At 62.1% G+C, this 57,289-nt stretch carries 51 protein-coding genes and 1 pseudogene (1 of these 52 cut by a window edge); 23 read left to right on the top strand and 29 right to left on the bottom strand.

From position 1 onward, the window contains the following. The 8 genes from EFD56_RS25310 to EFD56_RS25275 all read left to right on the top strand — a co-directional run. A protein-coding gene (locus EFD56_RS25310; RefSeq protein WP_126906606.1) for a substrate-binding domain-containing protein crosses the window boundary here: on the top strand, positions 1–816 show its 3' portion. 225 nt of this gene lie to the left of the window's left edge; the window shows 816 of its 1,041 coding nt (coding positions 226–1,041); its start codon lies off the left edge, out of view; it ends in the stop codon at positions 814–816. A 158-nt stretch (positions 817–974) separates the two neighbouring features. Further along, the gene (locus EFD56_RS25305; RefSeq protein ID WP_126906605.1) at positions 975–2,585 is read left to right on the top strand and encodes an ABC transporter substrate-binding protein; all 1,611 of its coding nucleotides are present in this window, start codon (positions 975–977) and stop codon (positions 2,583–2,585) included. 100 nt (positions 2,586–2,685) lie between these two features. Continuing rightward, on the top strand, positions 2,686–3,675 hold the full coding sequence (locus tag EFD56_RS25300; RefSeq protein WP_126906604.1) for an ABC transporter permease: 990 nt from the start codon (positions 2,686–2,688) through the stop codon (positions 3,673–3,675). Further along, entirely contained in the window at positions 3,672–4,505 is an 834-nt protein-coding gene (locus EFD56_RS25295) for an ABC transporter permease (RefSeq protein WP_126906603.1), read from the top strand. Before EFD56_RS25300 ends, EFD56_RS25295 begins: the two co-directional genes overlap by 4 nt. Then, positions 4,502–5,299: an ABC transporter ATP-binding protein gene (locus tag EFD56_RS25290; RefSeq protein WP_085744329.1), complete on the top strand. Its 798-nt coding sequence runs from the start codon at positions 4,502–4,504 to the stop codon at positions 5,297–5,299. The genes EFD56_RS25295 and EFD56_RS25290 overlap by 4 nt, the downstream gene beginning before the upstream one ends. Next, positions 5,296–6,075 carry an ABC transporter ATP-binding protein gene (locus EFD56_RS25285; RefSeq protein WP_126906602.1) on the top strand — a complete coding sequence of 260 codons (780 nt, stop codon included), beginning with the start codon at positions 5,296–5,298 and terminating at the stop codon, positions 6,073–6,075. Before EFD56_RS25290 ends, EFD56_RS25285 begins: the two co-directional genes overlap by 4 nt. Positions 6,076–6,086: 11 nt before the next feature. Next, positions 6,087–7,178 carry a pyridoxal-phosphate-dependent aminotransferase family protein gene (locus EFD56_RS25280; protein WP_126906601.1) on the top strand — a complete coding sequence of 364 codons (1,092 nt, stop codon included), beginning with the start codon at positions 6,087–6,089 and terminating at the stop codon, positions 7,176–7,178. A 65-nt stretch (positions 7,179–7,243) separates the two neighbouring features. Then, a complete protein-coding gene (locus tag EFD56_RS25275; protein WP_126906600.1) occupies positions 7,244–8,113 on the top strand; it encodes a glycerophosphodiester phosphodiesterase in 870 nt (289 codons plus the stop codon). A 55-nt stretch (positions 8,114–8,168) separates the two neighbouring features. Here EFD56_RS25275 and EFD56_RS25270 read toward each other — a convergent pair whose 3' ends face one another. From EFD56_RS25270 to EFD56_RS25240, 7 genes are all read right to left on the bottom strand, one after another. Further along, a complete protein-coding gene (locus EFD56_RS25270; protein WP_004680260.1) occupies positions 8,169–8,990 on the bottom strand; it encodes an inositol monophosphatase family protein in 822 nt (273 codons plus the stop codon). After that, positions 8,990–9,994 carry a LacI family DNA-binding transcriptional regulator gene (locus tag EFD56_RS25265; protein ID WP_004680261.1) on the bottom strand — a complete coding sequence of 335 codons (1,005 nt, stop codon included), beginning with the start codon at positions 9,992–9,994 and terminating at the stop codon, positions 8,990–8,992. The genes EFD56_RS25270 and EFD56_RS25265 overlap by 1 nt, the downstream gene beginning before the upstream one ends. After that, positions 9,978–10,757, bottom strand: a complete 780-nt coding sequence (locus tag EFD56_RS25260) for a glycerophosphodiester phosphodiesterase (protein WP_126906599.1) — start codon at positions 10,755–10,757, stop codon at positions 9,978–9,980. The genes EFD56_RS25265 and EFD56_RS25260 overlap by 17 nt, the downstream gene beginning before the upstream one ends. After that, on the bottom strand, positions 10,757–11,812 hold the full coding sequence (locus EFD56_RS25255; protein WP_037118676.1) for an ABC transporter ATP-binding protein: 1,056 nt from the start codon (positions 11,810–11,812) through the stop codon (positions 10,757–10,759). The genes EFD56_RS25260 and EFD56_RS25255 overlap by 1 nt, the downstream gene beginning before the upstream one ends. After that, positions 11,812–12,654 carry a carbohydrate ABC transporter permease gene (locus EFD56_RS25250; RefSeq protein WP_126906598.1) on the bottom strand — a complete coding sequence of 281 codons (843 nt, stop codon included), beginning with the start codon at positions 12,652–12,654 and terminating at the stop codon, positions 11,812–11,814. Before EFD56_RS25250 ends, EFD56_RS25255 begins: the two co-directional genes overlap by 1 nt. 2 nt (positions 12,655–12,656) lie before the next feature. After that, positions 12,657–13,958, bottom strand: a complete 1,302-nt coding sequence (locus EFD56_RS25245) for a carbohydrate ABC transporter permease (protein ID WP_037118678.1) — start codon at positions 13,956–13,958, stop codon at positions 12,657–12,659. Between the two features lie 62 nt (positions 13,959–14,020). After that, entirely contained in the window at positions 14,021–15,367 is a 1,347-nt protein-coding gene (locus EFD56_RS25240; protein ID WP_064820152.1) for an extracellular solute-binding protein, read from the bottom strand. Between the two features lie 248 nt (positions 15,368–15,615). Here EFD56_RS25240 and EFD56_RS25235 point away from each other — a divergent pair, with 248 nt between their 5' ends. Then, positions 15,616–16,074 carry a YbaK/EbsC family protein gene (locus EFD56_RS25235; RefSeq protein ID WP_064844422.1) on the top strand — a complete coding sequence of 153 codons (459 nt, stop codon included), beginning with the start codon at positions 15,616–15,618 and terminating at the stop codon, positions 16,072–16,074. A gap of 84 nt (positions 16,075–16,158) precedes the next feature. Next, complete coding sequence (locus EFD56_RS25230; protein WP_126906597.1) at positions 16,159–17,160, top strand: Tim44 domain-containing protein; 1,002 nt, start codon at positions 16,159–16,161, stop codon at positions 17,158–17,160. Between the two features lie 62 nt (positions 17,161–17,222). Here the strand turns inward: EFD56_RS25230 and EFD56_RS25225 are convergent, their stop codons facing one another. After that, positions 17,223–18,254 carry a hydroxyacid dehydrogenase gene (locus tag EFD56_RS25225; RefSeq protein ID WP_126906596.1) on the bottom strand — a complete coding sequence of 344 codons (1,032 nt, stop codon included), beginning with the start codon at positions 18,252–18,254 and terminating at the stop codon, positions 17,223–17,225. Between the two features lie 318 nt (positions 18,255–18,572). Here EFD56_RS25225 and EFD56_RS25215 point away from each other — a divergent pair, with 318 nt between their 5' ends. From EFD56_RS25215 to cydX, 7 genes are all read left to right on the top strand, one after another. After that, entirely contained in the window at positions 18,573–19,172 is a 600-nt protein-coding gene (locus EFD56_RS25215; RefSeq protein ID WP_126906595.1) for a HupE/UreJ family protein, read from the top strand. Positions 19,173–19,441: 269 nt separating this feature from the next. Beyond that, a complete protein-coding gene (locus tag EFD56_RS25210) occupies positions 19,442–20,020 on the top strand; it encodes a GbsR/MarR family transcriptional regulator (RefSeq protein WP_012489745.1) in 579 nt (192 codons plus the stop codon). 4 nt (positions 20,021–20,024) lie between these two features. Further along, entirely contained in the window at positions 20,025–21,755 is a 1,731-nt protein-coding gene (cydD, locus tag EFD56_RS25205; RefSeq protein WP_126906594.1) for a thiol reductant ABC exporter subunit CydD, read from the top strand. Then, entirely contained in the window at positions 21,752–23,443 is a 1,692-nt protein-coding gene (locus EFD56_RS25200; protein WP_126906593.1) for an amino acid ABC transporter ATP-binding/permease protein, read from the top strand. Before cydD ends, EFD56_RS25200 begins: the two co-directional genes overlap by 4 nt. 77 nt (positions 23,444–23,520) lie before the next feature. After that, the gene (locus EFD56_RS25195) at positions 23,521–25,101 is read left to right on the top strand and encodes a cytochrome ubiquinol oxidase subunit I (protein WP_037118687.1); all 1,581 of its coding nucleotides are present in this window, start codon (positions 23,521–23,523) and stop codon (positions 25,099–25,101) included. A 6-nt stretch (positions 25,102–25,107) separates the two neighbouring features. Further along, positions 25,108–26,262: a cytochrome d ubiquinol oxidase subunit II gene (cydB, locus tag EFD56_RS25190; protein ID WP_012489741.1), complete on the top strand. Its 1,155-nt coding sequence runs from the start codon at positions 25,108–25,110 to the stop codon at positions 26,260–26,262. Positions 26,263–26,275: 13 nt separating this feature from the next. Beyond that, complete coding sequence (gene cydX / locus EFD56_RS25185; protein WP_016735521.1) at positions 26,276–26,398, top strand: cytochrome bd-I oxidase subunit CydX; 123 nt, start codon at positions 26,276–26,278, stop codon at positions 26,396–26,398. A 38-nt stretch (positions 26,399–26,436) separates the two neighbouring features. Here the strand turns inward: cydX and EFD56_RS25180 are convergent, their stop codons facing one another. The 5 genes from EFD56_RS25180 to EFD56_RS25160 form a co-directional block, all read right to left on the bottom strand. Beyond that, on the bottom strand, positions 26,437–28,440 hold the full coding sequence (locus tag EFD56_RS25180; RefSeq protein WP_126906592.1) for an aldo/keto reductase: 2,004 nt from the start codon (positions 28,438–28,440) through the stop codon (positions 26,437–26,439). Between the two features lie 152 nt (positions 28,441–28,592). After that, the gene (locus tag EFD56_RS25175) at positions 28,593–29,675 is read right to left on the bottom strand and encodes an ABC transporter ATP-binding protein (RefSeq protein ID WP_010020382.1); all 1,083 of its coding nucleotides are present in this window, start codon (positions 29,673–29,675) and stop codon (positions 28,593–28,595) included. 13 nt (positions 29,676–29,688) lie between these two features. Beyond that, positions 29,689–30,525, bottom strand: coding sequence for a carbohydrate ABC transporter permease (locus tag EFD56_RS25170; protein WP_012489738.1), 837 nt, complete (start codon positions 30,523–30,525; stop codon positions 29,689–29,691). Next, a complete protein-coding gene (locus EFD56_RS25165; RefSeq protein ID WP_004680281.1) occupies positions 30,522–31,382 on the bottom strand; it encodes a carbohydrate ABC transporter permease in 861 nt (286 codons plus the stop codon). Before EFD56_RS25165 ends, EFD56_RS25170 begins: the two co-directional genes overlap by 4 nt. 88 nt (positions 31,383–31,470) lie before the next feature. Then, positions 31,471–32,745, bottom strand: coding sequence for an extracellular solute-binding protein (locus EFD56_RS25160; RefSeq protein ID WP_004680282.1), 1,275 nt, complete (start codon positions 32,743–32,745; stop codon positions 31,471–31,473). 86 nt (positions 32,746–32,831) lie between these two features. Between EFD56_RS25160 and EFD56_RS25155 the strand changes: the two genes are divergently transcribed. Next, the gene (locus EFD56_RS25155) at positions 32,832–33,752 is read left to right on the top strand and encodes a helix-turn-helix domain-containing protein (protein ID WP_126906591.1); all 921 of its coding nucleotides are present in this window, start codon (positions 32,832–32,834) and stop codon (positions 33,750–33,752) included. Here the strand turns inward: EFD56_RS25155 and EFD56_RS25150 are convergent. Continuing rightward, positions 33,749–34,189 (bottom strand): VOC family protein, encoded by a 441-nt coding sequence (locus EFD56_RS25150; protein WP_064820145.1) that lies wholly within the window; start codon positions 34,187–34,189, stop codon positions 33,749–33,751. The genes EFD56_RS25155 and EFD56_RS25150 overlap by 4 nt on opposite strands. Before the next feature lie 153 nt (positions 34,190–34,342). On the opposite strand from EFD56_RS25150, the pseudogene EFD56_RS25145 reads away from it, so the two are divergent. Then, positions 34,343–34,831 (top strand): annotated as a pseudogene (locus EFD56_RS25145) (N-acetyltransferase family protein). 86 nt (positions 34,832–34,917) lie between these two features. On the opposite strand, the gene EFD56_RS25140 reads toward EFD56_RS25145, so the two are convergent. Beyond that, on the bottom strand, positions 34,918–35,991 hold the full coding sequence (locus tag EFD56_RS25140; RefSeq protein WP_126906590.1) for a Gfo/Idh/MocA family protein: 1,074 nt from the start codon (positions 35,989–35,991) through the stop codon (positions 34,918–34,920). A 10-nt stretch (positions 35,992–36,001) separates the two neighbouring features. Then, on the bottom strand, positions 36,002–37,012 hold the full coding sequence (locus EFD56_RS25135) for a Gfo/Idh/MocA family protein (protein WP_037118697.1): 1,011 nt from the start codon (positions 37,010–37,012) through the stop codon (positions 36,002–36,004). 364 nt (positions 37,013–37,376) lie between these two features. On the opposite strand from EFD56_RS25135, the gene EFD56_RS25130 reads away from it, so the two are divergent. Continuing rightward, positions 37,377–38,537, top strand: coding sequence for a fumarylacetoacetate hydrolase family protein (locus tag EFD56_RS25130; protein WP_126906589.1), 1,161 nt, complete (start codon positions 37,377–37,379; stop codon positions 38,535–38,537). On the opposite strand, the gene scpA is transcribed toward EFD56_RS25130, so the two are convergent. Further along, positions 38,538–40,676 carry a methylmalonyl-CoA mutase gene (scpA, locus tag EFD56_RS25125; RefSeq protein ID WP_126906588.1) on the bottom strand — a complete coding sequence of 713 codons (2,139 nt, stop codon included), beginning with the start codon at positions 40,674–40,676 and terminating at the stop codon, positions 38,538–38,540. A gap of 97 nt (positions 40,677–40,773) precedes the next feature. Here scpA and EFD56_RS25120 point away from each other — a divergent pair, with 97 nt between their 5' ends. Beyond that, a complete protein-coding gene (locus EFD56_RS25120) occupies positions 40,774–42,132 on the top strand; it encodes an LLM class flavin-dependent oxidoreductase (RefSeq protein WP_037118699.1) in 1,359 nt (452 codons plus the stop codon). Position 42,133: 1 nt separating this feature from the next. On the opposite strand, the gene EFD56_RS25115 is transcribed toward EFD56_RS25120, so the two are convergent. From EFD56_RS25115 to EFD56_RS25100, 4 genes are all read right to left on the bottom strand, one after another. Continuing rightward, complete coding sequence (locus EFD56_RS25115; RefSeq protein WP_037146157.1) at positions 42,134–42,787, bottom strand: methionine ABC transporter permease; 654 nt, start codon at positions 42,785–42,787, stop codon at positions 42,134–42,136. Continuing rightward, positions 42,768–43,856 carry a methionine ABC transporter ATP-binding protein gene (locus EFD56_RS25110; protein WP_126906587.1) on the bottom strand — a complete coding sequence of 363 codons (1,089 nt, stop codon included), beginning with the start codon at positions 43,854–43,856 and terminating at the stop codon, positions 42,768–42,770. Before EFD56_RS25110 ends, EFD56_RS25115 begins: the two co-directional genes overlap by 20 nt. A gap of 89 nt (positions 43,857–43,945) precedes the next feature. After that, the gene (locus tag EFD56_RS25105) at positions 43,946–44,785 is read right to left on the bottom strand and encodes a MetQ/NlpA family lipoprotein (RefSeq protein WP_126906586.1); all 840 of its coding nucleotides are present in this window, start codon (positions 44,783–44,785) and stop codon (positions 43,946–43,948) included. Between the two features lie 347 nt (positions 44,786–45,132). Next, positions 45,133–46,335 (bottom strand): MFS transporter, encoded by a 1,203-nt coding sequence (locus EFD56_RS25100; protein ID WP_012489727.1) that lies wholly within the window; start codon positions 46,333–46,335, stop codon positions 45,133–45,135. Between the two features lie 351 nt (positions 46,336–46,686). Here EFD56_RS25100 and EFD56_RS25095 point away from each other — a divergent pair, with 351 nt between their 5' ends. Further along, complete coding sequence (locus tag EFD56_RS25095) at positions 46,687–47,145, top strand: helix-turn-helix domain-containing protein (RefSeq protein ID WP_064820137.1); 459 nt, start codon at positions 46,687–46,689, stop codon at positions 47,143–47,145. Positions 47,146–47,220: 75 nt separating this feature from the next. Here EFD56_RS25095 and EFD56_RS25090 read toward each other — a convergent pair whose 3' ends face one another. Genes EFD56_RS25090 through EFD56_RS25065 form a run of 6 tightly spaced genes read right to left on the bottom strand, consistent with a single transcriptional unit; the run spans position 47,221 to position 54,500 of the window. Beyond that, the gene (locus EFD56_RS25090; protein ID WP_064829515.1) at positions 47,221–48,813 is read right to left on the bottom strand and encodes a hypothetical protein; all 1,593 of its coding nucleotides are present in this window, start codon (positions 48,811–48,813) and stop codon (positions 47,221–47,223) included. 6 nt (positions 48,814–48,819) lie between these two features. Further along, the gene (locus EFD56_RS25085; RefSeq protein WP_126906585.1) at positions 48,820–50,445 is read right to left on the bottom strand and encodes a hypothetical protein; all 1,626 of its coding nucleotides are present in this window, start codon (positions 50,443–50,445) and stop codon (positions 48,820–48,822) included. Then, a complete protein-coding gene (locus EFD56_RS25080) occupies positions 50,442–51,191 on the bottom strand; it encodes an SDR family oxidoreductase (protein WP_126906584.1) in 750 nt (249 codons plus the stop codon). The genes EFD56_RS25085 and EFD56_RS25080 overlap by 4 nt, the downstream gene beginning before the upstream one ends. Continuing rightward, on the bottom strand, positions 51,188–52,510 hold the full coding sequence (locus tag EFD56_RS25075; RefSeq protein WP_126906583.1) for an FAD-binding oxidoreductase: 1,323 nt from the start codon (positions 52,508–52,510) through the stop codon (positions 51,188–51,190). Before EFD56_RS25075 ends, EFD56_RS25080 begins: the two co-directional genes overlap by 4 nt. 6 nt (positions 52,511–52,516) lie before the next feature. Continuing rightward, complete coding sequence (locus tag EFD56_RS25070) at positions 52,517–52,948, bottom strand: GtrA family protein (protein WP_064826360.1); 432 nt, start codon at positions 52,946–52,948, stop codon at positions 52,517–52,519. 10 nt (positions 52,949–52,958) lie between these two features. Beyond that, positions 52,959–54,500: a UbiA family prenyltransferase gene (locus EFD56_RS25065; protein WP_126906582.1), complete on the bottom strand. Its 1,542-nt coding sequence runs from the start codon at positions 54,498–54,500 to the stop codon at positions 52,959–52,961. A gap of 237 nt (positions 54,501–54,737) precedes the next feature. On the opposite strand from EFD56_RS25065, the gene EFD56_RS32780 reads away from it, so the two are divergent. Then, positions 54,738–54,962, top strand: a complete 225-nt coding sequence (locus EFD56_RS32780) for a hypothetical protein (protein WP_245440638.1) — start codon at positions 54,738–54,740, stop codon at positions 54,960–54,962. A 112-nt stretch (positions 54,963–55,074) separates the two neighbouring features. Here EFD56_RS32780 and EFD56_RS25055 read toward each other — a convergent pair whose 3' ends face one another. Together EFD56_RS25055 and EFD56_RS25050 are read right to left on the bottom strand one after the other, a co-directional pair. Next, the gene (locus tag EFD56_RS25055) at positions 55,075–56,007 is read right to left on the bottom strand and encodes an NAD(P)/FAD-dependent oxidoreductase (protein ID WP_126906625.1); all 933 of its coding nucleotides are present in this window, start codon (positions 56,005–56,007) and stop codon (positions 55,075–55,077) included. A gap of 86 nt (positions 56,008–56,093) precedes the next feature. Beyond that, entirely contained in the window at positions 56,094–56,933 is an 840-nt protein-coding gene (locus tag EFD56_RS25050) for an SIR2 family protein (RefSeq protein ID WP_126906580.1), read from the bottom strand. Between the last annotated feature and the right edge of the window lie 356 nt (positions 56,934–57,289).

Raw genomic sequence — 57,289 nt, 5'->3', positions numbered from 1 at the left:
GCCGATAACTTCTTCCTCGGCGTCACCAGTGGCTTGCAGAGCGTCTTCGCCCGCCACAAGCTCGATCTCGTCATGCTGCCCTGCCCGAGCGATGAGGACCCGCACGAATATTTGAAGCGCATGGTAGCGCGGCGCATCGTCGATGCGATGATCATCTCGAATACGCAGCGCATCGACCGTCGCATCGATCTTCTGTCGCGGGCAAAAATTCCGTTCGTTACAGTCGGTCGCAGTCTGTCGGCGAACAATTTCCCATGGATCGATCTCGATTTCGAGGGCGTAGCCGAGCGTGCCGTCGAGCGCTTGGTTGCGCGCGGCCACCGCCGGATCGCAATTACCGCGCCGTCGAGCGAGGTCAATCTCGGCTATGTCTTTGTCGAGAGCTATCGCCATACGCTCGAGCGGCACGGTATCGCCTTTGATCCGTCGCTCGTCATCCGCGTCAATTCGAGCGAACAGGGCGGCTATCAAGCGGGCCATGAACTGCTGCTGTTGGCGCAACGGCCGACGGCCGTGATCCTGATCTACGAGTTGATGGCGATCGGCCTTTACCGCCGCCTGATGGAATCGGGCGTCATGCCCGGCCGTGATCTCGCGGTGATCGGCTTCCGCGATGCTCCGCGCGCCCGGTTTCTGCAGCCGCCGCTCAGCTGTTTCCGCATGTCGCTGTACGATCTTGGCGTGGCGCTCGGCCAGATGCTGCTCGCCCACATGCCGGCCTATCGAGAATACTATTCCACTGACGGTGGCAACATCATCTGGCCGCTCGAACTGGTGGCAGGGGAAAGCGACGCGTTTCAGCTGACGGAGGTCTGAAGGTTGCCGGCTTCGGCAGCCCTGCGAGCACGGCAGGGGATATAATGGCTGGGTGACAAAAAATGTCTCGCGGAGCCCGATCATTCGAATCTAATCTCTATCCGAACCGGTGTTTCGGGTCGAATATGGTGGCTGGTTTCGATCGATCAGGAGGGCTCATGACCATTCCAGAAATCTCGCGGCGTATGCTGATGAAGGGCACCGCCCTGCTGCTTGCCTCGACGGCGCTCGCCCGCCAGACGCTGGCGCAGACAGCACCTGGCGGCGGGAGACTGGTCGTTGCGGCCGATTCCGAGCCCAAGAACCTCAACCCTGCCCTCGTCGCTTCAAACGGCGTCTTTTTCATCGCCAGCAAGGTGATCGAACCCCTGGCCGAAGCCTCGTTCGACGGCAAGGACGGGCTTGCGCCGCGGCTCGCCACCTCCTGGGAAGGCTCGGCCGACGGCCGTTCCGTCACCTTCAAGCTGCGCGACGGCGTCACCTGGCACGACGGCAAGCCGTTCACCTCGGTCGACGTTGCCTTCTCCGCCCTTAAAATATGGAAGCCGCTGCAGAATCTCGGCCGCCTGGTCTTCGCCAATCTCGAAGCCGTCGATACGCCCGACGACTACACCGCCATCTTCCGCTTCTCCAAGCCGACGCCGTTCCAGCTCATCCGCAATGCCCTGCCCGTCGTCACCAGCGTCGTCGCCAAACACATCTTCGACGGCAGCGATATCGCTACCAATCCGGCCAACAATACGCTCATCGGCACCGGCCCATTCAAGTTCGCCGAACACAAGCCCGGCGAATACTACCGGCTGACGCGCAATGAGAATTATTGGGACAAGGACCAGCCGAAGCTTGACGAGATCATCTTCCGCGTGCTGCCCGACCGCGCGTCGGCGGGTGCGGCGCTCGAAGCCGACGAGATTCAGCTTGCTGCCTTCTCGGCGGTGCCGCTGGCCGATCTCGACCGCATCTCCAAGGTCGAGGGCATCAAGGTGATTTCGAAAGGCTACGAGGCCCTGACCTATCAGCTTGTCGTCGAGATCAATCACCGCCGCAAGGAACTCGCCGATCTCCGGGTCCGCCAGGCGATCGCACACGCGATCGACAAGAAATTCGTGGTCGACACGATCTTCCTCGGTTATGCCGCCGCCGCCACCGGACCGGTGCCGAAGAATGCGCCGGAATTCTATACATCCGATGTCGCGACCTATGATTTCAATCCGGCGGCCGCCAACGATATTCTCGACAAGGCGGGGTATGCCAAGGGGGCGGACGGCAGCCGCTTCACGCTGAAGCTCCGGCCTGCGCCCTACTTCAACGAGACCCGCCAGTTCGGCGATTACCTTCGCCAGGCGCTTGCCGCCATCGGCATCGATGCCGAGATCGTCAATGCCGATGCGGCCGCGCATCAGAAGGCTGTTTATACCGACCATGATTTCGACCTTGCCGTCGCCCCGCCGGTCTTCCGCGGCGATCCGGCGATCTCCACCACCATTCTCGTCCAGTCCGGCACGCCTGATGGCGTTCCCTTCTCCAATCAGGGGGGCTATGCCAATCTGGAGCTCGACAAGATCATCAAGCAGGCCTCCGAGACCGTCGACACGGCGGCGCGCACGGATCTCTACCGCAAGTTCCAGCAGCTCGTCGGCGCCGATCTGCCGCTGATCAACGTCGCGGAATGGGGCTTCATCACCGTCGCGCGTGACAGCGTCCTCAATGTTTCGGACAATCCGCGCTGGGCCGTCTCGAACTGGGGCGATACCGCGCTGCAATCGTGATAGAGCAATTCCAGCAAAAGTGTGCCGCGGTTTTGCGTTCGGAATTGCGTAAAAACAAAGATAGATCGGCGGCAAATCTCCTCCAGAGGCCCTGTCCGGCGTGAAACGTGCAATCACTCTCCTGAGGCGCAGGGCGATCAGCAGCATTCCGGTGCTGCTGATCGTGGTGATCTTCACCTTTTTCCTGCTCGAATCCGCCTCGGGCGATGCCGTCGACGCCTATCTCGGCGCGATCGGCGGCGGCGATGCGGCACTGAGGCAGGCGCTGCGCGAGAGCTACGGCCTCGACCGGTCCGTGCTGGCGCGGCTCTGGCTCTATCTTTCCTCGCTGGCGCGGCTCGATCTCGGCTGGTCGGTCGCCTTCGACCGGCCGGTCGGCGCGCTCATCGCCGAACGGCTGCCCAATACGCTGCTGTTGATGGGCAGCGCGACGGCACTTTCCTTCGGTCTCGGTTCGGCGCTTGGCATCCTCGCCGGGGCGCGGCCGGGAAGCTTGCGCGACCGGTTGCTGTCGATCGGCTCGCTGATCGTCTATGCCATTCCGAGCTTCTGGCTCGGCCTGGTCCTGAGCATCGCCTTTTCGGTGAAGCTGCGCTGGTTTCCGATCGCCGGCATCGAGACGATCGCTTCGGGCAAGAGCGGGTTTTCCCGTGGCCTCGACATATCAGAGCATCTGGTCCTGCCGGTCGGCGCACTGGCCCTGATCTATCTCGCCTTGTTCCTGCGGGTGATGCGGGCCGGCATGGCCGAGGCCTGGAAGCTCGATTTCGTCCTCTTTGCCCGCGCCAAGGGCCTGTCGCGCAGCCGCATTGTGCTGCGCCATGTGGCGCGCAATGCGCTGCTGCCGCTCGTCACCATGCTCGGGCTGCAATCGGCGGCCATGCTCGGCGGCAGCGTGGTGATCGAGAGCGTCTTTGCGATCCCCGGTTTCGGGCGCTTGGCACAGGAGGCGGTCAACGGCCGCGACGCGCCGCTGTTGATGGGCATCGTCGTCACCAGCGCCGTTCTCGTCATATCGGTCAATTTCTTCGTCGATCTTATTTATGCCGCGCTCGACCCGCGCATCGGCGCTTCGGAGGGCGGCACATGAGCCGTTTCCAGCGTCTGCTCGGCACGTGGGAAGGCATGGCCGGATTTGCAATCCTGGTCATCCTGCTATCGACCGGGCTGCTTGCCCCCGTCATTTCGCCCGGCGATCCGCTGAGGATCGCCGGGCGGGCGCTGCTTGCGCCCTTCACCGACCCGGCCTTTCCACTTGGCACGGATCGCCTCGGACGTGATGTGCTCGCCGGCCTGCTCTATGGCGCGCGAACCTCGCTTGCCGTCGGCCTCGCGGCAGCCTTTTCGGCCATGGTCCTCGGCGTCTGCGTCGGCATGGCGGCCGGATTTTCCGGCGGCTTCGTCGACGAGGCGTTGATGCGCGTGGTCGACGCCTTCCAGATCGTGCCGGGCTTCCTGCTTGCGCTTGCCTTCGTCAGCACGATCGGTGTGTCGACCCCGATCGTCGTGCTTGCCATCGCGCTTGGCGCCTGGGCCGATCCGGCGCGGCTGATGCGAGCCCAGGTGCTGGCAATCCGCGAGCAGGATTATGTCGCCTCGGCAAGGGTGATCGGCATGCATCCCGCGGAGATCGCCTTCCGCGAGATCCTGCCGAACGCGTTGCCGCCGGTGCTGGCGCTCTCCGCCACCATCGTCGCCGGCGCGATCCTCACCGAGGCGGCGCTTTCCTTTCTCGGCCTCGGCAATCCGAATATCGCCACCTGGGGCGCGATGATCGCCGAGGGCCGCAGTGTGCTGCGCTCGGCCGCCTATCTCTCCGTCATACCGGGCGCCGCACTTGCCGTGACCGTGCTCGGCGTTCATCTCTTCAGCGAAGGTTTCGGCAGGGCGCTTGGCGATGACGGCAGGAGGGGGGCATGAGCGATATCTTCTGCAGCCTCCGGCAGCTTTCGGTCACCTATCGGCGCGACAAAAACAATGCTGCCGCCGCTCTCGACCGCATCGATCTCGATATCGCCGCCGGCGAAAGGCTGGCAATCATCGGTGAAAGCGGCTCCGGCAAGAGCACGCTCGCCCGGGCACTCGCCGGTCTGCTGCCCGAGGGAACGAAAGTCACCGGCGAAATGCTCTGGCCCGCGCTCGGCCGTCCGCCCCGCCCGGGCCGTGATTTCGGCTTCGTTTTCCAGGATCCGGGCACGAGCCTCAATCCTGTCCTGACAATCGGAGAACAGATCGCCGAAGGCGCCAGGCGTCATCTCGGGCTTAGCTGGAAACAGGCCGCCATCAGGGCCGAGGAACTGCTGGAACGGGTACGGATGCCGCAGCCCGGGAAGGCGCTGCGGGCCTTTCCGCATCAGCTTTCCGGCGGCCAGCGCCAGCGGGTGGCGATCGCAGCAGCAATCGCTGCCAAGCCTGCGCTGCTGATCGCCGACGAGGCGACGAGCGCCCTCGATGTCGTCGTCCAGGCCGAGATCGTCCGCCTGCTCGACGGGCTGGTGCGCGAGGACGGCATGACGCTGCTCTTCATCACCCACGATATCGCGCTCGCATCCGGCTTCGTCGACCGGACCGCCGTTTTCCGCGATGCACGCCTCGTCGAGGCCGGTCCCGTCCGTTCGGTGGTTTCGGCGCCCCAAAGCAGCTATACCGCGGCCCTCATTGCCAGCCATCGCGATCTGGCGACACCACCGCTGATTTCAGAGGTAGCGCCGTGAGCCCGCTGCTTTCCATCGAAAACATCTCGAAAGGCTTTTCGTCGTCGGGCCGCCGGGTTGTCGCCCTCGACAAGGTGTCACTGGCGATCGCAGCCGGGGAAACGCTCGGTCTGGTCGGCGCCTCCGGCAGCGGAAAATCGACATTGTCGCGCATCCTGCTGCGGCTTCTCTCCTGTGATGCCGGTGCGATCCGTTTCGAGGGAGAGGACTGGCTGACGCTGAAAGGTGCTGCCCTGCGCCGCAGGCGCGCGCGCCTGCAGACGGTGTTCCAGGATCCTCTGGCCGCCTTCAACCCGCTGGCGAATGTCGGCTCGGTGCTCGATGATCCCTTGCGCATCCACGGCGTCGTGTCGAAAGACCGGCGCGCCGGCGAGATCGCCGAGCTTCTCGAACGTGTCGGCCTGCCTGCCGACTATGCCCGCCGGCCGGTCCGCGCGCTCTCCGGCGGCCAGCGCCAGCGTGTGGCGATTGCCCGGGCGATCGCCACACGGCCATCGCTGCTGGTGCTCGACGAGGCGGTCTCGGCGCTCGACGTCACCGTGCGCGGCCGGATCCTCGAACTTCTGGTCGATCTGCAGAGGCAACAGGGCATTGCCTGTCTGTTCATTTCGCACGATCTTGCCGTGGTCCGCGCCGTCTCCCACCGCATCGCCGTCATTGACGGCGGGCGGATCGTCGAGACTGGTCCGGCGGCGACAGTCGTCGCAGCGCCGCAATCGGAGGCCGCCCGCGCGCTTGTTGCCGCCGTCCCTCGCCTCATGACCGATCCCTCTTGAAGGAGATGCCCATGTCCGATCTTGGTTGGAATCCCCTGCACGGCGTGCCCTCCTATCCTGCGGAGCGCTATGCGGTTCTCGCCGACAGGATCGGCGGCATCCTGCGCAGCCGCAGCGACATCGTGCTGGTGCAGGCAGAGGCGGTGGTGGCGCTGGAAGCGGCGGCGGTCAGCCTTGCCCGTCCCGGCCTTTCAGCCCTCAACCTCGTCACCAGTCCCTATGGCGACTGGTTCGGGCAGTGGCTGCGGCGAGGCGGCGCAATTGTTCGCAATCTCGTCGCCGAACCGGGCCTGCCGGTCGAGATTGACGCCGTCGCCAAAGCGCTCGATGCCGGCCCTCACATCGATGTGCTCGCCGTGGTTCACGCGGAATCTGCGAGCGGCATTCTCAACCCGCTGCCAGAGATCCTCACGCTGGCGCGCGCCCGCGGCATCGTCACCGTCGTCGATGCGGTCGCCTCGGTCGGCGGACATCAGCTCGAGGTCGACGATCTCGGCATCGACATCGCGGTGATCGGTCCGCAGAAGGCGCTCGGTGGTCCGGCGGGGGTCTCTGCGCTCTCCATCAGTCAGCGTGCCTGGGATCTCATTCTCAAGGACGGCGCCCCGCGCGATTCGATCCTGTCGCTGGCCGATCTGAAGCGATGGATCGACGACGGCCGGCGCGTCCTGCCGGGAACGCCGGCGCCGCTGGAATTCTTTGCGCTGGAGGCCGCGCTCGACCGCGTCGAGGCCGAGGGGCTGGAGAATGTCATTGCCCGCCATGCGCTGGCGGCATCGGCGACGCGGGCCGGGCTTGCCGCACTCGGCGCCGGAAGCTGGGTGCCGGCGGCAAAGGCTTCGAACCTGGTGACGGCGGTACCGATGCCGGAGGGGCTGGCGCCGGCCACGCTGATCGCATCCGCAGGGCGCCTGGGGGTTGAACTGGCCGCAGGCACCGGGGCCGCCGCCCACATCCTACGGCTGAACCACACAGGTTCGCGTGCCGCATTCCAGACGGTGCTGTCGAACGTCGTCGCCTGCGGCGCAGCCCTGAGGCATGCCGGTCGTGCCGCGAATATCGCCGCCGCTGTAGAGGTGATAGCTGCAGCCTACAGTCGCTGAAACCTATATTCGGATCTTGATAATTGCGGCTTGGCAAGGCAGGAGAGTGGCATCGCGGAGACCGGATGCAGATGACGAGATTGCTGGATACGCAAGGCCTGGAAATTTTCCACGAGGGACATCGCACTCGCCTGAAATGGCACCGGCTGCGTAAGCGCCTTACCGATCCGTTGTTCTCTGCCGAGGTGATGGCGGAGGGTTTTGCGACAGGCGCATCGATGGAGCTCGATCTGCGCGTGCGCGCCGACGGCGGTTTCGTCGTGCTGCACGACAGCGAGCTCGAAGGTGAAACGACAGGCCATGGACCGATCGCCGGCACGAGCCTCGCTGACCTCCGCAAGATCAGGATGAAGGACGGGGACCGGCCGCTGACCCTCAGCGAGGATCTCGCCGCCATGATACAATCATCGCACCCGACGGCACTGCTGCAATTCGACATCAAGGACGATTACGAAGCGATCGGCGTCGGCGGCATAGCGCACCTTGCCGAACATTTCCGCGATGTCTCCGCCTCGGTGATCGTCAGCGCCGGCAGTCTCGACCTCATCATCGCCGTCAAGGAAAAGCTTCCGCATCTGCTGCGCGGCATCGACCCGACCGACAAGCTTTACGATATCAGGCAGGCCGGCGGCTGGAAGGCGGTCGAAACGGAATTGCGCGCCGGCCTCAGCGGCCCGTCCGAACCGGACACGGTCTATCTCCACTGGCCGCTGATCCTTGCCGCCGCCAAGGATGGCCTCGACATGATAGGCCTCTGCCGTGACGAAGGCAAACGCGTCGATGCTTGGACCTTCACGCTGAAGGATCCGGAGGCTGGGTTCAGTGAAGACGAATGGCGGAGCTTTTCGGCGCTGATGGCGCTAAAGCCGGATCAGATCACCACCGACGAGGCGCCGGCGACCGAACGCGCCTGGCGCCGACGCGTGGCCGGCTAACTCGCCCGGAAATGTGCAGCCGTTCCAGACGACGGGATGCCTTCAGCAGCGGGCTTTAGCCGGCGAGTGACAGCCCCTCGTTCTCAAGGATGAAGGCGAATTCGCTTGCCAGCCCCGGCGCATGGGCAATGACAGGTCCGCCAGCCGCAAGCAGCCTGTCGACCGGCGGCATCGCCACGGTCGCGCCGGCCTCTTCGGCGATGAGCGCACCAGCGAGCATATCCCACGCGTTGAGGTGGCGTTCGTAATAGAGATCGGCCGCACCCTCGGCGATGCGGATGAGGTCGATGGCGGCCGCGCCCGTGCGGCGATAATCCATGCCGCGCTCATGCAGGCGCCTGGAGAGCGCGAGATGGTCGTCGAAGCTGGTCCTGCGCGAATGGCCCAGAATGACCAGCGCATTGGCTGGATCGATGGTCGCCGCCGCGTGAATCGGCAGCCCGTCCTTGAAGGCGCCGCCGCCGCGCACGGCATGAAAGACTTTATCCTCGGCCGCGTCGTAGACGACGCCGATCTCGATCTTGTCGCCGACCACGAAGGCGATCGAAACTGCCCAGTAACGAAAGCCCCTGATGTAGTTGGTCGTGCCGTCGATCGGATCGACGACCCAAGTGCCGGTCGCGCCCGATCGGCCGCCGCTTTCCTCCCCCATGAACATGTCATCCGGAAAGGGCGAGATGAGTCCGTCGCGGATTGCCTGCTCGGCCCTTCTGTCGGCGACGGTGACGAAATCCTGCAATCCCTTGTTCTCGACGGCGAGCGTACCGGGATTGGAGTCTCTCCGAAAACGTGCCGCTTCCCGACCGACCTCGAGCGCAACGGCGACCGCGACCTCCGCCCGGGCGCTGATGGCAGCGCTATCGAATGGGGATTTCATCAGGCAGTCCTTCTTTTTACCAAAGTCACCGGCGTGAATTCGACCCGCGCCGTCAGGTCCGGCTCGGCTATCCGGCTCATCAGCAGATCGACAGTCTGTTCGGCCTGGACATCGCAAGGCTGGCGGACTGTCGTCAGCTCATAGGCGGTCCAGCTCGCCTGTGGAATATCGTCATGGCCGATGATCGACAGCGGCGGCGCGTCGTCGCGGCCGCGGCCCTGCATGATGCGGTCGAGGACGCCGCAGGCCATGTAGTCGTTGGCGCAGAACAAGCCGTCGATGCCGGATGCGGCAAGTTCGCCGGCCCCATCATATCCGCTCCGGTAATCGTTGATCCTGATCTGCAGAAACTGCGGCTCGGCGCCGAGCTGCTTGCAGCGGGCAATGAAGGCCTCGCTGCGCTGTCGGGCCGTATAGGATATGGCGGGTGCGGCCATCACCGCGGGTTTTCGCACGCCGCTTTCGATCAAGTGGGTGGCTGCGAGATGGCCAGCCATGCGGTCGTCCGAGATGATGCGATCGACAAAGGGAATATCGTTGCCCTTGTTGATCAGCACGATCGGAACGCCCTCGGCCGCACATTGCTCGCAGATCGCGGTCGGCGGTGCGTCCGATGTGACGATGACGCCGGACACGGCGTAATGCAGCAGCTGGCCGATCACCGCCGACGTATCCGCCTGCTGCGAGGTCGGCAGCAGGATCGGGCGGAAATTGCGGGCAAGCAGCACTCTCGCCAGATTTTCGATCTGCAATGTGCGGAACGGATTGTCGAGGCCGGCGGCGACAACGCCGACGAGATCGGAGCGTTTGTTGGTGAGGCTTCGGGCAAGATAGTTCACCCGGTAGCCGAGCTCCTTGGCGGCCTGATAGACCTTTTCCCGGGTTTTCGGCGAGACGCTGGCATCCGGTGTGAAGGCGCGCGACACAGCTGCGCGCGAGACGCCGGCCACCCGGGCGACATCGAAGGAGGTTACCTTGCGCGGTCCCTTATCCCTGTCTGGCAACTGCTTTTTCCCTCTCTGCCGACGGCCGCATCAGATCGGGCAGATCCGTGCAGATACCGAGAACCGGAAGCTTCATGATATCCTCGAGGATGGCTCGCCGTTCTTCGTGCCAGAGCACGATCTCGCGGCCTGCCTCGAAGGCACGCTGCATCAGCGCGGCGGTTACCAGATCCTGCGGCCGATCCCCTGCCCTCTCCCAGCAGAGATGCAGAATATCGGCGCCGGCCTCGTCGGCCAGCGCATGCGGATCGTGGCCGACGCGGATCAGCACGGAAAGCGGAAAATCGCAGCCCGCGTCGCGGAGTTCGCGCACCTGCGCCGTATCGAAGGAGCCGAGGCAGGCGAAACGCTGGTTCATCTCGGCAAGAAGGCGCCAGCAGAGCAGGCCGGTCCCCGGCGCCTTGAGCTCGACATAGAGGCCGGTGCCGGTCTCGCGGGCAAGCGCGGCGACCTCCGAAAATCGCGGCACATCGACGCCGTCGAGGGCGGCAAGCTCGGCCGCCGTCATTTCGGAAATGCGTCGGTCGATGCCGAAGACGCGCTCGAGATGATCGTCATGCGAGACGACGACCACGCCGTCGCGGGTCAGCTGCGTGTCGAGCTCCCACATCTCGGCGCCGAGTTCGGCAGCGCGGCGGAAGGCGGCGATCGTGTTCTCGCGTTCATGGCCGCTGGCGCCGCGATGGCCGATGCAGAAGGGCAGCTGGCCCTTGTCCGACGGCCAGCCGTAACGCGCGAAAAATGCGGAAAAATCGCGGGTCATCAAATCCTCCTGCCATTTTCGTCGAAGACGAACACGCCACGGCTGTCGATCGCCCAGGTGACATGGTCGCCGACATGGATATCGTTGCGCACCGGCTGAATCGAACGCAGCAGCGGCCCGCCGGCAAGGTGAACGTCATAGAGGTTTTCGCGGCCCTGTGTCTCGGCGAAGGTGATCTTGCCGGTGACGGGGGTATCACCCGCCGGTGTGAAATGCTCCGGTCTGACGCCAAGCATCAGCTTGCTGCCCTCGGCGGCGCCGATGGCTCTTGGCAGCGGCACGCGGATCTCGCTTTCGGGGACTATGAAGGCACCTTTGTCCATGACGCCGCGCAGGAAAGTGATCGGCGGATTGCCGAGGAAGCCGGCGACGAAGGCGGTCTTCGGATCATTGTACATTTCGGCCGGCGTGGCGATCTGGACAATCTCGCCTTCCTTCATGATGGCGATGCGGTCGCACATGCTCATCGCTTCCACCTGGTCATGGGTGACGAGGATGGCGGTGATGCCGGTCTCGCGCTGCAGGCGGCGAATTTCCGAGCGCATTTCGAGGCGCAGCTTGGCGTCGAGATTGGCGAGCGGTTCATCGAGCAGCAGCACGTCGGGCTTGCGGATCAGGGCGCGCGCCAGCGCCACGCGTTGTTGCTGGCCGCCGGAAAGCTCGGCCGGCCGCCGGCCCATCAGATTGCCGATCTGGACGAGGGCGGCGATCTTGTCGACCTCCTTGCGGATCTCGGCGGCAGGCACACCCTTTACCTTCAGCGGAAAGCCGATGTTTTCGGCGACCGTCATGTGCGGGTAGAGCGCATAGGACTGGAAGACAACGCCGACATTGCGGGCCTGGCTCGGCAGGTCGGTGACATCGCGGTCGCCGAAGAGGATGCGTCCGCTGGTCGGCCGGTGAATGCCGCAGACCGCAAAAAGCGTCGTCGATTTGCCGCAGCCGGAAGGACCGAGCAGCGCCAGCATCTCGCCGTTGCCGACTTCGAGCTGCATATTCTCGATGACCTTGGTGGAGCCGAAGCTCTTCGAGAAATTGTCGAGGAGGATGCGCATCAGCCTTTGCTCCCGCCGCCGTAGATGTTCATGAGGTATTTGTTGAAGAGCGCGTAAGCGATCAGAACCGGAATGAGGTAGAAGAGGCCAACCGCCTTGAACATATTGAAATCGTAATTGTTGTCGTCGGCGAGGAAGCCGGCGAGATAGACCGACAGAACCTGCACGTCATTTCCCGGCGCCAGCACCTGCGGCAGGATGAACTCGCCCCAGCCGGCGAGGAAGGAAAACAGGCCGAGCGCCATGATGCCGGGCTTGACCTGCGGCAGCACGAGGCTGCGCCAGACCCGGAAACGCGAGGCGCCGTCGACGACGCCGGCCATTTCAATTTCCCAGGGCACGGTGTCGTAAAAACCCTTCATCAGCCAGATGCCGAGCGGCAGGTCGATCGCCGCCTTCACCAGGATGACGCCGATCAGCGAATTGTAGAGGCCGATCATCTGCAGCACGATGAAGATGGCGATGATCAGCGTGACCGACGGGAAGGCGTGCAGCACCATGACGCCGGCGAGGAAGAAGCCGCGCGCCGGTACGTTCAGCCGCGACAGCACGTAACCGGCCATCGACGAGACGATGAGCACCAGGCTGGTGGTGCAGGCTGAAAACAGCAGCGTATTCACCGTCACCTGCCAGATATTCGCCTTGCCCGGCGTCGTCTGCCACAGGAAACGCCAATGATCGAGCGTCAGGGCGGAGGGCAGCAGCGCAACGGGCTGCTTCACCGTGACGGTGTCGAGGAAGAGATAGACATACATCAGGAGCAGCGGCAGGCTGACGACGGTGAGCGCCGTTATGACGGGCCAGCTGCTGTAATTTGCCGAGGGCTGCGATCGTTCGGCCATGGTCAATCCTCGATCAGGGGCTTGGCGACTAGCGTGCCGTAGTTGAAGACGCGCAGATAGAGGAGCGACAGCGCCACGCCGATGACGACGAGCACCAGCGCCATGGCCGCACCCAGCCCGTATTCGAGATTGCCGGCATAGTTCCGGAGCGCGGTGTGATAGGCAGCGAGCGCCCAGACCTCGGTCGCATTGCCCGGTCCGCCATTGGTGGCGAGCAGGATTTCATTGAAGGAGGCGAGCAGCGACAGCGTCTGATAGCAGGTGACGAAGAGGATCGGCCAGCGCATCTGCGGCAGGATGATGTAGCGGATCTGCTGCCAGCGCGAGGCGCCGTCGACCTCGCTCGCATGGAACTGGCTCTTCGGAATCGCCTTCATCGCCGAGGAAAAGACCAGCATGCCCATCGACGCGCCGATGAAGCCGTTGATCAGCACGACGAAGAGCCAGGCATGATAGGCGGTATCGAGCAGGTAGTTCTTCGGGGCATAGCCGAATTTGCCCATCAGCACGGAGATGAAGCCGGTATCCCAGGCAAGCCATTTCCACAGCATCACATAGATGACGACGGGCGTGATGCGCGGCAGCAGCCAGATGCCGCGGAAGATCGAAGCCGGCGTCGGCGGCATGTAATGCGTCCAGATGGCGAGCAGCAGCGCATAGCCGACATTGAAGAGCGCCAGCACCAATGCGACATAGAGCGCGGTGTTGAAAAGCACGCGCGCCATGTCGGGCGAGGTGGCGATGCGCGCAAAATTGTCGGTCGTCCAGGTCCAGCCGGTATAGGTGGCCGTGGCGACGGCTTCCTTCTGTTCCGGCGTCAGCTTGAGGCCGAGCGTGTCCAGAGCCGAAAACAGCTGTTGCTTGCTGTCGAAGCGGGTGTTGACGACGGAGCGGTTGAATTGTTCGGAGATCTGTTTGACGTCGCGCGTCGAAGGCCGCTCGGCAAGATTCTTGATCATGCGCTCGGCGTCGCGGCGCGTCGGAAAGACCTCGCCTGCATGCTTGGCTCGCAATTCGCTGGCGATTCCAGGCGCAAGCCCGAGACCCTCGACAGCCTTGAGGCCCGCCTCGTCGATCGCATAGCGCGGTTCGGACATTTCGGCGGCTATGTCGGGCATCGCCGATTTCAGGGTGATCAGCGAATTGGGCGCGATCTGGTAGACGCCGCCGGAAATGCCGGTGGCGGTTGTCATGTTGGTCATCGAGAAGATCGCCGTCAGAACGACCGGCAGCAGGAAGAACAGGACGATCATGATCGCGGCGGGCGCGATCATCAGCAGTCCAAGCGTTCTGGACGATTTCATGGAAGCCTCCTCGCGGGACCGATCGGGCGGCGGGTCGCCGCCGCCCGGAGGGATGCTCCGGTTTAGCGGATGACGATCTTGTCGCCGAGCGTGCTTTTCAGCTCGCTCTCGGCATCGCCGATGGCGGCGTCGACGGTCTTGGCGCCGGTCCAGGATGCCTGAAGGCCCTTCCACATGATGTTCCAGTAGGTGCCGAAATCGGAATTGTTCGGCATCGCATTGGCATGCGGCAGCAGGCGCTCGGTCGCTTCGCGGGTCCAGCGGTCGGCCGAGTAGAATTCGACTTCGGATTCCGCCTCGGAGATGCCGAGATGGGCTGATTTGACCGCATGCAGCGCGTTGATGCGCGGCTCGGAGGCGATCTTGATCAGCTGGGCGGCGATTTCGGTGGCTTCCTTGTCGTGACCGGCAGTCAGCATGTAGACGAGCGGGTGCGTCAGCGTGTTCGCCTTGCCGCCTTCGCCGGCGGGGATCAGCGTGAAGATGACATTGCCGAAGAAGTCCTTGAGGCCTTCCTGGTTGACCAGGCGGGCATAGTGCCAGGTGCCGGCGTCCCAGATGCCGGCCTTGCCGGTGGCGACTTCCTTCCACCACTGGTCGCCCGGCATGCCTATGTGGTTCTTCTTGGTGACGCCCGCCTTAACGGCATCGGCAAAGAACTGATAGGTGCGGGTCATCGCCGCCTTGTCGAAGACGAGCTTGCCGTTTTCTTCCATCGTGCCGCCGAAGCTGGTATAGAACTGCCAGTAGTCGGGGCCGTTGCTGGTGCGGGGATAGAAGCCGTAGCCGGCCTGGACGAGGCCCTTGTCCTGCATCTTCTTGGCGTCTTCGAGCAGGTTCTTCATAGTGTACTTGCCGTCCTGAACGCTCTGCGGCAGCGCATCCAGATCGGCGTCGCTGTAGCCGATCGCCTTCATATACGGCTTCCAGAAGAACATCGGGCGGGATTCGGCATCCTGCGGAATTCCGTAGACGGTGCCGTTGTAGGTGGCGATCTTCAGCAGGTTCTCGTAGATGCCGTTGAGCGGCCAGGAGTCGAGATCGACATAATCCTCGATCGGAACGATGAGGCCGGCCTGCGACCACGGCGCGATATCCTCATGGCCGCTGACGACGATGTTCGGGGCGGTCTTGGCTTCGGCGGCAAGGGTCAGCGCCTGCTTGAAGTCGTCCCAGCCGGAATAGGCCTTCTTCTCGACGGTGATCTTCAGGTCTTCGCCTTTGAGGGCGGCTTCGCGCTGCAGCTGCTGGGCTGCGATCTCGATGGCGTCGAGACGATAGGTGTCGTTCGGGCCGGTGCCGCCGGCCCAGACGCCGATGGTTACGTCCTTGGCGAGTGCAAATGCGGAGGTCGAGGCCAGGATGGCGGCCGCGATCGTAAGGGATTTCAGCGTCGGCAAAATGGTCATTTTCTTCGTCTCCCTTGAAGAGCAGTGTGAAGCCTCTTGACGGGCCAGCACTGTCGCTTGACGGCCGTTCCGAAACCCCACGAAAACGTGACATGTCCCGCTCTATGGGCTGAACGTAACGGCCGAATGACAAAATTGAGCACGTGTGCAAAATTATTATGACAGCGTCGGAAAGACTTGCAAGCGCCGCTTTTCAGTGCAGCTCTTTTGCACTTCAAATTGTGTTTATGCTGGTCTAGCATGACGGCATGAGCCTTGAATCCGTCCGCGCCTTCCTGCGTGCGCATGCACCCGATATCGATATCATCGAAACCGCCGAGAGCTCCTCGACGGTGGCTCTTGCCGCCGAGGCCCACGGCGTCGAGCCTGCGCAGATCGCCAAAACGATCTGCCTACGTGTCGGCGAGCAGATGATGCTCGTTGTCGCCGGCGGCACGGCCCGGCTCGACAATCGCAAGTTCAAGGACACTTTCGGAGCCAAAGGGCGCATGCTCGACGCCGACGAGGTGGTGGCGCTCACCAGCCACCCGGTCGGCGGCGTTTGCCCCTTCGGCCTGCCCGCACCGCTGCCGGTCTATTGCGATATTTCGCTGAAACGTTTCGACGAAGTCCTGCCGGCGGCCGGTTCGACGAATTCGGCGGTGCGCATTTCGACCGGGCGGCTCGCAGCCTTGACAGGCGCCAGCTGGGTCGATGTCTGCCAGTAAAGCGGCCGAGAACTTCAAACGGCGGAAACAGTACCTATATTCTATCCCGACATGCCGTGATTGTGCATGACAGGAGACCAAGAAATGCCGAGTGCCGTTTCGCGTTTTGCCAGGATCGCCGCCATTGCCGTACTGACGAGCGCTACCGTTTTTGCCACGATCAGCGATGCCGATGCGCGCCGCGCCGGCGGATTCGGTGGATTCGGAAGCCGCGGCACGCGAACCTTCAGCGCCCCACCGGTCACTCGCACCGCACCTGCCCCGGCTGCGCCGATCGAACGCTCGATGACGCCACGCCCGCAGACGACCGCACCCTACAACACGCAGCAGCCCGGCTATGCCCAGCAGCGCCCTGGCTTCTTCAACGGCTTCGGCCGTTCGATGATCGGCGGCCTGATTGCCGGCGGCCTTCTCGGCATGCTGCTCGGTCACGGTTTCGGCGGTAGCTTCGGCTTCCTCGGCATGTTGCTGCAGATCGCCCTGATCGGCGGCGCCATCATGCTGGCGATGCGCTATTTCGCCAATCGTCGCCAGCCTTCTTATGGCGCCGGCGGCCAGAGCCGGTCCTATAGCATGTCGCCCACCAACAATTCGTCCTTTCAGATTCCGGCGATCGGTTCGGGCGCCGGTTTCGGCGGGCAGTCGCGCGGCAACCGGCCGAGCGATGAGATCGGGCTGGCCCAGGCCGACCTCGACCAGTTCGAGGAATTGCTGACCAACGTTCAGACCGCTTACGGCGCCGAGGATTACGGCACACTGCGCCGGCTGACGACGCCCGAGGCAATGTCCTATCTTGCCGAGGAGCTCGGCGAAAACGCCACCAACGGCGTTCGCAACCGCGTCTCCGACGTCAAGCTCCTGCAGGGCGACATCGCCGAAGCCTGGCGCGAGGGCGGCCAGGAATACGCGACGCTCGCCATGCGCTATTCCTCGATCGACGCCATGGTCGAACGCGACAGCGGCCGTGTCGTTTCCGGCGATGACCGCCGTCCGAGCGAGAGCACCGAGATATGGACATTCGTGCGCAAGCACGGCGGGGATTGGAAGCTCGCGGCAATCCAGGGCACGGGGCAACGCGCCGCTTAACCGAAAGTCGTCCTGCCTCTTTATATCGGCCTAAATCGCCAGGCGGTTCCGGCTGACACTCCTTAGTTGACGGCTACCGGCTTGGAACGCATGCGGGAGACCGTCTCGCGTTCGGCCCGCTTGCAGCGCATCGGCGGCAGGCCGCGATCCATCAGGTCCATATCTTCCAGCACCATGTCGCCCATCTTCTTGAAGGCGCTGTCGAGGGCACCGGCCCGGTGCGCCGAGCGGAGGAAGCCCTTCAGGCTGCGCACCGGATGGCCAGACGGCAGCGGCTCTTCAGGATAGACGTCGCTCGCCGCGACGATATGGCCGGAGGCGACGGCCGCCATCAGCGCGTCGAAATCGACAACGTCGGCGCGGCTGAGGAGAATGAAGGCGGCGCCTTGGCGCATGCCGGCGAAGGCTGCGGCGCCGAGGAATCCCTTGTTTTCGCTGGTGACGGCGGCGACGACGAAGATGAAATCGCTCTTCGTCAGGACATCCTCCAGGCTTGCGGGCTCGACGCCGTTTTCCTCGAGGATCGAGCCGGGCAGCCAGGGATCGAACACCCTGATGCGCGCCCTGAAGCCGGACAGCACCCGTCGCAGCGCCTTGCCGAGATCGCCGAAGCCGACGATGCCGATCTCCGAGCCGGCGATCAGCCGGGCGCTCGCATTGCCCTCCCCGCCCCAGCGTTCGCTGCCGTGGCGAAAGTCGACATCCGCGTCGACGATGCCGCGCGCCAAGGCTAGCGCGAAGCCGAGACCGATTTCGGCCACCGGTTCGGCGAAGACCTGGCCCGTCGTCACGACGTGGATGCCGCGTTGAAAGAGCACGTCATAGGGCATGTTGTTCAGGAGATTGCTTTCGACATTGAGGATCGAGCGCAAGGCCGGCATTCTGGCCAAGGTTTCCGCCGAGAGCGGCGGCTGGCCGATGATGTAACGCGCTCTGCCGAGAATCTCGTCGCCAAGCCCGGCGATATTCTCCGGATCGGCTTCGATGACCTCGTATTTCGCGTGCAATTCGGCGCGCGCCGTATCGCTGAAGATCAGATCGAGGGTGCGCGGCTCGGGCGCGCTGATTGCCAGCGGCCGTTCGGCATTCGTCATGGGTATCTCCTCCGTCGCGGGCGGCTTGCATCGCCTCGGCCGAAGGATTGATAGCCCCTGCTTGCGGCAGTTTCCAGTTCGCCGAGGAGGAATGCCGAGCGGCGAACTGCAAAACCGGAGTCGATCCAGCGCCGCCGGCGCGGGCGAAGCCATGGAAAGCGGCAATTGCCTATCAGATAAGCAATTGAATTGGCTTATTATTTTATCATCCCATCGTTGACGCCGCGAATTTCTTGACTTAGCTTGCTGCGCACGACTTGGAACTCGGCGGTCGTCGGCGACCGCAGGATTTTTGGAAAAAACGCGAGGAAATCGACAATGAAATCAGCACTGAAGAGCGGCCTGCTTGCCTTGGCTGCCGTGGCGCTTCCGGCTGTCGCTTCCGCCCATCCCGCCGTTGGCGAAGCTGCCGGCTTTACTCATGGCTTTGCTCATCCGCTGTCCGGTCTCGATCATGTCCTCGCCATGGTGATGGTCGGCGTTTTGGCTTTCCAGCTTGGCGGCCGCGCTCTCTGGCTCCTGCCGGCAACCTTCGTCATGGTGATGGCGTTTGGCGGCGCTCTCGGTGTTGCCGGCGTCAATGTTCCCTTTGTTGAAACCGGCATCGCGTTTTCCGTCATCGTTCTTGGGGCCGTCGTTGCGCTGAACGTCAAGGCGCCGCTCGCCGCAGCGCTCGGCATGGTCGGTTTCTTCGCCATCTTTCATGGCCATGCGCATGGCGCCGAAATGCCGGAAGATGCGGCCGGCGCTGCCTATGCTGCCGGCTTCATGATCGCGACGGGGCTGCTGCATGTCGCCGGCCTCGCCCTCGGTTACGTCATCGGTCGCGCCGGCGAAAACCGAAGCGTTGTGGTGACGCGGATGGCGGGCGGCGTTGCCGCGATTTCAGGCCTCGGCATCCTGGCCGGCTTGATCTGAGCTGGCTGATCGCTGAAATGAAAGCGGGTGCGCGTCTGGATGCACCCTTGATAGACGAGGACGCCCGGCGCCTATTGCCGGGCTTTTTTGCGTCGTTCTCTGTCCGGCAATGAACTTGCCGCGCGTAATTCCTGCCGCGGTCGAATCCGGCGCGTAAATTGACGATATCCAAATTGACGCAGGCGCCTCTTGCGCATTGTCGGCGGAATGCAAAACTCTGTATAGTAATTTCAGAAATTTCTGAAATCACAGATGCAACGGGAACCGCCATGAATCTTCCGCCTCTCGTCCAGTCCTTCGTTCTCCATTTCGGCGAAATGGGATCGCGTTGGGGGATCAACCGCACGGTCGGGCAGATCTATGCTCTGCTCTTCGTCTCGCCCGGATCGCTCTGCGCCGAGGAGATCGCCGAAGCGCTCAGCATCTCGCGATCCAATGTGTCGATGAGCCTGCGCGAATTGCAGGCCTGGAACCTCGTCCTTCTCAAACACAAGCCGGACGATCGCCGCGATTTCTTCACGACGCCGGATGATGTCTGGCTCATCTTGCGAACGCTTGCCGAGGAACGAAAGAAGCGTGAAGTCGATCCGACGCTGTCGGTTCTGCGCGAAATCCTGATGCAGCGCCCTGCCAGCGAAGCCGAACGGCATGCGCAGCAGCGCATGAGTGAAATGCACACGCTGATCGAACAGCTGACCCATTGGTACGAGGACGTAAAACAACTTGAAACGGAAAGGCTTGCAACGCTACTCTCGCTCGGCGCGAAAGTGACAAAGCTTCTGGAGGCCAAGGACCGGGTCGTTTCGCTCGGCCGCGGCCGCCGGCCGAATCCTGCGAACAAGAGTTAGCGCCATGGGCACTGCTTTCTTCGACGCGACAGACAAACCAGAGACGCAGCCGCCGGACAGCGATGCCGTTTCACCTCGCAGCGTTGCGGCGAAAGGAAGGCTGCGCAGGGCGGCAATGCTGCAGGCGCTGGCCGGCTCCATCTGGATCCCGCAGGCCGGCTTGCTCGCCATCTCGGTTGGCCGCATCGCCGATGGCGGTGGATTGCATGATGTCCTCTGGCCGGCCTTCGGTACCCTCGCACTCGGACTGGCAAGAAGCTGTCTTGACGCAGCCGGCAGCCGTCTGGCCTTTCAGGCCGCCCGCGCCGAGCTCAGCCGCAAGCGGCAGGCCGCGGTCGCCGCGCTTTCCCTGTCGTCGCCGATCGATCGTGGTCGGCCGGCCTCCGGCAAAGCCGCCAGCGTTGTCGGCGAACAGGCCGAACTCATCGTGCCCTATCTTGCCCGTTTTCAGCCGGCGCGGATGAAGGCGAGCCTTGTGCCGCTCGTCATCCTTGCGTTCATCCTGCCGGTTTCCTGGATCGCTGCGCTGGTTTTGCTGTTTGCCGCGCCGCTGATCCCCATCTTCATGGCGCTGATCGGCTGGCGCGCCCAGGCGGCCAGCGAAAAACAGCTCGTTGCGACCGGGGGCCTCAATGGTTTCCTGCTCGACCGGCTGCGCGGACTGGCGACGATCCGAGCGCTCGACGCGGTGGATGCCACCGCGCTGCGGCTTCGCCGGGAGGCGGAATCGCTGCGCCTGCGGACCATGGCGGTGCTGAAGATCGCTTTCCTCTCCTCGGCCGTGCTCGAGCTTTTCGCAGCACTCGGCGTGGCGATGATCGCCGTCTACGTTGGCTTCAGCCTGCTCGGCGAAATCCGCTTCGGCATCTGGGCAGGCCGGCTCGACCTGACCGAGGGATTGTTCATTCTGCTGCTGGCGCCGGCCTTCTTCGAGCCGCTCCGCGAGCTTTCCGCCGTCTGGCACGATCGAGCGGCTGGTGAAGCGGCGCTGAAAGCGCTGGAGGCTCTGGCTGCAGGCGGTTTGCCGATCCGGGGATCGACCGAAGCAGCAGCGCCTACCAGCGTCGGTGCTCCGGCCGTCCGCTTCGAAAATCTCGCCTTTCGCTACGGTGCCGGCGAACCGCTGATCGTTGACGGTTTCAACCTGGATATCACCGCTGGTGAACATCTGGCGCTTCTCGGGGCAAGCGGCTCTGGCAAATCGACGCTCCTTTCCTTGATCGCGGGGCTGGCGCCCTGCAGCGGTGGCCGCATCATCATCGGCGGCGTGGAGCTTGCGGATGCAGCTGCCGGCAACCTGCGGGGCGCCATGGCGTGGATCGGTCAAAAGCCGCATATCTTTGTCGGCACCATCGCCGGCAATATTTCGCTCGGCAGGTCCGGCATAGCACGCGTCGATATCACGGATGCACTTGGTGTCGCGAGACTCGGAAAGGTAACAGAGGCCTATGGTGACCGGCCGCTCGGCGAGGGTGGCATCGGGCTTTCCGGCGGCGAGGCGCTGCGGCTTGCGATCGCGCGGGCGGCCTGCAATCCGCACCTGCGGCTGATCCTGGCCGACGAGCCGACCGCGCATCTCGATGCCGCCACCGCGGCGGAGGTTACCGAGAGCCTGCTTTCACTCGCCCGGGGACGCACTCTTGTTGTTGCGACCCACGATCCGCTGCTTGCTGCGCGCATGCATCGCAGTGTCCGCATCGATTCCGACAGCTTTCTCCGGGAGGCGGCCGAATGAGCGGATTTGCTGCAGATCTCAAGCCGATCCTGCGCCTGTTCCTTGCCGAGCGCCGGCGAGCACTGCTGCTCGGTGCGGCACTCTCGGCCGCGACGGTGACCGCGGGCATTGCCCTTCTCGGCCTGTCCGGCTGGTTCATCACCGCCACCTCGCTTGCCGGTCTTTCGACCGCGGCCGCCGTCACTTTCGACGTTTTCGCGCCCTCGGCCGGCATTCGCCTGCTGGCCATCATCCGCACGGCAGCCCGTTACGGCGAAAGGCTTGCGACCCATGATGCCACGCTCGGTGTGCTTGCCGCCCTGCGCGAGAGACTGTTTCGCAGTTTTGGCGAACCGGGTGCGGCGCGCGCCCTGCACTATCGTCCCGCACGGCTGCTGTTCCGGCTGACGGCCGATGTCGATGCGCTCGACTCCCTTTATCTCCGTATTCTCGTGCCGGCCGCGGTGGCCGTCGGCGCAGCGCTGGTCGCGAGCCTCGCACTGGGGCTGATGCATCCCTTGTTCGGACTGTGTTTTGGCTTGCTTCTCGCCGGCGCCGGCCTCGGCCTGCCTCTGATTGCCGGCCGCGCAGCCCGAAACCATGCCCGCCGGCGCTTCCATGGCATCGAGGCGCTGCGGTCGCGGACGATCGATCTCGTCGCCGGCCAGACCGACCTGCTGATGGCCGGGCGGATTTCTTCGCAGAAAGAGGCGATCGCCGCTGCCGATCGGTACGCCGCCTGCGCCGACGACCGCCTGAACCGCATCGAGACTGGCCTGACCTTCGGTTTCGGCCTTGTCTCGGCGCTGCTGCTGACGGCATCGCTGCTTGCCGTTGCGGCTCTTGCCGAAGCCAAGCTGATCACCGCTCCCGTTGCGGCCCTGGGTCTGCTCGTCGCCTTTGCGGCCGTCGAACCTTTTGCGGCGCTGCGTCGCGGCGCCCTTGACCTCGGCAGGACGCTGCTTGCGGCAAGGCGCATCGCGCCGCGGCTTGCCGTCGTCGTCCCGCCCGAACCAGTGGCCCCTCCTATGCCGGGATACGCCTTCTCGCTGGGGGATGTGTGCGCCTTCCATGAAGGCTCCACTGCGGCGGCGCTCAAGGATATCGATCTTGCGCTCCGGCAGGGCGAACGCCTGGCCGTCATCGGCAGCAGCGGCGCCGGCAAGTCGAGCCTGCTTGCATTGCTTGCCGGCGAGTTGCCGGCAAGGACGGGAAGCATTGCCGCGACGACCGCGACGCTGCTGACACAACGGACGGAACTCTTTGAGGATAGCCTGCGGGGGAACCTGACCCTTGCCGACCTGAATGCAAGCGAGGCCCGTCTCCATGACGTGCTCGCAGCCGCCGGTCTGCTTGGCGATGTCGAGGCCATGCCGCGGGGGATCGATACGCCGCTCGGTGAAGGCGGGCTCGGCCTTTCCGGCGGCCAGTCGCGCCGGCTGGCGCTTGCCCGGCTCTTCCTGCGCGACACGCCGCTCTGGCTGCTCGACGAGCCGACCGAAGGCCTCGACGGCGCCACCGCCCGTGACGTGCTCGGCCGTCTCTCGGCGATGGCGGCGGGCCGCTCGCTGGTGATCGCCACGCATATCCGCCGCGAAGCGGCCATCGCAGACTACATCGTCGTCATCGAAGGCGGCCGAATTTCAGAAATTTCGCGCCGCGGCGAGGCGGCGTTCGAAAAGGCGCTCGACCGGCTTCGGCCGGACTAATCGAGACCCGCATGCCCTCAACCGCCACCCGGCGCTTGAGAATGCTCTGTACCCCGTGGGACCGTGGGAGAAAGACAATGGAACTAGATATCGTAGCACTTTCGCGCTTTCAATTCGCGCTGACGGCGCTTTACCACTTCCTGTTCGTGCCGCTGACGCTCGGCCTGTCCGTGCTGCTGGCGATCATGGAAACCGTCTATGTGATGACCGGCCGCCAGATCTGGCGGCAGATGACGAAATTCTGGGGGACGCTGTTCGGCATCAATTTCGTCATCGGCGTCGCCACCGGCATCGTCATGGAATTCCAGTTCGGCATGAACTGGAGCTATTACAGCTATTATGTCGGCGACATCTTCGGCGCGCCGCTGGCGATCGAAGGTCTGATGGCCTTCTTCCTGGAGGCAACCTTCGTCGGTCTGTTCTTCTTCGGCTGGGACAAGCTGTCGAAGGTCGGCCATCTCGTTGCCACCTGGGCGGTGGCGCTCGGCTCGAATTTTTCCGCACTCTGGATCCTCATCGCCAATGGCTGGATGCAGAACCCAGTGGGATCGGCGCTCAATCCGCAGACGATGCGCATGGAGATCACAAGCTTCTTCGACGTGGTCTTCAACCCGGTCGCCCAAGCGAAATTCGTTCATACGGTCTCGGCGGGTTATGTCTGCGCCTCGATCTTCGTGCTCGGCGTTTCCGCCTGGTATGTGCTGAAGGGCCGGCATATCGAGCTTGCCAAGCGCTCGATGACGGTTGCCGCCTCCTTCGGCCTCGCCTCGGCGCTCTCGGTCGTCGTGCTCGGCGACGAAAGCGGTTATCTCGCGACCGAAAATCAGAAGATGAAGCTCGCCGCAATCGAGGGCATGTGGAAGACCGAGCCGGCGCCGGCTGCCTTCACCGCCTTCGGCTTCCCCGATCAGGAGGCGCGCGAAACGCATTTTGCCGTGCACATTCCTTGGGTCATGGGCCTGATCGGCACACGCTCGCTGACGACCGAAATTCCCGGAATCGACAAACTCGAACAGCAGGCCGAAACCCGCATCCGCGACGGCATCAAGGCCTATGACGCGCTGATGCAGATCCGCACGGCGCCGGCGCAGGACCAGGTTGCGCAGGAAGTGCGCAGCTCCTTCGAGGATCTCGGCCATGATCTCGGTTACGCCCTTCTTCTGAAGCGCTATGTCGACGATCCGCGCCAGGCAACCGACGCGCAGATCGCTCAGGCGGCGCGCGATACGATCCCGCATGTGCCGACGCTCTTCTGGTCCTTCCGCATCATGGTCGGCCTCGGCATGTTCTTTATCCTGCTGACCGCCACTTTCTTCTGGCTGTCGGCGCGGCGTCATCTCGACACGTACCCGCTGCTGCTGAGGATTGCCGTGCTGGCGATCCCTCTCCCCTGGGTCGCCATCGAGCTCGGCTGGGTGGTCGCCGAATTCGGCCGCCAGCCCTGGGTGATCGAAGGCGTGTTGCCGACGGCAGCCGCCGTCTCCAGCCTCGGCGCCAGCACGGTGCTGCTGACCATTATCGGTTTTGGCGCCCTCTACACGGTGCTGATCGTCATCGAGATGAGCCTGATGATCAAGGCGATCAGACAGGGGCCGGAACCGGATGACGAGCCGGAATCGGCGCTGATTTCCGAAACCCTCATCCCGGCTGCGGAGTGACCTGCCATGATCCTTCACGAATTCATCGATTATGAAACCCTGCGCGTCATCTGGTGGCTGCTGCTCGGCGTCGTGCTGATCGCTTTTGCGGCCACAGGCGGCTTCGACCTTGGCGTTGGCACGCTCCTGCCTTTCGTCGCCAGGACCGATACGGAACGACGGGTGGCGATCAACACGATCGGCGCCACCTGGGAAGGCAACCAGGTCTGGCTGATCCTCGGCGGCGGCGCCATCTTCGCCGCCTGGCCGCCGCTCTATGCTGTCTCCTTCTCGGGCTTTTATCTCGCGATGTTCGCGATCCTCTTCGCGCTCATCCTGCGCCCGGTCGGCTTCAAATACCGGTCGAAGCGCGACAGCGCCCGCTGGCGCAGCGGCTGGGACTGGGCGCTCTTCGTCGGCGGTTTCGTGCCGTCGCTGATCTTTGGTGTTGCCGTCGGCAATGTGCTGCAAGGCGTGCCCTTCCGTTTTGCCGACGACATGCGGATTTTCTACGAAGGCTCGTTCTTCGCTCTGCTCAACCCCTATGCGCTGCTCTGCGGCCTGCTCTCCGTTGCCATGCTGACAATGCACGGCGCGGCCTGGCTGGTGGTGAAGGCGAGCGGTCCGGTCGCGGAGCGGGCCAGAAGTTACGGCAGTATCGCCGCTCTTGCCGCTATTTTGCTTTTCGCGCTCGGCGGCCTCTTTCTCTGGACCGGGGTCAGCGGCTATCGCATCACCAGCGATATCAGCCCGATTGGACCTTCCAATCCGCTGCTGAAGACGGTGGTGATCGAGAACGGCGCATGGCTTGCCAATTACAGCGCCCATTCGTGGATGATTGTGGCACCCATCCTCGGCTTTGCCGGCGCCGCACTGGCCTTCATCGCCATGCGCGCAAGACGAGAGGTGATAACGCTCATCTTCAGTAAGATCGCGATATTGGGCATCATCTCGACGGTCGGTCTGTCGATGTTCCCATTCATCCTGCCCTCCTCGCTCGATCCACGATCGAGCCTGACGGTCTGGGATGCCTCGTCGAGCCATCAGACCCTGTTCATCATGCTGGTGGTGTCGGCGATCTTCCTGCCGATCATCGTCGCCTACACCGCCTGGGTCTACAAGGTCCTGTGGGGCAAGGTCGACGAGAAATCCGTGACCGACAAAAACAGTCACGCTTACTGAGGGAGATGAAACAATGTGGTATTTCGCATGGATCCTCGGCCTGCCGCTGGCGGCCGCCTTCGCCGTCCTCAACGCCATGTGGTACGAGCTGGTCGATGACGCAGCCAGAAAGAAGGCGTCCGAAGCGCGCAAGTAAATCAAGGGGGCGCGGTTCGAGCCCGCGCCCCCTTATCATCAGCCTTCCAGCCACTTCACCTGATCGGGCGTCAGCTTGATGTCCAGCGCCGAAAGGCTGTCTTCCAGCTCGGCGACGGTGCGCGGCCCGATCAGCGGGATGACCGGGAAGGGCTGGGCGATCACATAGGCGAGCGCGATGTGGATCGGGTTGCGGCCGAGCTTGTTGGCCAGTTCGATGGCGCGGTCGCGGCGGCCGAAATTGCGCTCGGAATACCAGACCCGCACGATCTCCTCGTCGTCCTTCTTGTCACGGCCGGCGCGGTCGGTGAAGAAGCCGCGGCCCTGGCTCGACCAGGCGAAGTTCGGGATCTGCTTCTCGTTCAGCCATTTCTTCCAATCGTCGTCGGAGGCGGCGACGCAGCCGGCCCAGATCGGATCGAGCATCTCGGCAAGCGAGAAGTTGTTGGAGAGTGCGGCCGGTGCCGCCTTGCCAGTCTTTTCAGCATAGGCGATCGCCTCGTCGAAACGAGCGCGTGTCCAGTTCGACCCGCCGAAGATGCCGCGGATGCGGCCGCGCTTGACCTCGGCATCCATTGCGTCGACGAATTCGCCGACGGGAACGTCGGTATTGTCGCGATGCATGAAATAGACATCGACATAGTCGGTCTTCAGCCGGGCGAGCGACTGGTCGAGCTGCTTGGCGATCATATCGGGATAGCAGAGCGGCGAATGCGCGCCCTTGCCAATCAGCACGATCTCCTCACGCGGCACCTTGCGGCTCGTGTGCCAGTCGCCGAAGATCGATTCCGTCTTGCCGGCTCCATAGACAAAGGCCGTATCGAAGGCATTGCCGCCGGCCTCGTAGAAGGCGTCGAGCGTCAGCGAGGCGGCGGCAAAATTCGGGAAGAATTCGAAGCCGAGTGTCACGACCGAGGCCGGCCTGGAAATGCCGGGGATCTGGCGCTGCGGGATGCTGCTGCCGCGCGTGACCGTGCCGCCGGCGATGTTGGCCGTGCGCTTTGCTGCCTTTTCGACGCCGTATTCGAGGCCGACCGAGGCGCGCCACTGGTCCAGCACGCGCAGGTTTCCGATCGAATCCGCCCAGCTCATGCCGGGGGCGCTGAATTCGGTTCTGCCGGCGCGGATGGCATCGCCCGCCGCATCGGCTTCGAAGGAATAGAGCCAGCGATCCTCCTTGACCTCGACCGTTTCCTGCTTGCCGCTCTTGAAGATCTCGATCTTGCCGGCGCCGCCCTTGTGGCCCGAGGCGAACCAGAAGTCGGCGACTTCGATCCGGCCCTCGGAGCCGATGATGCGCAGCACGTTGTCCTGCTGTGCCATGATCGAGCATGAGACTTCGGCGATGATCTCGTTCGGGAATTTGAGCACGGCCGACGCCCATTCATCGACGCCGCTTTCTCCGAGATGGGCGACGCCCGAAACCTTCTCCGGTTCGAGGAAGGCTTTGCCTTCCGCAGCGCCCGCGATCAGCCGCGCCATCGAGACCGGATAGCCGCCGACATCGAGAATGCCGCCGCCTGCCGTGTCATTGGCGAACAGCCGGTGCTCCGGCCGGTAGCTGCCCATGTTGAAGCCGAAGCTGGAGCGAATGATACGCAGCGTGCCGATGACGCCGCTCTTGATGAGTTCGACCAACTTCTCCGTCTGCGGATGCACGCGGTACATGAAGGCTTCGCCGGCAAAGACGCCGGCCTTCTTGGCTTCGTAGTAGACGGCTTCAGCATCATAGGCCGAAAGCGCGATCGGCTTTTCCACCAGGATGTGCTTGCCGGCGCGGGCCGCCTTGATCGCCCATTCGGCATGGCCGGTATGGGGCACGGAAATATAGACCGCATCAACCTCGGGATCGGAAAGCAGCGCCTCATAACCATTGACGATGCGGGCGTCGGGGAAGTTTTCGGCAAGTCCCGGCTTGGAAGGATTGCGCGTGGCGATCGCCACCAGTTTGCCGGTGCGCGAATGGGCGACGCCGTCTGCAAAGGTGCGGGCGATGGTGCCGGGGCCGATAATGCCCCAGCGGATCGGTCGATCGGAAGTCATGGAAAATCCTCTTTCGTCTTTCTGCCTTGGGATTGCGACAGAGCATGATGCCGAAAAGTGTCAGTGGTTTTCGGGACGACATCATGCTCTAACTCTTTAATTTAGAACGGGATTCAGATCTCAGGCCGGCCCGGGCCTAAAATCATCCTTTTCTAGCGGAGCCGGCTTCCGGCGCCGTCAAAAAGGAATGTGTGGCGGGCGGGAAGGCCGACGGTCAGCGTCTCCCGATTGCCGGCTGTGCGTGATTCCGGCCGTTCAATGATCAGCTGCTCGCTGCCGATGGCGGCATAGATGTAGCTGGTATTGCCGAGATGTTCGGCGACATCGACCGAGACGGTGAGATCGGCGTCGCCCGCGCCGGCATCGACGAAATGTTCGGGCCGGATGCCGATGGTCACCTTTGCGCCGGTTTCGATGGGGCTGGCAATGGGGAGCGGCAGCCGCGTCGCGGGATTGCTTTCCAGCGCGATCACCGCCCTGCCCGGTTGCGCCTCGACCACCACGGCCTTCAGGAAATTCATCTTCGGCGACCCGACAAAGCCGGCGACGAACTGGTTAGCGGGATCGTCGTAGAGATCGAGCGGCGCGCCGATCTGCTCGATATTGCCAGCGCGCAGCACGACGATCCTGTCGGCCAGCGTCATCGCTTCCGTCTGGTCGTGGGTGACGTAGATCATCGTCGTGCCAAGCTGCTTGTGCAGCCTCGAGATCTCGACACGCATCTGCACGCGCAATTCCGCGTCGAGGTTCGACAATGGCTCGTCGAACAGGAAGACCTCGGGTTCACGCACGATGGCGCGGCCGATCGCGACACGCTGGCGCTGGCCGCCGGAAAGCTGCTTCGGCCGCCGCTTCATCAGCTCGGTGATCTGCAGGATGTCAGCGACATGGCGCACGCGCCGCTCGGTGTCGGCCGCCGGATTGCCGTTCATGCGCAGGCCGAAGCTCAAATTTTCCTCCACCGTCAGGTGCGGATAGAGTGCATAGGACTGGAAGACCATGGCGATGCGGCGATCGGCCGGCTCGACATCGTTGACGACCCTGCCGCCGATGCGAAGCTCGCCCGAGGTGATATCCTCGAGCCCCGCGATCATCCTGAGCAGCGTGGATTTGCCGCAGCCGGACGGGCCGACGAAGACAACGAATTCGCCGTCCTTCACCTCCAGATTGGCGCCGTGGATGATCTCGAAGCCGCCGAAGCGCTTGACGATATTGCTGAGTGAAAGCTCTGCCATGCAGCCTCCCCGATTATTTGATTGCGCCGGCCGCGATGCCGGCGATGAAATGGCGTTGAAGAGCGACGAAGACAACGAGGATCGGCGCCGTTAGCAGCACCGCGCCAGCCATGATGCCGCCCCAGGAGACCTTGGTGAGGCCGATCAGCGTTCCCAATGCCACCGGCGCGGTCATCATCCCCGGTCTGGAATTGATCAGCAGCGGCCAGAGGTAATTGTTCCACGAGTGCAGGAAGAGAATGATCGCCAATGCCGCCATCGTCGGGCGCGCCAACGGCAAGGCGATGCGCAGGAAGATCTGCCATTCCTTGACGCCCTCGACGCGGGCCGCATCGAAGAGTTCGCCCGGCATCATCGAGAAGGATTGCCGCATGAACAAGACGCCGAGCGAATTGAAGAGCGGCGGAACGATCAGCGCCACCCATGTGTTCGCCAGCTTGAATTCGCGCGCCACCATGATGAATTGCGGGATGACGACCACCGAGAAAGGCAGCGTGATCGTGCCGAGGATGATGGCGATGACGACGGAGCGGCCGACGAAACGATAACGCGCCAGCGCCCAGCCGGCCATCGAGGTCAACAGCACCGAGAGGATGGTGTAGATGATCGCGACGCCGACGGAGATCACCATCGCGCCGATGAAATCGGTATCGGCCTGCAGGTTCTGGAAATTTGCGACGAAGTTGGTCGACGGCCAGAGCACGATCTCAGGGCTGAAGATGCCGTTATCTGGCATGGTCGAGAAGACGAACATCATCCAGAGCGGAAACAGCCAGATCAGCGCCAGCGGCGCGAGCACGGCGTGCAGCGCGATCTGGCGGATGAGAAGGGATTGCGACTTGGATCTCATTTCGGTTCCCTCCCGAGCCAGAGATTGAGAAGCGAGATCACCACGGCGAGGGCCGCCATCGTATAGGCGATCGCCGAGGCATAGCCGAAGTTCAGCGAGGTGAAGCCCTGGCGGTAGAGAAAGAGGCCGAGTGTCTCCGTACCACCGCCGGGACCGCCGCGATTTGTGATCAGGAAGGGCTCGGTAAAGAGCTGCATAGTGCCGATGACCGAGAGCACCACACAGAAGAGGATGATCGGCTTCAGCAGCGGAAGGGTGATGTGGAAGAATTGCTGTACCTTGCTCACCCGGTCGAGGGTGGCTGCCTCGTAGACATCGTCGGGAATGGCCTGCAGGCCGGCGAGGATGATGATGGCGTTATAGCCGGCCCAGCGCCATGTGACGGCGAGGATGATCACCGCCATCGCGGCATTGGCATTGTCGAACCAGGATACGGGGCTGAAACCGACGGCCGAAATCATCTTGTTGATGACGCCGAAATCGAGGCTGAACATCAGCCGGAACACGGCTGCGTAGGCGACCTCACCGACGACGACCGGCGCAAAGAAGGCGAAACGGAACAGCGGGCGCGCTTTCAGGAGCGGCGAATTGAGCAGCACGGCCATGACGGTCGCAAGCGCGATCATGACCGGCACCTGGATCACCAGGATGATCAGCGTGTTGTAAAGAGCGTTATAGAAGGCAGGGTCGTAGAAGAGCCGGCCCCAATTGGACTGCAGACTGTATTTCCACGGGTTGATGCGGGTGTTTTGAAAGGAAATCAGGAACGAATTGATGATCGGCCAGACCCAGAAGGTGGCAAAGATCAGCAGATAGGGAGCGAGGAACGCATAGGCGCTCCGGGTTCTGAACGGCATCCAGTTTCCTCCACACGAAATCAACGAATGACCGGCCGCTTTGCAGGCCGGGAGAATGCCGGGCGCCCGAAGCGCCCGGCATCGTCATTCATTGTGCGATCGGAAGACCCGTCGCCGAAGCGATCTGTTTGGCGGCGTCGTCGAGAGCCGCCTTGGCGTCGGGATAACCGCCGGCGAGGAATTTCGTCTGCGTTGCCCTGAAGATACCTTCGGCATCACTCTGGAAGGCGGTGCCGCGGCTCGGAACGATCTTCGGCAGCGTCGCCAAAATATCGGCCCAGACCTTCTGCCCGCCCCAATAGGGCTGCGCCTCGTTGACGAAGGGATCCTTCTCGGCCGAAAGCAGCGACGGCACCAGGCCGAATTCCTTCAGCATGGTCACCTGCCCCTCGTTGGTGCCGAGAGCGTAGTTGACGAACTTCCAGGCGGCTTCCTTGTTTGCGGAGGTTGCCGAAATGGCAAGCGACGAACCGCCGAGATTAGCCGCGTGCGGGCCATCGGCCGTCAGGCTCGGCATCCGGTAGACGCCCCACTTCCCCTTGAGGTCGGGAGAGGTCGAGCGCACGGTGCCCTCATACCAGCCGCCATAGAGCTGGCTCGCTGCCTTGCCGGCGGTATTGGCCTGGATCTTTTCGTCCCAATTGGCTGATGTCAGCGTGCCGGCATCCTTCATCTCCTTCACCTTTTGCAGCGAAGCGACGCAGGCCGGCTGGTTGATGGTGATATTCTGGCCGTCGGTCGAGAAATAGCCGCAGCCCTGCTCGTTGGCGATCATGCGGAACCATTCGCTGTCGCCGTTGAAATCGGCCTGGGCCATGACCACGCCGGGATTGGCGGCCGAGATTTTTTTGCCGGCGGCGATGAAATCGTCCCAGGTGCTGATGGTGCTCGGATCGACGCCGGCCTTTTCATAGAGATCGCGGCGGTAGAAGACGGCGACGGGACCGGAATCCCAGGGCATGGCATAGGCAACATCGCCGACCTCGAGCTCGGTGCGCTTGAAGTCGGGGAACTTTGCCTGAATATCGGCAGTGTAACCGAGCTCCTTCAGATTGGCGAAGCAATCCGGGAAGCGGCTCCAGAAGATTTCAGCTTCGAAATTTTCGATGCTGACGATGTCGGGCAAGCCTTCGCCACCGGCAGCGCAGGCTGCGAGCGTCTTGTCGAAGACCTGGCTGTTTCCGAGGTCCTCCACGGTGACCTTGATGTCGGGAAACTGCTTGTTGAAGCCTGGAAGCGTGGACTTCAATGCCGACGCGGCGACGTTCCAGCTCCAGATGGTGAGATTGGCCGGTTCCGCAAAGGCGGAGCCGGAAGCGAGCAGTGCGACAGCTGCCGTGGCAGCGAGAAGTTTGAAGCGCATTGAAAATCCTCCCTTTTCAATTGCCGATCTTTCACGAACCCGGTTAAACTATCCGCAAGGGAGCGGCTGTCTCCTAAAAAGGGAACATGGATTTGGCGGAAAGTAAGATCGGCACGCATGCAATCTACCAACCCGGCGCAAGCAGTATCGAGGGTTCGCCGACGGCGCTGCAGATGTTTCATGCCCATCCGCTCGTCATGGCCATGCCGCACTGGCATGCGCAGGTCGAGGTCAACTACGTGATGCGCGGCACTGTTCATTATCGGATGAGCGATCACGAATTCCGACTGAACGCCGGCGAAATGTGCCTCTTCTGGGGCGGCCAGCCGCATCAGATGGACGAATCCTCTGATGATTCGCTCTATGCCGGCGCCCATCTGCCGCTCATCTATTTCTTCCGGCTGCGTCTGCCGATCAGCATTTCCAGCCGGCTGATGAAAGGCGAGACGCTGCTGACCTCGGCAACCGATGCCGCCGACAACGAAAATTTCGCTCGCTGGTTCCGCTATGCCAAATCCGGCGATTCCGCCAAGGCCCAGCACGCCGTTGATGAATTGCTGCTGCGCATCGAGCGCATTGCGCTCGAACCCTATTCGATGACGACATCAAAGACGACCGTCAGCCTGGAAGGCGATCAGCCGCATGCGAATTCCTCGCGCAGCGTCGCGCGCATGTGCGATTTCATCGCCGCCAATTTCCTGCAGGACATCGATTCGGTCGACATCGCCCGCGCCGCCGATCTGCACCCGAAATATGCGATGAACCTGTTCAAGCGATCGACCGGCATGACGATCAGCAAATATGTGACGCTGCTCAGGCTGTCGCGCGCCCAGGCGATGCTGATGAGCGAGGGCGCCAACGTGCTGCAGGTGGCGATGGACAGCGGCTTCGGCTCGATCAGCGCCTTCAACAAATCCTTCCGGCATATCGCCGGCATGTCGCCATCGGACTTCCGCCGGGATATCCGGCTGGTGACGACGATGCCCGCCGGCGCCTTCCAGAACTAGCTGCGATCGTTCCCGGCCGATCGCAACGAGTCGACGCCAGACGTCCGTTTCTCGGCAAGTTCGATCTGAATGCCATCGGGATCGCGCAGAAAGGCAACCTTGTGCAGAACTTCGGCATTGACAGCCAGGCGCGGCCGCTCCTTGATCTCGACGCCAGCCTGTTCCAGTCGAGCGAATGTTTCATCGACATTTTCGAATAAGAAAGTCAGATGGCGTAGCCCTGCCGTGCTCTCGGGAACGTCGACCGCCCGTGCCGCACCACCGGCCGGCGCGAAGATCTCGAGCATGCCGCCACCGGCATCGAGAAAGGCGATCCCAGAGCCGTCTGCCATCGTCTTGCGCAGGTGCAGGCGCAGGCCGAGCAGGCCGCAGTAAAAATCGATGGCACGATCCATGTCGCTGACCGTCATGCCGATATGTTCGAAGGATTTCAGCATAGGTGCTTCTTTCGTTTGCGGATGAGACGGATTGCGGCGGCGCCTTGGAATTTTACGGATGGGCGGGACGGCTGGAGGCCGCAGACGGGTGGTCGCTTGCGCTCTCTCAATTTCGCCAACAGGTTTTCGTCGAAAGACGGGGCCACCAAAGTGATGCATATTCGAAGAGCAGCATCTGCCGATGCGGAGGAGCTGTGTAGTCTCCTAAACGAAATTATCCTGACCGGCGGAACAACCGCGCTCGAGACGCCGCTGACGGCTGCGGAATTCGCAGATTGGTTCATCGACGGCGAGTTTCCCCTTGTCTGCCATGTGGCTGTCTATGATCGGTCGCTTGCCGGCTTTCAGTCGCTGAGCTTGTACGGCGATCCGCCGAAAGGTTAAGCCGATATTGCAACATTTGCCCGCATGAGCCTGAAGATATCAGGCGTCGGCAGCGCCCTTTTTCCAGCGACGCGGGCAGCAGCCGAAGAGCTCGGGCTCGAATTCATCAATGCGACGATTCGTGCCGACAATGTCGGCGGTCTTGCCTATTACGCAAAGTTGGGCTTCCAGCTCTATGATAGGCTTGTCCAGGTTCCGCTTCTGAACGGAACGGCGGTCAAGGTAGATGCCGGGCGCCGCCCGACATCTTCTCTTTGATCATGCCGAAGACCTCGTCGGAATGACCCGATCGAAGCCTCCCCTTATCAGACCCCCCGCTACTCGCGGAGCCCGGCAGCCACGCGCTATTCTTGCGGAAGCCAGGAGCGGTAGAGCGGATGATCGGCGGCAATCGGCATCGGCGTCGGCTTGCCGGTGCGTTGCGAGAAATAGGCGGCTGTCACCAGTTCCAGTGAGTTGCGAGCATCCTGCAGCGTCACCGGCGGGTCCTTGCCCTCAATGATCGCCTTGTGGAACAGCTCGAACTGGCGGGTATAGCCGTCCTCGCCCGGCACATAAGCGGCCAGCGCCGCGTCGATTTTCGCTTGGTGTTCCTCCGTTCCTGCCGTGAAGACCCAGGGATCGCGGCCCATCGTGTAGGGTTCGAGAATGCTTTCGGCGACGAGATCGCTGAAGCAGAAGCGCAGCCGCGAGATCTCCTTGCGTGAGCCGAGCGTCATCGACAGCGTCGCCAGCGAGCCGTTCTGCATCTTCACCGATAGCGCGGCGGTATCCTCCACCTCGATCGGGTTGACCAGCGTCGCGCCATAGGAAAACACCTCGGCGCAGGGGCCGTGCACATAATTCAGCATGTCGTGGGCGTGGATCGCATGGCCGAGAAGGCCGCCGCCGAGCTCGCTCGCCCATTTGCCGCGCCACGGCACGGCGTAATAATCCGGTCCACGCCACCAATGGGTCTCGATCGTCGTCAGGAACGGCTTGCCCGCCAGGCCTTGCTCAATCAGCAGCTTCAGTTTCTGCAGGCCGGAGCCGTAGCGATACTGGAAGATCGGCATCAGCTTCCTGCCGGGGAAGCGGGCGAGGATGCGCTCCATCTCGTCGACCTCGGCGATCGAGCCGAAGAGCGGCTTCTCGCAGATGACGTGCTTGCCGGATTCGATGCCCTTGCGGCACAGCTCGAAATGCGAGCTCGGCGGCGTGGAAATGTCGATGATGTCGAGATCGTCGCGGGCAAACAGCGAGTCCGCATCCTGCGTATATTCGTCGATGCCGAACTCTTCGCACAGCGCTTTGCCGCGATCCTCATCGAGCGAGCAGAGTACGGGAACCTCAAAGAGATCCTTGTTCCAGCCGAAACCTGTCAGATGCCGCGCGGCAATCCCTGCGCCGATGACGCCGACGCGCAATTTCCTGGTCATGCTATCCTCCTCAGCGAGCGCCGATGCGCGCGGCTTTCGTCTGGGCTTCGAGAGAAAGGCGGCAGACTTCGAAGACGTGATCCTGCGTCATCGCCGTCTGCGTGCGGTTGCCGACGTCGGCGGTGAAAGCATCGAAATAATCGAGTTTCTCGCCGCTGCAATCGATATGGGTCATTTCCTTGCCGTTGACGAGGAAGAGGTGATCCTTGCCCGGCCGGCCGGCAATGTCGATGTATTTGCGCAGCTCGATATAACCCTCGGTACCGAGGATGGTCAGGCGTCCATCGCCCCAGGTCGGCAGCGCCTCCGGTGTGAACCAGTCGACGCGGACGTAGCCTGCCGCTCTGTCGGAGCGTAGCAGCACTTCGCCGAAATCCTGGAAGGCGGGTTTGTCGGGCATGCCGAAATTGCCGATCGAGCTGGCGATGACTTCGCCCGACGTCGAGCCGGTATAGAACAGGAACTGATCCACCTGATGCGAGGCGATATCGACGATGATGCCGCCGAAGGCTTCCGGATCGAAGAACCAGTCGGGCCTGGTCGGCAGCTGCAGGCGGTGCGGGCCGACGCCGAGCGTTTGGATCACCTTGCCGATCGCGCCTTCGGCGACGAGCTTGCCAGCCTTGACGGCGGAGCGCACGCAATGGCGCTCGGAAAAGCAGATCGAAAAGATCCTGCCGGTCTCGGCGACGGTGCGCTTGACCTCTTCGAGCTGCGCGAAGGTCGTCACACCGGGCTTGTCGGTCATCACGTCCTTGCCGGCTTTCATCGCCCGGATGGCAAGCCCGGCGCGGTCGCGCGGGATCGCGGCAATGCAGATGACATCGATCGACGGATCGTCGAACAGCTTTTCCCGATCGATCTGCGGCGCATCGGGATAGGTCTTCTCGAACGCCTCACGCAGTGCCGGCACCGAGGTCTGCGGGCAGTAGCCGACGAACTCGCCGCCTGCGGCCAGCAATCCCTTCACGTGATCGAACGTATGCCCATGGTCGATTCCGACGACGGCAAATCTCAACATCGCTGCAATATCCTCCCGGGATTTTCTCAAGCCCGGCTGACGCCGGCATCCTCCATATCGGGCAAAACAGATAACGAATCTTGCCTCCTGTCAAGGCGAGATCGAGGCTGAAAGTCCGCATTGATACATGTAAATATTTGAAATTAAAATGATATTTTGTATCTAAATAGTTATTTACGGATTTCGGACGACGTTTTGCCGACACGCCGCTTATTCGATCCGATTGGACAAAAGTCTTTTTCTCCAACATGTCTTGCCCCGTCAGCGTGAATGTGATCGATTTCAGCCGCCGCCGGCTTGGAGGGTGGCGCCATCTCGGAAATTTCAAAGCGCCCGCCCCGCTTGCATGTGACGGAGGATCACCATGACTCATTCCCTTCTCGATGCCGCTGCTTCGGCTGGTCTTTTTGTCGGCCGCGTCTGGAGCCCCGAGGCCGCCGGCCCGAGCATCGTGACGCTTCGCGAGGGGATGCTGGTCGATATTACCTCGTGCGATGCGCCGACACTGAGCGCCCTGCTCGAAAAACAGGATGCCGCCGGCTTCGTCCGCGCGGCAACGGGCACGGCGGTCGGGTCCTTGGAGGAGGTCGCCGACAATAGTACCGGGACGCCGGACACCGCGCGGCCCTATCTGCTGGCGCCCGCCGACCTGCAGGCGATCAAGGCCTGCGGCGTCACCTTTGCCCAATCAATGATCGAGCGTGTCATCGAGGAGAAGGCGGCCGGTAATCCCGATCGCGCCGCCTCGATCCGCGAACGCGTCAGCGCGCTGATCGGGGGCAGCCTCACCAATCTCAAGGCCGGTTCGCCCGAGGCCGCCAAGGTCAAGCAGGCGCTGATTGACGAGGGCATGTGGTCGCAATATCTCGAAGTCGGCATCGGACCTGACGCCGAGGTCTTCACCAAGGCGCCGGTGCTCTCGTCGGTCGGCTGGGGTGCGGATGTCGGCCTGCATCCGATCTCGACCTGGAACAATCCCGAGCCGGAAATCGTCCTCGCCGTCAACAGCCGCGGTGAAATCAAGGGTGTGACGCTCGGCAACGACGTCAACCTGCGTGACGTCGAGGGCCGCTCGGCGCTGCTGCTCGGCAAGGCCAAGGACAACAACGCCTCCTGCGCGATCGGCCCCTTCATCCGCCTGTTCGATGCAAGTTACGGGCTGGATGACGTGCGCAAGGCCGAACTCGATCTCAAGGTCACCGGCTGCGATGGCTTCGTGCTAAACGGCAAGAGCTCGATGTCGCAGATCAGCCGCGATCCGACCGATCTGGTCAAACAGACACTTGGGCCCCATCACCAGTATCCCGATGGTTTCATGCTCTTTCTCGGCACATTGTTTGCCCCGACTCAGGATCGTGACGCCCCGAAGCAGGGTTTCACCCACAAGATCGGCGATGTCGTCGAGATTTCCTCGGCAGGTCTCGGCGCTCTCGTCAACACCGTGCGCCTCTCCACCGAATGCCCGCCCTGGACCTTCGGCATTGCGGCGCTGATGGGCAATCTGGCGAAGCGCGGGTTGCTGTAACTACTGATTCCGCCGCCTGCCCTGCAGCAGGTCGAGAACGGAATTGGCCGCCTCCAGAACGTTGGTTCCCGGGCCGAACACGGCGGCGACGCCGTGTTCGTGCAGGAACTCATAGTCCTGCCGCGGAATGACGCCGCCGCAGACGACGATGATATCGTCACCGCCCTGCGCTCTCAGCCTGTCGACCAGCTGCGGCAGCAGCGTCCTGTGGCCTGCCGCTAAGGACGAGACGCCGACGACATTGACCTTTTCGCCAAGCGCCATTTCGACGGCCTCGTCAGGCGTCTGAAACAGCGGACCGGCGAGCACATCGAAGCCGATATCGCCGAAAGCCGAGGCGATCACCTTGGCGCCGCGGTCATGCCCGTCCTGGCCGAGTTTGGCGACCATGATTTTCGGCGGGCGCCCCATCGTTTCCGTGACCTCCGTCATGCGCTCCTTGAGGACGGCAAGTTCCGGCTCGTTGTCATAGGCCTCGCCGTAAATGCCCGTGATGACCTCGGGCGTTGCGGCATGATCGCCGAAGGCAGCGCGCATGGCGTCGGATATTTCGCCGACGGTGGCCCGGGCTCGCGCCGCTTCGATCGCGGCTTCGAGCAGGTTGCCGCGGCCGCTGCGCGCGGTCTCGGCGAGGACGGCCAGCGTTTCGCGCACGGCGTTGCCGTCGCGCCTTCGCTTGGTTTCCTCGATTCGTTTGATCTGGGCAATGCGCACCGCGCTGTTGTCGATCTCCAGAATGTCGATCGGTTGTTCGTTGTCGAGCCGGTAGCGATTGACGCCGACGATGACCTCTTCGCCCTTGTCGACGGCAGCCTGGCGGCGCGCGGCGGCTTCCTCGATCAACCGCTTCGGCAGGCCCTCGTTGACGGCCTTGGTCATGCCGCCGAGAGCTTCCACCTCCTCGATCAGCGCCCAGGCCTTGTCTGCAAGCTCCTGCGTCAGGCTCTCGACGTAATAGGAGCCAGCGAGCGGATCGACCACCTTGGTCACGCCGGTTTCGTGGCTCAGGATCAGCTGGGTGTTGCGGGCGATGCGAGCGGAAAATTCCGTCGGCAGCGCGATCGCCTCGTCGAAGGAATTGGTGTGCAGCGACTGCGTGCCGCCAAGCACGGCCGACATCGCCTCGAAGGCGGTGCGAATGATGTTGTTGTAAGGGTCCTGCTCCTGCAGCGACACGCCGGAGGTCTGGCAATGGGTGCGCAGCATCAGCGACGACGCCTTTTTCGGCTGAAACTCTTCCATGATCCGCGTCCAGAGCAGCCGGGCGGCGCGCAGTTTTGCCGCCTCCATGAAGAAGTTCATGCCGATCGCGAAGAAGAAGGAGAGCCTTCCGGCAAAATCGTCGACATTGAGGCCCTTGGCGATCGCCGCCCTGACATATTCGCGGCCGTCGGCCAGCGTGAAGGCGAGTTCCTGGACGAGCGTCGCGCCGGCCTCCTGCATGTGATAGCCGGAGATCGAGATCGAGTTGAATTTCGGCATCTCCCTTGCCGTGTATTCGATGATGTCGGCAACGATCCGCATCGAGGGCTCCGGCGGATAGATATAGGTGTTTCGGACCATGAACTCCTTGAGGATGTCGTTCTGGATGGTGCCAGACAGATCGGCCCTCGGCACGCCCTGCTCTTCGCCGGCGACGATGAATGAGGCGAGGATCGGGATGACGGCGCCGTTCATGGTCATCGACACCGACATGTCGCCGAGCGGAATGCCGTCGAACAGGATCTTCATGTCCTCGACGCTATCGATGGCGACACCCGCCTTGCCGACATCGCCTTCGACGCGAGGATGGTCGCTGTCATAACCGCGATGGGTGGCCAGATCGAAGGCAACCGACAGGCCCTTCTGGCCGGCGGCCAGATTGCGACGGTAGAAGGCGTTCGATTCCTCTGCCGTGGAAAAGCCGGCATATTGGCGGATCGTCCACGGCCGGCCGGCATACATCGTCGCGCGCGGACCGCGGGTAAAGGGCGCAAAACCCGGCAGCGAACCGAGGTGGGCGACGCCCTCGAGATCCTCGGCCGTATAGAGCGGCTTGACGGCAATGCCTTCCGGCGTCTGCCAGGTCAGCGTTTCGGCCGAGGCGCGCAGCTCCTTCTGCGCGAGCTCCGCCCAATCCGACAGCGTCTTCTTCGTCATGCATTTCCTCCGCATTTTCCATCCGCACCCTACCATTTCACAGGATCGCCGTGCGATACAAATCCTTGATTTTTATTCCCGGCTCAGGACACTTCTCATGAAGACAATGCAGATCTATGCCTTCGACATGAATTGCGTCGGGCACATCAACCACGGCCTGTGGACGCATCCGCGCGACCAATCGGTGCGCTATACCGATCTCGACTACTGGACGGAATTCGCCAGGACCGCGGAGCGCGGTAAGCTGGATGGAATCTTCTTAGCCGATATCGTCGGCGTCTATGACGTCTATAAGGATAGCCCCGCGCCGGTGATCGAGACGGCTGCGCAGATCCCCGTCAACGATCCGTTGATCCCGATTTCGGCGATGGCCCATGTGACGAAACATCTGGGTTTCGGTGTCACCGTCAACACCACCTACGAGCCGCCCTTTTTGCTGGCACGGCGCATGTCGACGCTCGACCACCTGACCAAGGGGCGGATCGGCTGGAATATCGTCACCGGTTATCTCGACAGCGCCGCCCGCAGCATGGGTTTCGACAAGCTGCCGGAGCATAATGCGCGGTACGACGCAGCCGAGGAATATCTTGAGATCCTCTACAAGCTCTGGGAGGGCAGCTGGGACGACGATGCAGTTCGCCGGGACCGGACGGGCGGAATTTATGCCGATCCGTCAAAGGTGCGCGCCGTCCATCATGACGGCAGATATTACCGGATGGAGGGCATCCATCTTGCCGAGCCTTCGCCGCAGCGCACGCCCCTGCTCTTCCAGGCCGGCGCTTCGGCCCGCGGGCAGGACTTTGCCGCCCGCCACGCCGAATGTGTCTTCGTCGCCAGCCCGAGCCCCGGGGCGGCGCGGCCGACCGTCGATGCGCTGCGGGCGAAGGCGCAGGCATTCGGCCGCGGCGGAGCCGCATTGAAGATCCTGAACCTGATTACTGTTGTCGTCGGGCGGACGGAGAGGCAAGCACAAGACAGGCTGGAGGATTACCGCCGCCATGCGAGCATCGAGGCCTCGCTTGCGCACTACTCCGCCTCCATCGGCATCGACTTGGCAAAATTCCGGTTGGATGATGTCGTCGAGCAGAGTTCGACCAACGCCAATCAATCGGCGCTTGCCGCCATCACCAAACAGGCGGCAAAGCCTGTGACGAAGCGCGAGATTATCGACCAGATGGTGCTCGGCAGCCGGATGAAGCCGGTGGTGGGATCGCCGGAGCAGATCGCCGACCGTCTGCAGGAATGGATCGAGCAGGGCGATATCGACGGTTTCAATTTGGCGCGCACGGTGGCGCCGGAAAGTCTGATCGATTTTATCGATCTCGTCGTGCCGGTGCTGCAGGAGCGCGGTTTCTTCAAGGCGGATTACTGCGAAGGGCCGCTGCGCCAGAAGCTGTTCGGCGGCGGGAACGGCCGGTTGCCCGACGCGCATCCCGCCGCCAGTTTCCGGCGCTGACCTATCTGCGATCCAGCCTGGCGACCAGCCGGTCGCCGAGCCACTGGATGCCGCAGACGAGGACGATGAGGACGGCGACGACCGCGATCATCACGTTGGTCTCGAAGCGCTGATAGCCGTAGCGAATGGCGAGATCGCCGAGGCCGCCGGCGCCGATCGCGCCCGCCATCGCCGATGCGCCGATCAGGGTCACCAACGTGACGGTGAAACCGGCGACGATGCCGGGCAGCGCTTCGGGCACCAGCACTTCACACACGATCGTCCAGCGATTGCCGCCCATGGCGCGCACGGCATCGATCAGCCCACGGTCGACCTCGCGCAACGACACTTCTGCGATACGGGCGTAATAAGGAGTCGCAGCGATGGCGAGCGGCACGATGGCTGCCCATGTGCCAAGCGCCGTGCCGACAATCAGCCGCGTCAGCGGGATCAGCGCCACCAGCAGGATGATGAAGGGGACCGACCGAAAACCGTTGATGACGGCGCCGAGCGTGCGGTTGATCCAGAGATTTTCGGCGATGCCGCCGCGTGCGGTGACAACAAGCGCGAGGCCCAGCGGCAGGCCGGCGACCAGCGAGATCACGCCCGAGGCGACGGTCATCAGCACCGTCTCCCACAGCGAGCGAAGAAGCAGTTCAACCATGATCGGTGTCATAACCAAGCACCTCCACCCGAGCGGACCGGGCCGTCAGAAATTGTACGACCTTTTCCGCAAGCGCGGGGTCGCGTGCGGGAACGGCGATGAAGAACCGTGCCACCGGCTGGTTCTGGATGTGGTCGATGCCGCCGTGGACGAGGCGGAAAGAATGCGGCAGCGCCGCCGAGAGTTCGGCAAACAGGGCACCCTGCGCTTGTGGCCCGGCGAGATCGACGCTGAGGATCGCCTCGTTGCCCGCCGTCGCCGACAGCCGGGCGGCGATATGATCGGGAAGCTGGGGGCGGATGCCGCCGAGCAGGCTCCTGGTGATGGTTTGCTGCGGATCGGCAAAGACCGACCAGACCTGTCCCTGTTCGACGATCCGTCCGGCATCGATGACCGCGACGCGATCGGCAATACCGCGCACCACTTCCATCTCATGCGTGATCAGCAGAATGGTCAGGCCGAGCTTGCTGTTGATATCTTTGAGCAGGGACAGGATCGACCGGGTCGTCTCGGGATCGAGCGCCGACGTTGCCTCGTCTGACAGCAGCAGCGCCGGACGCGCCGCAAGCGCCCGGGCGATGCCGACGCGCTGTTTCTGGCCGCCGGAGAGGGATGCGGGATAGGCTTTCGCCTTGTCAGCCAGGCCGACGAGATCGAGCAGTTCATGCGCCCGTTTCAAGCGTTCGTTCCTGGCGACGCCCTCGATCTTCAGCGGCAGCGCGACATTTTCCTCGACTGTCTTGGCAGACAGCAGGTTGAAATGCTGGAAGATCATGCCGATGCGGCGGCGCAGCGGCTGCAAGTCCTGTTCGGCAAGCGCCGTTATATCGCGGCCTTCGATCAGGATCTCGCCGCTGTCGACGCGCTCCAGCCCGTTCAGGCAGCGGATCAGCGTCGATTTGCCGGCGCCGCTGCGGCCGATGATGCCGAGGATCTCGCCCCGCTTCACGCTCAGCGAAATGCCGTCGAGAGCGGGTGTAGTTCCGAACCGCCGCTTCACATCGGTCAGCTTCACCACCTCTTCGGTAGCCGCCGCTTGCGGCTGTGCCGCGATCGCCGTGCTGGAAACAAAGGAATTCATGTGCTTTTCCTTACAAATACCGAAGGCGGCCCGGGCAAGCAACGCCCGGACCGCCTCTTAGCAGGCCTTAACCCCGGCCCTATTGCGGATCAATAGGCGCTGAGACCCGTCCCCTTGTAGACCTTGTCGAACTCGGCCTTGACGGTGTCGTTCTGATAGGAAGAGACAAGCGTCTTGACCCAATCCGCATCCTTGTTGTCGTCCTTGACCGCGATGAAGTTGCGATACGGATTGTCGGCGGTCGGCTCCTGGGCAATGCGTTCGGCCGGAGAAAGACCGCTCTTCAGCGCCCAGTCGGTGTTGACGACACCGGCATCCAGATCGTCGATCGAACGGCCGACGATGCCTGCGTCGAGCTCCTTGATTTCGATCTTCTTCGGATTGTCGGTGACGTCGGCGACCGTCGCGAGAATGCCGGTGCCGTCCTTCAATTTGATCAGGCCCTCGTTCTGGAGAACGCGCAGCGCCCGGCCTTCGTTGGAGGGATCGTTCGGCACGCCTATGACGGCGCCTTCCGGAATCTCCGCGACGGATTTGTACTTCTTGGTGTAAAGGCCGATCGGCCAGACACCGGTATAGCCGACCCGAGTGATGTGGTAGCCGTGCTGCTTGATCTGGTTGTCGAGATAGGGCTGGTGCTGGAAGGCATTGGCGTCGATTTCGCCGCGCTCCAGCGCTTCGTTCGGCTGCGTATAGTCGTTGAAGACGACGGTCTCGATCTTGAGACCTTTCTTGGCCGCCTCACTTGTGACCACACGCCAGATGTCCTCCTCTTCGCCGGCCATGATCCCGACCTTGATCGACTTGTCCTCGGCGAATGAGGGAGCGGGTGCTGCAAAGGTAAAAAGCGCGGCAGCGGAAACGGCGACGGCGGCAAGAGCCACCCGGCGCGAAAGCTGTAGTCCGTGAAGTTTTTTGTTGTTGGTCATTATTATATCCCGTCTGACTGAATGAGGCCGAACGCCCCGAGCAGGCTGAGCATGGCAAATGCGCGTATCGGGGGCGAAGCACGAAAGTCTGATGTGAAGGAAGGGCCTGAAAAACTCTTGCCCTGCTATGAATATCGGCAGGATAAATTTCCATCAAATTTATGGATTAATTGCGGCCCGTAAGAATGTTCTAAAGAATGAAAGCGGAGCTTGCGGGCGCGTCTGCCGAGATCGTGATGGCGCAGCAGTTGACTAGTCGCAGGTGCCCGACATCAGGTAAAGCCGTGCCAATCCTCCCCATCCAAGGTGCGGAGGAAATCTACGCATCGATCGCTGGACGTATGGCCTCAGACCGATTTCTGCTTCGGGATGCGCGGCAGGAAGACCGTCAGAAGGCCGAGCAGCGGCAGGTAGGAGCAGATGCGATAGACGAAGTCGATGCCGTGTGTATCGGCAAACTCACCGAGCAGCGCCGCACCAAGCCCCCCTGCCCCGAACGCGAAGCCGAAGAAGACGCCGGCAATCAGGCCGACGCGGCCCGGTACCAACTCCTGGGCAAAGACGACGATTGCCGAAAATGCCGATGCGAAGATCAGGCCGATGACGACGCTGAGCACGCCCGTCCAGAGAAGATTTGCATAGGGAAGCAACAATGCGAAGGGAATGACGCCGAGGATCGAAAACCAGATGACGAAACGGGCACCGAAGCGATCGCCGATCGGTCCACCGAGGAAAGTGCCGACGGCGACCGAGGCGAGGAACAGGAAAAGCATCATCTGCGCCTGTTGCACGCTGAGTTCGAACTTGTCGATGACATAGAAGGTGAAGTAGCTGGATACGCTCGCCATGTAGACGTTCTTCGTTGCCGTCAGCAGCACGAGGATCAGCAGCGCCCAGACGACCCTGTTTTGCGGCAGCGGCAGGGTTCGACTGACTGCAGCCCTGCTGGCGTTCTGGCGCCTATGGCCCATGTACCAGTTGCCCACCCAGCTCAGCACGATCATGCCGACCATGGCGATGGCGGCAAACCACGAGACGCTGTGCTGCCCGAGCGGCAGCACGATGAAGGCGGCGAGCAGCGGACCGATCGCCTGGCCGGCATTGCCGCCGACCTGAAAAAAGGACTGCGCAAAACCGTGGCGACCACCGGAGGCAAGACGGGCAACACGCGAGGATTCCGGATGGAAGACCGCCGAACCGAAGCCGATCAGGCTTGCCGCCAGCAGCAGCAGTGCGAAACTGCCGGCGTTGCCGAGCAGAATAAGACCGCAAAAGGTGCTCCCCATGCCGACCGGCAGAGAATAGGGCATCGGCCAGCGGTCGGTGACGATCCCGACCACCGGCTGCAGCAAGGAAGCGGTGACCTGAAACGTCATGGTAAGAAGGCCGATCTGCACGAAGTCCAAGTCGTAATTCGCCTTGAACAGCGGGTAGAGCGAGGCAAGCAGCGACTGCATGATGTCGTTCAGCATATGACAGAAGCTGACTGCCATCAGAATAGACATGGTCGTTTTTTCGAAACGGGGCGCGCCTTCGGCAACGGTTGCCATCAATATCTCTCCTGAACGGCACGATCGGTGCCGTGCTGCATTCGTTTTCGATGGATTTGCGGCGATCGGGGCTGGCGAGACGGTCGAGCGACGGTCGCTGAAAAGCATTTAACCCACGCCTGGCCGCAATCGCCAGCCCGGTTTGTCCGGAATCGGTACGGCTTTTGTTCGTTTTTCCTTCGTCGGGCGGGTTCTTGCGCAGGCGCGCCTCTTTCCGATGGGGGTTTTCATATCACAGTCAGCCGGGATCATCGTATATGCGGTAGGCTATACGAAAAGAACCGTGGAAAACGGTTCAGAGGGGCACTACAGCTGCGCCGATTGAAATGCGATCGAGGCTGAAAATACCCAATGAACGTCAAGACACCAAATGCCATAGACAGCTATGTCGGAGCGCGCATCAGGACGCGCCGGCAGTTGCTCGGAATGAGCCAGGAGCGGCTTGCCGAGCAGATCGGCGTGACCTTTCAGCAAGTTCAAAAATACGAGAAGGGCATCAACCGCATCGGCGCAAGTCGTTTGCAGCGGATCGCCGAAGTGCTTCACACCTCACCGAGCTTCTTTTTCGAGCAGGGCGACTCCGAGCCGGTGGCAGCGCCAGGGCTAGGTGGACGGGACCGCACCGATCCGGTCGCTGAATTCCTGCAGACCAAAGAGGGACTGGTCCTCAATCGGGCTTTTCTGAAGATCGCCGATCCCGCTATCCGTGCATCGATCATCGCACTGGTGACGGCGATGGGGCAGGCGGAAAGCCGTGGTCTGACAATCTCGGCCTCCACTACGGACATCTCCCATCCGCTTGGGGAGTAACCGGACAGACCGACAATTTGCGTGTGCCTTCGCATCATATCGAGCGCTTGGAACAGAATTGCCGAGATTGCAGGATTAACCACTCGCCGGCGAGGCGTTCTTGCGGTAGATGCGCCAATCGGCCGTCTCCCGTACGAGGTGATAGTGGCGGGCTCTATAATGCGCATAGACGTCCCGCATGCCGTTTCCTGTCCAGATTTCAATGGGCCACTTCGGGTCGAGGATCAGGTCGACATCGGCGAACATCTCTTCCGCGGCTGGATGATATTCAGGCCCGAGAGTGCGTCCCCAGTGGTACCAGACGCTGTCTCCGACCGGCGGCGGGAGACGGAGGCCGGCGGAAAACGGATTAACGAAATCGAGAACGGCGACACGCTCAGAGCCGCCATCCAATTGCGAAAGGGCTGCGGCGCCATCGGCAAGCGTGCGGTTGTATCTTCGGAAATAATCGAGTTGACCGGGACTCCACATCTCTACAACCCGAACCCGGGAAAAGGCAGGCAGCGGAATAGCTTCGCCTCGCCCTCCGGCCGAATAAGCGGCATGAAGGACAAGCGACGCAGCATTGCCGGCCGCAGCCGGCAGAAGCAGAAATGCCACGAGCAGCGGCAGCGCGATCCGCGTTCTTGCATACCGGGAGCGATGCTCGGCGCGAAATAAACATTCCGAGAGCACGGCAGCGCCCGCTCCGAGCGTCAGAATCCCAAAAAACTGGAAGTTCTGCTCGATCAGGAGGATTCCTGTTGTCATACAGAAGCCGGCAAAGAGCAGATGCCGATAGGTTGGCGTTAGGATGAGAAGGATGACGGCGACAGCCAGGTAAGCAAGAAGGTCGACGAAATTGCTCCGTACCACGTGACCAATTGCTGTCATCGTTGGGAAACCGCCGCTGTTCTTCCCGGCAAGACGGATGTCGAGAAGGTAGTTGACCCCTCCGCCCCAGACTGCCTCAATCGCCAGGACGCTCACAATGATCATCCCAAACGCGAGCGTGACCCAACCGATCTGGCGACGGTCAAAAAGCATGAATACCAGAAAAGCAAGGCCCACCACACCGTATGTGATCTTGGTGTAAAGCATCAGCAGCACGAGGAAACTGGCACACGCTGCGTCCGTCCCTTTGCCGCTGGTGGCGCCAGGCAAGCGGCATAGGTACATGACCAACAGCAAGCCGAGTGACGCCCAGCCGATCCGGTTGTAGAACATGGCAAAGGTGAGTTCCCCGATCCGTTCGCCCGGGTTTGCAGGAGCCGCGAGCACCAGAAGCAGACAGGTTGCCAGCGGCAGCCCGAGCGCCCAATGCATTCGGCTGCCGACGATTTCGGCGGCGACGAACGAAAACAGCAGGGTCAGCAGGGACATTCCCACTGGCATTGCCGCGCCCATGCTGCCGGATAGAGCGTAGCCGACAGCCGGGATATAGAATGTCAGCGGCCCGAGAGGTGTGTGGAAATCGACACTCGGCACCTGTCCAGCCGCGATCCGATGTGCGCCATCAAGGAAAACCAGGAGGTCGTTGACGTATTTGGTTGTGACCGTTGCGCCAGGCAGAGCGAGGAGGCCGGCAAGAAGCAATCCGATGCCGGGGACAATGGCACGCCACCGGTTCAACTGAACGGCCGGTAACGATCGATCTTTCTGCGATATCGACGTGGATGCTCGCGTCACCTCGCCTCACTTTGGGCCTTTGCCTGGGCGCCATTCATAAATTGTCCATTCGGATGTCTTGCGCACCACATGAAAATTCGCCGAAAGGAACGGGCCATACAGTTCCTGCAGCGGCAGGCTGTTGATCCCTGTTTTGGGCACCATGACGATCTTGACGTCGGCAAAGAGCACGTCCGGCGGGATATAGGACTTTTCATTGATGTTGCGGTTCCAGTGAAGCCAGGCGGTGTCACCGGCGGGCGGGCGTATACCCAGTCCGGCCGAGAAGGGGTTTGCGAAATCGAGGACGAAAACCCGTTCGGCGGGAACCGGCAGAGACTGGAGAAGCGCACCGCCGCTGACGATGTCGTCGAGGTAGCGTCTTATGAAATCGGGCTCCCCACCAGGTGGATCGACTTCCCGTAGATCGCCAAATCGCGGCAGACCGAGAGACTGTCCCGCCTTCTCGGCCGCGAGGGCTGTATGGAGGGCGACGGCCGCGCTGTGGTGCACGATCGGCGGCAACAGGAACAAGATGACGACCAACGGCAGAGCGCCGGCAGCACGAGCTACGCGTCCTGCTGGTGTGCCAAGATTGCCAGGTTGAAACCAGGCCGTTTTCTGCGCCAGCACGGTTGCTCCGCAATAAAGTGTGATGATGCCCCAGCTGTGGGCATTCTGATTGATGAGCGCCACGCCGGCGCCTGCGCAAAACCCGCAGAAGAGTAGATCCCGCAGGCTGCGGCTTCGCCTGATGGCAAGCCAGGCGACGGCCGCGAATACGGTCAGATCGGACAGGTTTTCGCGTAGATTCTTCAGAATACTGCCGACATCATGACCGCCGCTGACGCGGGCCGCGGCCCGAAGGTCATCGATGTGCTGGGCGGTTCCGCGCCAGAAGTATTCGATGACGACCATCGCCAGCCCCGTCAGCAGCAGGGTTGCCACGCCCCAGCGGCGTTGTTGCCGATCGAATAGGATGATCAGGATCAGGCCGATCCCGGCAAGCCCGTAGGTCACCTTGGTGTAGAACGAGACAAGCAGAAGAAAGGCGGCGGCCAGAGCATCGGCAATATCGTTGTGCCTGCTTTGCGACTGCGGCGCCAGATACATAACCAGCAACAGGCCGAGAGCGACCCAACCGATGCGGTTATAGAACATCGCAAAGGAAGGGTACCAGATGGAACTGCCGAGGTTGATCGGAGCTGCGAGAATGAGGATAAGGAATATGCCGAGCGCGGCTGCCAATGGAGGGCCGAGGCGCGACACAAGGACACGGATCATCGCGGGAATGAAGGCGACAAGGACGATCGCCATCCCCAGTGGGATGGCAGCTCCGAAATTTCCTGACAGAAAGTATCCCGCAGCGGGAATGTAAAACACGAGCGGCCCGAGCGCCGTGTGAAAATCGCGATTCGGCACCTGACCTAAGGCGATGCGATGCGCACCGTCGATGAAGACCAACACGTCATTGATGAAGGCGGCATTGATGGTTCTCGCCGGCAATGCGAGCATGGCTGCGCAGACCAAGCTGACGATGATGATTGCGATCTCCGCCGACAGCAGTCGCCGTAACCGGGCTGCAGGTCTCCTATGGGCACCAGTTTGCGCTCCGACGGCTGTGTAGGCGGCCTGATTTGTGGGTTCAGTCACAGCCGCAACCTCTTGAAGATGGACTCGGGAATTGAGCGGATTACCGTCATGAGCGGTCGCCATATACCTCTGACGTAGACGACGTCACTGCGGCTCCCGCCCTCGGCCGCAGCAAAGATCTTTTGCGCGACTTCCTGCGGTTCGGCGGTGAGAAGCGGAGGGAGCTTCATTCCATCCGTCATGCGGGTTCGAATAAAGCCAGGTTTCACGGTCACCACGCGCACCCCGGACCGGGACAGCCTGTTCCTCAGGCCGGACAAGAAAGCGGTCAGGCCGGCTTTGGCGGCGCCATAGACATAGTTCGACGCTCGTCCACGATCGCCGGCGACAGAGCTTATTCCCACGATCGTGCCGGATCCGCGCGCCGCAAAACGCTCAGCCAGAAGGCCAAGAAGCAAAGCCGGTCCCTCGAAGTTCGTCCGCATGACCATGGTGGCGTGTTCGAGCTCTTTTTCAGCCCGGGACTGCTGACCGAGTTCGCCAACGACGCAGACCACCGTGTCAGGCAAGGGTGACACGTCGCCGAGGAATGCCGGGAAGCGAGCTGTTTGAAGAATATCGAGCTCATGAACCGTGACAGTTGCGCCCGTCCGCGCAGCGATGTCATCGGCTTCACGCTGAACGGCCGCATGCGTCCGGCCGGTCAGGTGGATGTCCCAGCCTGCCTCCGCATAGGTAATTGCCGTCGCCCGGCCGATATCCGAGGTCGCGCCGATCATAAGCAGTGTCTTGCCGATCCCCTTCATATGCCAAGCCTTTTTGCCAAGCGGGAACTGAAGCGACCATCGGCTCCGGTTGCTCTTCGCAACTCTTTGAACGCATCCAGCTTGGGGTAACCGGATTCGAATGTAAGGCGGGACTGGCGCGCGTCCTTGGCCAGATAGAGGCGGCCCCCCGCCTTGACAACCAGCTCGTCGATTTCGTCGAGCAGCCGCAAGACGTCCTGCGTGGCTGGCAGGTCGAGCGCGAGCGTATAGCCCGGCGCAGCAAACGAGAGCAGACCTGCACCGCCTCGCAGCCTTTTGAGCACGGCCAGAAATGAACCTTTGCCCGCGTGCGCAAAGCGGTCGAGGATACCGGTGAGGACCTGGAGCGCGTCAGCATCCGGCACCACGCATTGATGCTGGATGAAGCCTCGTTTGCCGTACAATCTATTCCATCGGAGGATGCGGTCGAGAGGAAAAAAGTAATTGTCCCAATGGACCAACAAGGGTTTGGCCGACCGGCGGATGCCGGATCGGAAATACAGCTCATTGAAGGCGGACACGCTCGCCTTGTTCAGCAGCCAACCCGGCATGTCGAGCGGCAGGGAAAAGGCGGCGTTGTTCGGCGAAGGAAAGCGATCGGTCTTCGGTGTCTCGCCGACCTGATCCGGCGTCGCGTGCTCCCCCGTAAAAATCAAAGACCGTCCGAGAGAGGCGCCTTTCGAGAGGCAATCGATCCAGCCCACCGAATAGGTCGCGTCCTCCGATTGTCGTAGCGCCCTTAATGCTTCGCTGAGGTTCTCGGCTACGGTCGTCCTCTGCATGATCCAGCCGGTCTCGATTGGTCTCAAACGAAAGGTTGCCTCGGCGATAATCCCTGTCAGGCCCATCCCGCCGACGGTCGCCGAGAAAAGCTCCGCGTTCTGCGAGCGGCTACAATTGAGGACCTCGCCGCTGGCGGTCACCAGCTTCAGTTCGCTGACATGGTCGCCGAATCCGCCGTCGCAATGATGATTCTTTCCGTGAACGTCGGATGCAATCATTCCGCCCACCGTGACGAATTTCGTGCCCGGAACCACCGGCGGAAAATAGCCCCGCGGTACCACCGCGCGCAGGACGTCGGAAAGCATGACGCCGCCCTCTACGGTGAGGACTCGATCGGCGACGTCGAACCTTTTCATCCGGTTCAATCCACCGCACATCAAGGTGGAATTCTCGCCGATCGCAGCATCGCCATAGGAGCGGCCGTTGCCGCGAGCGATCAATCCTGGGAGTGATGCCGCAATCCCGCTCAGCGCCTGCGGAACCCGGCAGTTCAACACCTCGCTCTCATGACGTGGATAACGTCCCCAGCCCTCCATCGTCCGTCACGCCTCCCCCGGCTTGAAGACGAACCTGCGGTCGAGAGCGTATTTCGAGATATAGCCAATCGCCAGGCCGATCGCTCCGCCGGCATATTTGGCGAACTCCGTCTTCCAGAGCGTCCAGAAGGAGATTTCAAACCCCCAGAATATGACCGTTGTCAGCACGCTGAACAGGCCGTAGAGCGCAACCTTCGCCACCTCGTCGCCATGGGAGGTGTAACGGTCGAAGAAGATCCATTTTTTGTCGAGAACATATTTGACGGCGAAGCCGGCGGCGGTGCCCGCAAGGATCGACGGCATCAGGCCCGACCACGGCGCTATATGGAGAAAAATCGCCTGGACCAGGAAATTGGCGGCGGTGGAGAGCACCGCGAAGGCGACATAGCGAGCTGCGACGCCGGTAGGAGTGCTTCGCGTCTGGAACTGCGAGCCCATCACGACCACCTCACATCGCAAAAAACACGAACAGGCCGGCGACCGCCAGCGTGGCGAGACTGACCTTGTCCCTGATGGCGAAGACCACCGGGTCATCATGCATCTGCCCCCGGTGTGCGAGCATGAGGATGCGCGCGATCCAGCAGGCAAGGACGGGTCCTGCAAGCCATAGCATCCCGGGCCGCTCATAGACGTCCCGCGCGTTGTCGCTGGCCGCATAAAGGGCAAACAGCGTCAGTGCATTCATCCCCGCCCCTGCTGCCAAGGCACCCACCATGCCGATGTCGGCCTTCCTGTAGTCCCGGCCCTTGGAGTCCGGCAGGCGCGCGGTGCGACGTCCGATCAGTTCGGTGTATCGCTTCACCAAAGCGAGCGAGAGGAACCAGCTCATCATGAAGGCCAGGAGCCAAGGCGATGGCCAAACCGAGATGGCTGCGGCCCCTCCGATCACCCGTGTGGTATAGAGCGACGCGAGGGCCACGACATCCAGGATCATCTTGCGCTTGAAGAAAAACGAATAGGCAGTGGTCAACGCAAAATATCCCGCCAACACCAGAACGAACCCTGGCGTCACCATGATGGCGACCGCGAGCGCTAGGAGAAGCAGGATGGGGATGACGGCTATGGCGTCCGAAAGCGGGATGTCACCGCAAGCAAGAGGCCTCCGGCATTTCGTACGATGGCCGCGGTCGTCCTGAAGATCTACCAGATCATTGAGGATATAGACGCCGGAAGCACAAAGTGAGAATGCGAGGAACGCCAGCCCGGTGTTGACCATACTCTGGGTATCGAAGACCTGGCTTATCAGAAGCGGGACGAAGACCAGCCCGTTTTTGACGTACTGATGCAGACGTAACAAGCGCGCCCAAGTGCGCCAGGTCGCTTTTTCATATGGAAGATGTTGAACGTTGGCGCACTGCCTAGCGAGTTTTTTTGCGACCGCAGCCGATGTCCGTATGGCGTAGGACTTGGCGGCATGGCGCCAAACAGGAAGGTCGGCCACATCGTTGCCGATATAGTCGAACCCGCCTTTTCCAAAAGCGGCGATGAGTTTTTCCGCTTTGACATCGGCCGCGCAGTTCGTTGTTTCGTTGGTTGCAAACCAGCCGTCGAAAAGGCCGAGATATTCGGAGACTGCCGAAACGAGACGCTCATGGCTCGCCGAGGCGAGATATATGGCTCGTCCCTGCTCCCTTGCTGCCCGGATCACCGTTAGAACCTCCTCGTCATACGGAAGGAAGGCCGGATCGAAATCGACTGGTTGCGAAAGATGGTGCTTTAGAGAGGCTTTTCCGCCGCACAGGGCCTTGGCGAGATCCACGGCCGAGTAGGGGCGGCGGCCGAGTTCGGCGAAGGCGGTTTCGATCAGCAGATCCGATCTTAGCAGGGTGCCGTCCAGATCGACCACCAACGGGCAAGGCTGCAGTAGTGTTTCAAGGTTTCCGGGACAGACAGCCGACGGCGATGCATGCGTTGGCTCAAGGCGATCATCCTCCTGGAGTTCCGGCGGAAAATCTCTTTGCAGGAGGAACTCACGATGCAGTTCGCTCAAAGGACTCCCCTCTGCTTAAAACACTCGGAGTTCGCCGAACCACGGGCGAGGCGGATAGTTCCATCGCCACGATCCGGACGCTCCGGCTGTGGTCAGAAATGCTCCTGCAGGCTGCGATTGAGCTACCCGTGCCGAAACATTCCCGGAAAACATGTGGCTTGCGGAGGATTGACCCAAGCCCGTGTCTTATTGGACGAAGTTTCGACGATGGGAACAAAGCTAGGATGGGCCGGTTCGATGATCGAAAGGACAGCCAACAAAACGGGAAATGTGATGAATTTAGCCTTGCTTCTAGGTGCGATGACCCTGATTTGCTGGATGGTGGGTGGAGCCGTCGCGGTGCTCGGCACTGCCGAGCATTCTCATCATCGGCAAGAGATGACCGAATTCCTTTCGCTGGGCCTCAACCTCTTCGGGGTCGTATGCGCGATTGCCATGGCGGCCGTTGTCTTGACGACATGAGCTGACGTGCAAACGGGATCTAGGTATTGGTGACGAGGTTGCCCCGCAGTGCGGGACTGGCTGGAATGCCTCATGCGAAGCGACGACGGATTTCCCGTCCGCGATCACCAATTCAGCCGAAAGGCGTTTTATTGTTCGCTTGCATTTGCCGGAGGCGGTTATGCACTGCGACCGCTGCTATTTCTCCTTGCGCCATGGACACGCCGAGCTGATTGAGGCCGGTCACGACGTCGCCAACTGCAAATAGGCCTGGGACCAGCGTCGCCTGATGTGCATCAACCTTTATGCGCCGATCCTGCTCCAACTCCGCCCCCAGCTGTTGGGCGAGGCGCGACCGCGGGCGAATTCCCAACGCCGAATAGAGAACCACACGTTCCAACGCGCACGAGTTCCTCATGATGAGATCGACCGTTCCGTCCACGGAGCAAGCGCAACGCACCAACTGGCCGAAGTGGACCGAGACGCCGTGCTCGATCAGCCGCGCCATCATACTCTCGTTCACATCAAGCCTTTCGCCGAGAGTTGCGATGGTGATGCTTTTGGTAAACGATGTCAGGAAGAGGGCTTCTGCAGCGGCGCGCTCTGTCGCGCCGATCACCACCGCCGATCTTCCGGCGATCTCGTAGCCGTCGCAAATCGGGCAGAGGCGAAGATGGCCTGACCGTATGAGATCATTTGCGTCGTCGATTGGCGGGAGCGTGTCTTCGACTCCGGTTGCAAGGATGATGTTTTGTGCGAATATCGGCCGGCCGGCAATTTCGGCTACGAAGCCGGCGTCAGCGCCGCGCGACACCTGCGATACCGCCACTGCCCCGACCTCGACGCCCACTTTCCGCAGTTGCGTTTTCATGCGTCTCGATAGCTCACTACCCTTGATGCCTTCCGGGAAAGCCGGGTGGTTACGCGACAGCGGAATAAGCAGTGCACGGCTTTGACCTGAATCGACGGCAAGCACTCGTCGGTTTAGCCGCGCGAGGTAAAGAGCGGCTGTCATGCCTCCGGGGCCGGCCCCTATTACTAAGGCGTCCAGTGTTGCTGGCCTCATCATCACTACGGCTCCTTTGCAACCGGTGCTCCCGGTCTCCGCAAGGTTTCGATGGCTCCGGCGGTCGCAGCGGAGCCACCAAAATTTCACTGATCCAGGCCAACGGTCGAGCGTTGTTCCACCAGGCGCTTGAGGAAGCGAGAAAGGGAGTGCCCGGAGCTTTGGCCATCGCCAGAGATTACGGTTACGCCCCATCTCTTCAGAACGTGCGTCTGAACCTCACTCGGCTCGTGCATGAATAGGAATAGCGGCGGCCGGTGCTGGTCTAGTCCGGTTCGCTGCCAGATCGACCAAAGGCGGTGAAGCAGGAAGCGGATATTCAAATCGGACATACTGTAGCCGACGAAGAGCATGGTCGAGGCAAAGGCGTCGCTCGTGAACTTGATATCAAGGGGCGCATCGAATGAGAGGCGATCGAAATAATCCGACTCTGTCAGGACGAGCGTATCGGGATCGGAGAAGTCGCCATGGTATTTGACGATATGAGCCACGCCCACAGTGGCGGTTGCGAGATCTTTCGCGCTTGTAATGCGAGCATAGGGCCGGCCGAACGCCTGATAGGAGAGCTCAAGATTGGCATCGTAGTTGGTCGTATAAATCAGAGGAAAATCAAGCGCCACGATAAGCCGATGCAACTCCGAGTTCTTCAGTTGTTGCGGAGAGATCTGCCACTCGCGCTTCATCCACTCGACCAAACGCGACAAGGAACCGTGCTTCAAGCGGTAATATTCGGCAATTTCCTGATATGTCGCATCGCGGCTGCCGAGCGACGACTGCCCAAGGTCAAGGTCCGCCAACATATGTTCGATCAGGCAGGTCCATGAAGGCAGCCCGACATTCATCGATATCCCCGCGCCAACGAACAAGATGGCTTGCCGCCTTTCAAGCGCAGTTGCGATCGCAGCGATGTGCTCGTCGTATACCACCTTACCTCCAGTCAGGATGAAATCCGCCTGGAGGGAATTGGTTTCTGTCCGCTAGCGCACGGCCGGAGGGCCGGAAGGTGCGGACTAACTCTTTACCCGCCACGTTGTCGCCATAGACCGCCACTCAGATGGACGAAGCCGGCATCCGGTGATTGTTCTATAAAAAGCCCCGCAAAATCTGAACTGACCCCCAAAAGTTGGACGGTCTAAAGGCTGGGGAGATTTAGGGGCTAGGTGTTTAGTCCCGGCATTTGATGGTGCAATATTTTCCTTGGCATGGAGGGAAGCACTATGGGCCAGGTTTTACACGGGAGCGCCACGACGACAGAGGCAATCCGTCGAGCAATACAAAATAG

The organism is Rhizobium phaseoli, from assembly GCF_003985125.1.
Classification (GTDB): Bacteria; Pseudomonadota; Alphaproteobacteria; order Rhizobiales; family Rhizobiaceae; genus Rhizobium; species Rhizobium phaseoli.
This window is presented reverse-complemented; position numbering and strand designations above follow the sequence as displayed.

Coding starts and splice junctions, on each gene's coding strand:
- EFD56_RS25215 (WP_126906595.1), top strand. CDS start 18,573: ATGAAATCAGCACTGAAGAGCGGCCTGCTTGCCTTGGCTGCCGTGGCG.
- EFD56_RS25235 (WP_064844422.1), top strand. CDS start 15,616: ATGAGCCTTGAATCCGTCCGCGCCTTCCTGCGTGCGCATGCACCCGAT.
- EFD56_RS25105 (WP_126906586.1), bottom strand. CDS start 44,785: ATGACCAACAACAAAAAACTTCACGGACTACAGCTTTCGCGCCGGGTG.
- EFD56_RS25135 (WP_037118697.1), bottom strand. CDS start 37,012: ATGTTGAGATTTGCCGTCGTCGGAATCGACCATGGGCATACGTTCGAT.
- EFD56_RS25150 (WP_064820145.1), bottom strand. CDS start 34,189: ATGCTGAAATCCTTCGAACATATCGGCATGACGGTCAGCGACATGGAT.
- EFD56_RS25250 (WP_126906598.1), bottom strand. CDS start 12,654: ATGGCCGAACGATCGCAGCCCTCGGCAAATTACAGCAGCTGGCCCGTC.
- EFD56_RS25305 (WP_126906605.1), top strand. CDS start 975: ATGACCATTCCAGAAATCTCGCGGCGTATGCTGATGAAGGGCACCGCC.
- EFD56_RS32780 (WP_245440638.1), top strand. CDS start 54,738: ATGATCGAAAGGACAGCCAACAAAACGGGAAATGTGATGAATTTAGCC.
- EFD56_RS25200 (WP_126906593.1), top strand. CDS start 21,752: ATGAGCGGATTTGCTGCAGATCTCAAGCCGATCCTGCGCCTGTTCCTT.
- EFD56_RS25110 (WP_126906587.1), bottom strand. CDS start 43,856: ATGAATTCCTTTGTTTCCAGCACGGCGATCGCGGCACAGCCGCAAGCG.
- EFD56_RS25260 (WP_126906599.1), bottom strand. CDS start 10,757: ATGACCCGCGATTTTTCCGCATTTTTCGCGCGTTACGGCTGGCCGTCG.
- EFD56_RS25245 (WP_037118678.1), bottom strand. CDS start 13,958: ATGAAATCGTCCAGAACGCTTGGACTGCTGATGATCGCGCCCGCCGCG.
- EFD56_RS25175 (WP_010020382.1), bottom strand. CDS start 29,675: ATGGCAGAGCTTTCACTCAGCAATATCGTCAAGCGCTTCGGCGGCTTC.
- EFD56_RS25140 (WP_126906590.1), bottom strand. CDS start 35,991: ATGACCAGGAAATTGCGCGTCGGCGTCATCGGCGCAGGGATTGCCGCG.
- cydX (WP_016735521.1), top strand. CDS start 26,276: ATGTGGTATTTCGCATGGATCCTCGGCCTGCCGCTGGCGGCCGCCTTC.
- EFD56_RS25070 (WP_064826360.1), bottom strand. CDS start 52,948: ATGGGCTCGCAGTTCCAGACGCGAAGCACTCCTACCGGCGTCGCAGCT.
- EFD56_RS25170 (WP_012489738.1), bottom strand. CDS start 30,525: ATGAGATCCAAGTCGCAATCCCTTCTCATCCGCCAGATCGCGCTGCAC.
- EFD56_RS25100 (WP_012489727.1), bottom strand. CDS start 46,335: ATGGCAACCGTTGCCGAAGGCGCGCCCCGTTTCGAAAAAACGACCATG.
- EFD56_RS25080 (WP_126906584.1), bottom strand. CDS start 51,191: ATGAAGGGGATCGGCAAGACACTGCTTATGATCGGCGCGACCTCGGAT.
- EFD56_RS25155 (WP_126906591.1), top strand. CDS start 32,832: ATGGATTTGGCGGAAAGTAAGATCGGCACGCATGCAATCTACCAACCC.
- EFD56_RS25255 (WP_037118676.1), bottom strand. CDS start 11,812: ATGCGCATCCTCCTCGACAATTTCTCGAAGAGCTTCGGCTCCACCAAG.
- EFD56_RS25055 (WP_126906625.1), bottom strand. CDS start 56,007: ATGAGGCCAGCAACACTGGACGCCTTAGTAATAGGGGCCGGCCCCGGA.
- EFD56_RS25160 (WP_004680282.1), bottom strand. CDS start 32,745: ATGCGCTTCAAACTTCTCGCTGCCACGGCAGCTGTCGCACTGCTCGCT.
- EFD56_RS25130 (WP_126906589.1), top strand. CDS start 37,377: ATGACTCATTCCCTTCTCGATGCCGCTGCTTCGGCTGGTCTTTTTGTC.
- EFD56_RS25115 (WP_037146157.1), bottom strand. CDS start 42,787: ATGACACCGATCATGGTTGAACTGCTTCTTCGCTCGCTGTGGGAGACG.
- EFD56_RS25295 (WP_126906603.1), top strand. CDS start 3,672: ATGAGCCGTTTCCAGCGTCTGCTCGGCACGTGGGAAGGCATGGCCGGA.
- EFD56_RS25195 (WP_037118687.1), top strand. CDS start 23,521: ATGGAACTAGATATCGTAGCACTTTCGCGCTTTCAATTCGCGCTGACG.
- EFD56_RS25225 (WP_126906596.1), bottom strand. CDS start 18,254: ATGACGAATGCCGAACGGCCGCTGGCAATCAGCGCGCCCGAGCCGCGC.
- EFD56_RS25075 (WP_126906583.1), bottom strand. CDS start 52,510: ATGGAGGGCTGGGGACGTTATCCACGTCATGAGAGCGAGGTGTTGAAC.
- EFD56_RS25275 (WP_126906600.1), top strand. CDS start 7,244: ATGCAGATGACGAGATTGCTGGATACGCAAGGCCTGGAAATTTTCCAC.
- cydB (WP_012489741.1), top strand. CDS start 25,108: ATGATCCTTCACGAATTCATCGATTATGAAACCCTGCGCGTCATCTGG.
- EFD56_RS25120 (WP_037118699.1), top strand. CDS start 40,774: ATGAAGACAATGCAGATCTATGCCTTCGACATGAATTGCGTCGGGCAC.
- EFD56_RS25180 (WP_126906592.1), bottom strand. CDS start 28,440: ATGACTTCCGATCGACCGATCCGCTGGGGCATTATCGGCCCCGGCACC.
- EFD56_RS25210 (WP_012489745.1), top strand. CDS start 19,442: ATGAATCTTCCGCCTCTCGTCCAGTCCTTCGTTCTCCATTTCGGCGAA.
- EFD56_RS25240 (WP_064820152.1), bottom strand. CDS start 15,367: ATGACCATTTTGCCGACGCTGAAATCCCTTACGATCGCGGCCGCCATC.
- EFD56_RS25165 (WP_004680281.1), bottom strand. CDS start 31,382: ATGCCGTTCAGAACCCGGAGCGCCTATGCGTTCCTCGCTCCCTATCTG.
- EFD56_RS25095 (WP_064820137.1), top strand. CDS start 46,687: ATGAACGTCAAGACACCAAATGCCATAGACAGCTATGTCGGAGCGCGC.
- scpA (WP_126906588.1), bottom strand. CDS start 40,676: ATGACGAAGAAGACGCTGTCGGATTGGGCGGAGCTCGCGCAGAAGGAG.
- EFD56_RS25280 (WP_126906601.1), top strand. CDS start 6,087: ATGTCCGATCTTGGTTGGAATCCCCTGCACGGCGTGCCCTCCTATCCT.
- EFD56_RS25270 (WP_004680260.1), bottom strand. CDS start 8,990: ATGAAATCCCCATTCGATAGCGCTGCCATCAGCGCCCGGGCGGAGGTC.
- EFD56_RS25230 (WP_126906597.1), top strand. CDS start 16,159: ATGCCGAGTGCCGTTTCGCGTTTTGCCAGGATCGCCGCCATTGCCGTA.
- EFD56_RS25290 (WP_085744329.1), top strand. CDS start 4,502: ATGAGCGATATCTTCTGCAGCCTCCGGCAGCTTTCGGTCACCTATCGG.
- cydD (WP_126906594.1), top strand. CDS start 20,025: ATGGGCACTGCTTTCTTCGACGCGACAGACAAACCAGAGACGCAGCCG.